The sequence below is a fragment of the Lactobacillus sp. ESL0225 genome (assembly GCF_003692905.1).
GTDB lineage: Bacteria > Bacillota > Bacilli > Lactobacillales > Lactobacillaceae > Lactobacillus > Lactobacillus bombicola.
Window position 1 is genome coordinate 230,687 of sequence record NZ_REHK01000006.1, and the last position, 57,671, is coordinate 288,357.

Below are 57,671 nucleotides of genomic sequence, written 5' to 3' on the forward strand. Positions count from 1 at the left end.
CAATGTTAGTTGGGTTACAGTTGTTCAAGCTTGGGAAAATCGAGCTGGTCTTTTAATTAGGACACCGACGGAATTAGGTGAAACTGCTCAGGTTATTAAAGCAGTGTTTGCTGATGAAAAAGACAAATTAGACCAAGTAGAAAAAGAAATAATTAAAAAATTTGGGCAAAAAAATTATGTTGTTCGGGCTGCCGATAATTTTTTAGAAGTAATGCATCAAGATGTTAATAAAGGTAATGCTTTAAAAATTTTATCAAAGAAATTAAATATTTCTGCAAATGAAATTATGGCAATTGGTGATGAACGCAATGATATACCAATGTTTAATTTTGCAGGTATTTCGGTAGTAATGGCTAATGGATCAGCAGCAGCTAAAGAATATGCAGACTATGTGACAGGATCAAATGATGAAAACGGCATTGAGCAAGCATTCAATAAATTTGTTTTATCTAAATAGATCTAACTATTAGCAGTTAATAAGATGTATGCTATAATAATGGTATCCTAAAGCGGGGGTGTTTTGGGATTCGACAGGCGTAGATTTGCATTAACTGCGGTTCGTAGGTCACGTCTACGTAAAAACGTCACAGTTTTATAACTGCAAATAAAGAAAATTCATACGCATTAGCTGCCTAATTTAGGCACATGTGTTGCTTTTTATCGGATTACTCACGTCTGGTATCAAGTATCAACTTAGTGAGTTACGTTTAACTACCTCATCTGAATAGTTAAGAAGAGTCATTGCAGATTAGCTAGCCCATTCTAGCCCTGTTATATGGCGTTTTGGACTAGTGAAGTTCAAATAATATAACTATAATCGTAGATGTTAGTGACAGGATGCGTTTGGACAGGAGTTCAATTCTCCTCACCTCCATTTTAAAAAGCTTGTAACTATTTATGTTACAAGCTTTTTCTGTGTGCAAATTCGCCCAATGTTCACTGACTTTTTAAATTTCATCACGAACGCTAACAATTTGTCGGGTTTTTGTTAACCTTAAGGTCAAGGAATAGGTCTTTTGTATGTAATATACAAAGGTTTTAAGCAACCAGTTTGATAACAAATTCTTAAAGGGTGTTTGTCCTGAATGATAGTCATACTTCATTAATTTAGGCCAAGCCTTCGCTGGCTGAACCTTTCTACTTGCGAATTGCTACAGGAATATCAATAGTTGACTCTTTGCTTTGCCTATCTTGTACCAATGCAGCTTTTTGCATGAGTCAACTGTCTAAAATAGAAATTCCAGTAGCAGAAATCAAAATACGATTTTATATATTTTAATAAATGTGTGCAGGTTATTACGATACTATCATTTCGCACGCAGGTAAATAAAAATTTATTTTTTATTTACAACTACCAAGCTGGCTATCAGAATCAGTTTTTTGTATGATTGCTTTGAGGTGAATAAAGTGAAAAAATTTTATCAAAAAAATAAATGGTTAATATTAGCTTTATGTACTTTTATAACAATCCCAGGCATTTTATTTTTAATTATTGGTAACTCTAAGCAAAGGACAGATTGGCTCAGTTTTTGGGGTTCATATCTTGGCAGCATAATTACAATTGCCTTTGCGTACATTAACACACAAGTTAGTAGTAAAGAGCAATCGGAAAATCTAAAATTACAGTTAGAGCAAAGTAAACAAAATGACTTAGACAATGCCATTAAACTGGATCGGATGAAAAGATTATTTTCTTTAATTGATTATTCCGATATAGTAAATCAAGAATTCAAAAGTGCAAAAATTCAAGCAGTGATAAATACCAAGAGAACAAGTTATGCTAAATTAGAGTTTGATAAAATCAAAAAAATAGTGACAGATTTAGATTTTTTTGTACAAAAGGCAAATAACATTTTTTATATAACAGATTTTGAAAATAAAATTGATTTAAAGGATATTAATAAAGAATTACTAAATTTTAAAGTAAATGATTTATTATTGATTGAATTTATTGAGTCTAAAATACCAAAAAAAGCAACAGAAAAACTTGATGTCAAAAATAAGAAACATCTAGAAGAAATCAGCCAACATATTAATAAATTAGATACAGACTATGATATTTTAGATAAAGAAATAAGAAAAGTATATAAACAAGAAACACTGATAATTAAGGATTAATAAGTAATAAAGTGGAATAAATAAAGTGACTTGTAAGCTTTAAAGTAGATTTTTTAAAAATAATCTTTTAAAGTTTTTACTAAAATATCTTTCCGCCAACTATTAATGGTTATAAACAGTATACATGTAAACTGTTATTTATTTTTAATTTTTAAATTATAAATAATGGTTTTAAATTTTTGGAATAAAAGTTTACACTTAAAGTAAGAGGTGATTATAGATGGAACCAATTTTTTTAAATCCATATTTTAGACCCAAAATTTGGGGTGGACGGAAATTAGAGACAATTTTTGATTATGACATTCCTAACGGCAAAGTTGGCGAAGCTTGGGTTATATCAGGTTATAAAAATAACGCTTCGACTGTAATTAATGGTAAGTTTAAGGGGCAAAGTTTACGTGCTGTGTATCATGAGCATCCTGACCTTTTTGGAAATCCACAGAATAAGGAATTTCCCCTTTTGGTCAAATTTTTAGATGCAAATGATAATTTATCGGTACAAGTCCACCCTAATAATGACTATGCCAGGCAAGTTGAGGGGGATAGTGGTAAAACAGAAAGTTGGTATGTTCTTCAAGCTGATCCAGGTGCTTATTTGATTTATGGTCATACTGCTAAGACACGTGCAGAGCTTGCGGATATGATTCATAATGAAAATTGGGACCAGCTCCTGTGCAAAGTCCCAGTTAAAGCAGGAGATTTTTTCTATGTACCTTCGGGAACGATTCATGCCTTAACCAAAGGAATTATGGTAATTGAAACACAACAATCAAGCGATGTGACTTACCGCTTATATGATTATGATCGTATTGATCAAAAATCAGGTAAAAAGCGGGAGCTACATACGCAAAAGTCAATTGATGTTACAACAGTACCTCATATTAATCCTAAACTTGATATTAAAGTCGCTAATGATCAAGATGCAGAAATTAAAACTTTAGTTGCACCACCGGTTTCACCATATTTTTATTTATGGCAAATAAATTTAAATGGAAGTTGGACAAGTAATCTTAAAGGCCATCCTTATTTATTAGTAACAGTTATCGCGGGAACAGGACAGCTTGTACTAGATGATAAAAAGTATGATTTATCTATGGGTAGCAATTTAATTATTCCCAATAAAACAGCTTCATTTACTTTTGCCGGTAAAATGAAAATGGTGCTTTCTGCTCCTGGAAAAGAAATTTAATTCTTAACAAAGAGAGGACAAAAGTATGATTTATGTCGCATGCGGCTCAATTACACTAGTTATAGGTATACTTTGGTTAATTTCTCCAGCAAAACGACCTAACCCTTTTTACGGTTATTATTCATACTTGTCACGAGTCAATAAAGCTAGTTTTCGTTTTGCTCAAAAAAAAGCCAGTATGTTTTTTATTATATTTGGTGTAGCACAAACCATGTTCGGTCTGGGAATACATTTTTTAAATTTGGATAGGTACTTTTTTATTTGGTTACTTACCTTTTATTTTTTTCCGTTATTTTCAATTATTTTAACGGAGAAGAGTGTAAAAAGCTTTTTACTTAAGCGTCATGAATTACCTTCAGATTATATAGATCCTGATCAAGTAAAAAGTAAGAAAACTAAAGGATTCAAAAAGTAGAATGAAACTGAAAATTTTAATGGTTGAAGACGATAAGTCACTTTCGGAAATGATGTGCATGTTTTTTGAAAAAGAAGGTTGGGAAGTTGATGTTGCCTTTGACGGTGAGCAAGCCGTTAACAAGTTTAATCAAGATCCAAATAAGTATGATTTAATTACTTTGGATTTAAATTTGCCAAAGAAAGACGGTATTCAAGTTGCCAAAGAAATTCGTGCGGTTTCAACACGTGTACCAATTATTATGTTGACTGCTAGAAATAGTGAGGAAGATCAAATTTTAGGTCTTGGTGTTGGTGCAGATGATTATGTCTCAAAGCCCTTTAGTCCGTTGGCTTTGATTGCACGAATAAAGGCATTGTTGCGTAGGATAAAGATTGAAGATAATCCTAAACTTAATAAATCGACTCAGGTTTCGCAGGCATTTGATGTTGAGACAACACACATGAAAATTTCAAAAAGTAGGCGTGAGGTTTTATTTGATGGTCAAGCTGTGGTTAATATTACGCCTAAAGAATTTTCGTTACTTTTTACAATGGCACAAAAGCCTAAGCAAGTTTTTGCACGTGGTCAGTTGCTGGAACTAGTTTGGGGTTATGATTATTTTGGTGAAGAGCGGACAGTTGATGCTCATATTAAAAAATTGCGCCAAAAATTAGAAAAAGTTGGGGCTAATGTCATTCAGACTGTCTGGGGTGTTGGCTACAAATTTGATGATTCACAGGTTTAGCTATGAAGTTGCTATATCAACATATGCTTAGTTTTTTGTTAATTATTTTGACTATAGTTTCCATTATTGGTTATTCTGAAATAAATTACGTATCTAATCAATCCTATGTTCAAAATTATCAACGAATGGAAGATTATGCGTCATCGTTGGGCTCATTAGCTGTAACTGATAAAACAGATGGTACACTAATACTTAATTCTGGATTTTTGGATCAGTTACAGTTTGTTTTACATAATGATGACCTTAATTTACGTGTTTTTAATGCGCGTGGAGAGCAGATATATCCAGAAAAAAGGAAAAATTTGCATCTGGCAGAAGATGTCTGTGCCATTCTTAAACAAGGTCAAGAAATTTATATCAAAAATAATAATGATTCCCATACTTATGTTGGTAATACTAAGAACGCCTACACTGGTATTCTTAAGCCTTGGATGAACAAGGGAAAAATGATTGGTGCAATTTGGATTGGAAGTAAAATAAAGAGTGTGGAACAGCCAATTGTGATGGCTAAACATAATTTAATTAATGCACTTGTCATTGCACTGTGTGTGGGTCTGCTATTAAGTCTAGTGTTTTCTTATTATTCAACCAGTAAAATTAAGCGATTATCGACGGCAACCAAAAAAGTAGCGTCTGGAAATTTTGATGTTCAGCTTAATTATTATGGTAACGATGAGATCGATCAATTAGCTGCTAATTTTAATCAAATGGTTAGAACACTTAGGAAGTCTAACGAAGAAATTAAAAACCAAGAAAAACGACGTGATCAATTTATGGCGGATGCAGCTCACGAAATGCGAACACCGCTTACGACGATTAATGGTATTTTAGAAGGTTTACAGTATAATGCGATTCCTGAACAATCACGATCTAAATCAATTGCGCTCATGCGTCGTGAAACTGAACGCTTGATACGTCTAGTTAATGAAAATTTGGATTTCGAAAAAATTAGAAATAATCAAATTAGTTTAGCCAAAGTAAACTTTAATGCTCAGCCACTTTTGCAAGAAGTTGCTGATGAATTAAAACAAAATGTTGAAAAAGAAAAAGATGAAATCAAAATTATGGTTCCCACGGATTTACCAATTTTTGCTGATCAAGATAGATTTCGACAGATAATGATGAATTTAGTCCAAAATGCAATTCAATTTACCCATCAGGGCAAAATTTTGATTAAAGGGTACCGTATTCAGCATGCAACGCAGATAATTGTTAAAGATAATGGAATTGGAATGAACGATGAGCAGATGAAGTACATTTTTGAGCGTTTCTTTAAAGCTGATCCTTCCCGCGCTCGCCTAGGAATTGGTGAGTCAGGACTTGGTTTGTCGATTGTTTTATCATTGATTAAACAACACGGTGGGAAAATAAGTGTTAAGTCTAAGCCGCACGAGGGGACATGCTTTACAGTCACTATTTTTGATAAAGGATATGAACAATATATTACAATTAAATGATTGCAAAAATTATTTGAAAAATTGAAGCAAAAAACTGCTAATTGACGTTTAAATAATCCTAAGTTCTGAATCTATTTAGTTTCAGAAGATATTAAAACGTAATTAACAGTTTTTTATTTTGTTGCAATTAACTTGTTTAAGAAGTATTAAGTAATAATTACTTTTTATAGTCTTTATTTGATTTACTATTTTTCTCGATTAGATGATTGCCACTTACAGATTCTGGCACCTGTGAAATTTCTGCTTGTCGCTCTTTAAGTTCAGGAGCATCTGTTTCATACAAATTAGTAGTAGTTTTGTGCTTTTTAGTAATTAGGGCAGTAGATTTAGTTCCTAGTATTTCAAGTAGCCCCTCCATTTGTTGGAAATTAGTTAGGTAGTTAAAATTATTAACTTCAACTGGCTTAAATCCATTAGGAGTATAAAAACGCAATAGGTTATGGTTGTTTAGTAAATCAGAGTATTTCAATGAATTTTTACTTTTTTTAGTTAGCAGTGCAATTTCTGATTTTTCTTGATTAGTAAAATTAATTATTTGCTTCCCAGTTGCTCGTTCATAAACAGGTCCTTTAATTCCTTTACCACCTAAAATAATATATTTTTGGCTAATAATTGTACCGTTGCGAAATACAATCCATGGCTTATAACCTGGTGCTAGGAGGTCGCTACCAAATTGAAGGTAATCATGATTCGAAATACCTAATAAATGAAGCAAAGTAGGTAGTACATCAATTTCACCAGCCACTTTGTTGTGTATGCCTCCTTTTAAATTTGTTGCATGAATCATAAACGGTACTCGTTGCATTTGCACATTATTATAATTATTCCAAGTATCAGAACTTTCGCCAATTATTGGGGCAAGAACTTCATTTTCAGAATTGGTAAGACCATAGTGATCGCCGTAGATTACCACCATTGTTTTATTGATTAAACCTGATTTTTTAAGATAATTAAAAAATTCACGTACAGCCTGGTCCAGATAATGAGCAGTTTCAAAATAATTATTAATTGATTTATCATTAGTTTGGGCAGTTTTAAAAGCAGGATCTAAATCTTCATCATCCATTTCAAAAGGTGTGTGGTTGGTTACTGTAATGAATTTTGTATAAAAGGGCTGCTGCATTCGTTCAAGATACTTTATGCTTTCAGCAAACATGACTTTATCTTTAATACCATAACCAATATGGTCATTTTTTTCATGACTAAAATAATTTTGATCAAAAAAGTAGTTATAGCCCATGTTTTTGTATACATCATCACGGTTCCAAAATGAGCCAACATTACCGTGAAAAACAGCAGATGTATATTTGCCATTTTGCCGTAAAATTTGAGGTGCAGCTTGGAATGTATTTGAACTACCTAATGCTGTGAATAGGGAACCATCAGAAATGCCATAAGTGCTTGTTTCCAACATATTTTCTGCATCACTAGTTCGACCAATTCCAACCTGATGATAAAAATTATTAAAACTAAGCGTATGCCGATTATGATAAATTGAATTAAGAAAGGGCGTGACTTCTTTGCCATTAATTTTTAAATCAATTAAGAATTGTTGAAAACTTTCTAGGTGAATTACAATCACATTTTTATTTTTTTCTTTGCCAAAATATAGACTGCTTTTAGGCAATTGATTTTTTTTAGTAAAAGAAATTATTTTATTTAAGTCAGAAGTATTTGCGTTACGATTAACTTGTTCAGTTTGCTCATTTTTAATGCCATCATAAACGGTGAAGGTATCAATTCCTAAATATTTAACAATGTAAGAACGATCAAAAGTGGTTCTTAGAAGACGAGGACGTGATGATTCTGCCAAGAAGATATTTAGGACTAAGATTAACGCGCCTAAACTAGTAATGGTAAAAGGTGTGAGCAAGTCGTAGGACTTTTGGTCAATTTTAATTTTACGCATTACTAGTAAAAGAATAACTATAATTAAGTCTAACCAGAGTAGTAAATCTGTTGGTTCCAGTAGTGCAACTGCACTTTTTCCTAAACCTGGGGCAACTTTTCCAGAATTAATGATAGTTTTGACGGTAATAAAATCTGAAAACTGGCGATAGTTTAAAATATTGGCAAAAAGCAAGCCAGTATTAGCAAAATCCATTAGAAGCATCATGCAATAAGACATAATTGGTTTAGAAAAGTAAAAACCAATATTAATTAAAATAATTGCAGTACCGATTGGACTGAGCCACATGATGAAGTGTTGATAAGGGTCAGCAAGTCCCAAATTAAAGTCATGATAAATGGCAAAGATATATTTTAGGGTATATAAAATGATTAATAAGCAAAAAAAGCCTGTACGCTTCTGGATAAAATTGATTAAATAATTTTTTTTCAAATTTAATTCTCCTTAATTAGTTATTTTAAAAGTTTCTCCCCTTTTAGACAATCTTTTCTGCATTGTTAAGTTCTTTTTTAAGAATTATTTGGTTTAATTTGAGTATAATCTAGTTAGATATAATTTTAGGAATTGACTGAGACATGATTTTTTTAGGACCGTTATACAGCACATTAGTTCATTATTTTGCAATGAAAATAAATCATTTTGCACTGATTAAGCTTACCATGGTAGCACTTGATAAGACTATTTTTTATTTTTTGCTCTTTGTTATCATCCGCTTATTATGGCTCAAGTTGTTTGGCAACTTGAGATCAATAAAAGTCGAAGTTGCGATATGGTTATTTGCCTTTTATATTATCTTATTATTAATGTTAACAACATTTCGGAAGACTTATTTTCCCTGGGAAATAAAATTCAACTTTAGGCGACCACTGAGTGATATTAATCTGATCTTTTTACGCGAAACATGGAAATTGATATATGCCAAAAGTCATATTGATTTTATTTATAATTTTTTGGGAAATATATTTTGTTTTATTCCATTTGGATTTTTAGCGCCGATTATATTTAGAAAAAAACAAACTTTTAGGCAAATTTTTTTATTAGGAATTACTCTGTCAATTGCTATCGAAAGCTTACAATTTTTGCTTGGAACAGGTATTAGTGATATTGATGACGTATTTTTCAATAGTTGTGGCGCAGCAATTGGGTATTTGATTTACTGGTTATTTATCTAATTAACCAAAACTATAAAACTATTAAAAAGAACTGGTATTTATAAAATAAGATTGCTAAAATATTCTTGTGAAATAGATATTTAAATCAGTAAGGGAAGCGTATTTAATATGAGTATAGTTAAATTTGACAGTACAAAGTTAACACCTTTTGTTCATGACAACGAACTAAATGAAATGCAAGCGATGGTCGATGCAGCTAACAAGCAATTACAAGAAGGCACTGGTGCAGGAAGCGACTTTTTAGGTTGGGTTAATTTACCAGTTGACTACGATAAAGATGAATTTGATCGAATTAAGCAAGCGGCGCAAAGAATTCAAAACAACTCTGAAGTTTTAATTTGCATAGGTATTGGTGGCTCATACCTTGGCGCTCAAGCAGCGATTGAATTTTTAAATAGCGCTTTTTACGGTAAGGGTAAAGAAAAATACCCAACTGTGGTTTTTTGTGGTAATTCACTTTCAGGCTCATATTTACACGATTTAATTGCTTGGCTTGGTGACAAAGACTTTAGTATTAATGTAATCTCTAAGTCAGGTACTACCACTGAGCCTGCAGTTGCCTTTAGAATTTTTAAAGAAAAGTTAATTGCTAAGTATGGTAAAGAAGAAGCAACTAAACGAATTTTTGCTACAACTGATCGTGCTAAAGGTGCACTAAAAACAGAAGCTGATGCTGAAGGCTATGAGGAATTTGTTGTTCCAGATGACATTGGTGGTCGTTTTAGTGTTTTATCAGCTGTTGGATTATTGCCAATTGCAGTTTCAGGTGCTGATATTGATCAATTAATGCAAGGCGCAGCTGATGCAAAAAGTGCTTATCAAGATACCGATTTGACTAAGGATAGTCCTTACCAATATGCGGCTTTACGTAATATTTTATATCGTAAAGGTTATACCACAGAAATTGTTGAGAATTATGAACCAACTTTAAGAATGTTTAGCGAGTGGTGTAAGCAATTAATGGGTGAATCGGAAGGTAAAGATAATAAAGGAATTTGGCCAGCAAGTGCCAACTTTACTACTGATTTGCACTCACTTGGGCAATATATTCAAGAGGGCTTACGTAATTTATTTGAGACAGTAATTAGGGTTGAAAAACCAACTAATGACGTTGCGATTCCTTCAGATGAGCACAATTTAGATCAACTAAACTTTTTAGCGGGAAAGAGCTTGAATTATGTTAATGAACGAGCATATGAAGGTGTAGTTTTAGCTCACACTGATGGTGGTGTACCGGTGATGACGGTTAATATTACTGATCAAACTGAACACACATTAGGCTACCTTATTTACTTCTTTGAATTAGCGATTGCAATTTCAGGTTATTTAAATGGTATTAATCCATTCAGTCAACCTGGGGTTGAGGCATATAAGCGAAACATGTTTGGCTTATTAAACAAGCCAGGTTATGAAGAATTACATGATGATTTAACTGCACGGTTTAACGCTGAAAATTAATAAAATATTTTATATAAAGTGATACCCTCCAAGTTTTCAACTTGGAGGGTATTTATATGATATTATTATTGCTTTCATTAAATATTTTTTAATAATATTATAGACTTTTTAATTTATCATGATAAAATACTAAATAATAATTTTAAAGGAGTAATAAAACGTGAAAAATTAAAAGTAACTTTGTTTGTCAGTTGATGTGAATTTGATAGATAATTTATATGCGAAGGAGTGCTCAGATGAATAGTATGAGCAAAAATAATAATTTATCTGCTAAAACTTTTTTTAATAATGTCTTAGCTGGAACGGCAACTGGAATTATTGTTGGTTTAATTCCTAATGCAGTGGTTAACGCTATTTTAAAATTATTTGGGCAAAATACAATTACGATAGGAATTAATCAGGCATTGTTGATTTTTCAATGTACAACACCACTTTTAATTGGTGCTTTAATTGCGATTCAGTTTAAACTGGCCCCTTTAGATGTTGCTATTGTTGCTGGCGCAGCCTATGTTGGTTCTGGTGTAACTAAATTTGTACCGCAAATTGTTAATCCTGCTACCAAAGCTTCAGGAGCTCTAATTACTGCTGGCACAGGTGATTTAATTAATACAATGATTACTGCTAGCCTAGCGGTAGCCCTGCTGTTACTTGTGGGTGAGCGAATGGGTTCTGTAAAAATTGTTGCTGCCCCAATTTTGATTGGCGGTGGTGTAAGCTGGCTTGGCTTATTAATTTTGCCCTATGTTAGTAAAATCACCACTTGGCTTGGTTCGGTCATTAATTCCTTTACAAATTTACAACCACTTTTAATGTGCATTTTGATTGCCTGTATGTTTTCAGTTTTAATTATTTCTCCTATTTCAACTGTAGCAATTGGAATGGCAATTCAGCTCAATGGGATGTCGGCAGGAGCTGCTGCCATGGGCGTAGCTGCAACCACTATCGTCTTAGTAGTTCATTCGTGGCGCACTAATAAATCAGGTATTACTATAGCGGTTGCGCTAGGAGCAATGAAGATGATGATGCCCAATTTATTTAGACACCCAATTATTTTAGTACCGACGTTAATTACTGCAATTATTTCTGCTATTCCAGTTGCCCTATTTCAAATTAATGGTACTCCAGCATCAGCGGGTTTTGGCTTGGTTGGGCTGGTCGGTCCGCTTGCCTCAATGAATGCGGGTAAAGCCAGTATAAATGCGGTCATGGCAATGATTTGTTGGCTTATTATACCGACATTTGTAGCGATTATTTGTCGGTTCGTTTTTGAAAAAGTATTTCATCTTTATGATGAAAAAGTCGTATTTGCCTATTTGGGTGAATAGAATCAATAAATACAAACCTATACGAAAAATACTCCTAAGTTACTATGATTGTAACTTAGGAGTATTTTTGTTATTTAATTATAAAGTAATTGAAAAACTGAAGTTTTAAGTTAAAAGTTGTAGGTTCAGTTTGAATTTTGGTTAAAATTTCGCCAAGCTTGAGCGATTTGCTGATAATTTAAATGAGAAGTATTTGGAAATAGCAGTTTTGCTTCTCCCAGCTCATTTTTGGCACCAACGCCAACAGAAAATGCACCTGCACTATTTATTGCTTTAATACCAGCAATTGAGTCTTCAACTCCCACACAATCTTGGGGCTCGACATTGATAGCAGATGCAGCAGCTAGGAAAATATCTGGGGCCGGTTTTCCTGCCATCACTTTGCTGGGATCCGCAATTGCATTAAAAGCGGAATTTAATTGCAGTTTTTCTAAAATATAAGGCCCATTAAGACTGGCTGAGGCTAATGAAAGCTTGACATCATGTTCTTTAAATTGGGTGATTAAATCAGATATCCCTGGCAGAATATTTTGCGGTGTTAAGCTGGCAAGTAATTCGCGAAAGATTTTATTTTTTTCGTTAGTCATTTCTTGAAAATCCGCAGCACTAACTTTAATATCCAGATAGTTTAAAATCGCAGTTAAAGAATCATTGCGACTAACTCCTTTGGTTTGCTTTTCCAAGGCGGCAGGCAATTCACGGTTAAAATGATCTTTAATTAACTTGCGCCATGCCTGAAAGTGGTAAACGGCTGTATCGGCAATTACGCCATCCAGATCAAACAGTACGCCTTTCATTTAAAAACTTCCTTTCACTTGCTAATGGTGTTTGTACCATGATTTCTTTGATTTTTGCAAAATCATCATCTGAAATATTGATAAATGGGAGCATTACGTTCAGCTCGGTTAAAGAACTACCACCAAAAGTCTCCAGATTCTTAGAATCTTGCAAAAAATTAAATACGTTATTGATTGGTGCTAAATTTTTCACTAATTCTGGGTCAGTCATAATTTGCTTAACTGGCATTGCCAAATTGTAATATTCAATGTAACTAGTTACTGGTTGGTAGCTAATAGTGTATTTTCCGCCATTAAGAGTTAGTGGCAATTCTTTATTGACACCGTTTACTTGCACTTGTCCGTTCGTTCGAGGCAGTTTCACTGTTACTGTTTGTCCAAATGGAATAGTCAAGTTAATTTCAATTGTATGTTTTTCGTCTTTTTCAAGTTGATATTCAATTTGGAGATCACCATATGAACTTTCATAATGACCTTGAACCTGCTTAAGCCGATAATCAAATTGTGGTGCAAATTCAACTTTTTGGTAGCCATTTTCTTGTTGATGGAGCCCAAGAACTTGTTGATAAACCCACTGCATGATTGCGCCGATTGAGTAATGATTTAATGAATTCATTCCCTCAGGATTCATTGAACCATCAGGCAAAACGGAGTTCCAACGTTCCCAGATGGTAGTAGCGCCAAGGTTAACGGCATAAAGCCAACTTGGAAAATCTTTGTTTAGAAAAATTTGCGTGGCTAGTTTATGTTCACCGTTTTCTGACAATACTTGACAAATCAACGGGGTACCAACAAAACCAGTCTTTAGATGATTATTATCTTTACCAAGGCGCGTTACTAAATCTTTTACAACGCGCTTTTTTTGCTCTTTGGGAATCAGATCAAAGCGTAGTGCCAATGCATAAGCCGTTTGGGTGTCAATTGCTAGGCGTCCATTTTGCGTGATATATTCAGCTCTAATAGCTTGTTTAATAGCTTTAGCTTGTTCAGCATATTGGTGGGCATCTTCTTGCTGACCTAAGACTTTTGCGCTGGCAGCAACGATTGAACTTGAGTAGTAATAGTAAATGGAGGCAATGAAGTCTTCATCAGTTTTACCAGTAGGCATTGCTGGATTTTCACCATCAAGTGATAGCCAATCACCAAATTGGAAGCAACCTGTCCAAAGATTTGGGGTTGAGGTAGATTGGCTAATCCAGTCAACCCAAGCCTTCATACTGGAATAGTTTTGCCTTAAGATTGCTGGATCACCGTATGCCTCATAAACTGTCCATGGAATGACAGTCGCTGCATCACCCCAAATAGCGGCCCCACCACTGTCATTACCCATTGCTGGGGCATACATGGTAAGCATTCCAGTGTGCTGTTTTTGTTCAATTAACATGTCTTTAGCATATTTTTTGAAAAAGGCATAAGTATCCATATTTAAAACGGCTGTACTTGAAAAAATGTCTGCATCACCAGACCACCCAAGACGTTCATCACGTTGCGGACAATCTGTTGGCACGTCAAAGAAATTACTTTTTTGACTCCACATTACGTTAGCTAACAGGCGGTTAACTTTTGGATTATCTGTCTTAATGGCACCGGTAGTTTTCATATTTGAATAGATTATTGCTGATCTAAAATCTGCCTTAGTTAGTGGTTTAGTATTACCAGTAACTTTGACATAGCGGTAGCCATAATAAGTGAAGTGGGGACGCACCCATTTTTGTTCACCATTGGAAGTATAATAGAATGCTGCTCGGGCTTCCCTTAAATTATCACGGTAAAAATTACCATTTTTCAGAATTTCACCAACTTCCAATTTAAGGGTAGTACCAGTATTTTCACGGTTAAAGAATTCTGGCCATCCGGCATGATTTTGGCCAAAATCTAAGACCGTTTCACCAGCTGGTGTCTTAATTATTTCTTTCACGGGAAGATACTCACTGATTGTAAGAGGCAAACTTAAACGATCGTGTAGAATTTCCTTAGAGTGATCGAGCAAGGTTACTGGCTGCCAGTTAGCTATTACATGAGTATCATCATAATCTTCACCGTAATAGATAGCCGACTTAGTGATTTTACCTGAAGTAGTTTTCCAGGAAGCATCACTTAAAATAATTTCCGTTGAATTATCAGTGTATTGAACATGTAGTTCGGCAATCGCCATTTGGCGATTACCATAGATATTGTCTTGTCCGCCGTCAAAACCAAAGTTACCTTTATACCAACCATCACCAAGTGAAATTAGTAATTCTTGATTAGCTGACTTTTGAAGTGGTTTAGTTACGTCATAAGTTTGAACTTGGATTAATTGATCGTATGCGGTAGTGCCCGGGGCTAGTAATTCATTGCCGACCTTTTCATTATTTAAATAGGCTTCATATACGCCCAAACCAGTCATGTAGAGACGAGCGCTTTTTACTGGCTTTGTCAGTGTAAATTTCTTGGCAAGCAAGGTGTTTTGAATATCTTTATCATTATTGCCAATCCAACTAGCGGTAAACGGCTCCGCCATTTTACCAGTTTCAAAGAAACTACTCTTACTACTTTCATCGTTAGCGTTTTTAACATAAATGGTTAATTCGTAACGAGTTCTCGGCTGCAAGTTAAGCGCAAAATCAAAAAAGTTATTTTTGTAAACTTGCCAGTTTGAATCGTAAATTTCTTTATCTGCTTTAACTACGATTCTTTTTTTTGTGTCCTGTATAGTTGCAGAATTAGTAAGATTAAAGGCAACCCGTAAATGATTATCTAAGTCATAGCCAAGGGGCTCAGTCATATGATTAATTGTAATCTGATTAATTTCAATCATTATTTTGCTCTCTTTCTATAGACGGGTATCGAAGCGACCACAGAAAGGATCTACTGGATTTTTACCAAGAAATTCTTCTTGACCCATCATTTTTTTCAGTAAGGCATCAATCGTAACTTCATTGCCTGTATAAGCATTAATGTAAGTTGAAACCATCGGAATATCAAAGAGGTGGTATGGGTTGCAAGTAGAAACAAAGACAGTTGGGATATCCTTCATGAACCATGGTGCATCAGCGGCCATCAAGTGAATCCAATCTAGTCTAGTGGTAGTCTGGTTACTTGCCGTTTCAACATTAGCTACATAAAAGGCAAGGTCAAAGCGATCTTTTTCAAATTGAACGCCACCTTCAAAAACTTCTTGGAAATCTAAGTGTTTTCGATTAAAAACAGTGACTTGGAATCCTTTTTCTTCAAGTTTTTCTTTAAATTTAGTAGTTACTTTACCGCCTTCTTTAAAGCCACCATCATCAGTATCACCTAAAACGACGAGACGAACTCGGGGGTATTTCTTTGGTGTCAGTGGCAATAATTGGTCGCGGTCCTTAACCAGAGTGATTGATTCTTTAGCAACCTTAGCCGCGAGCTTCTCGTGTTCTGCTAATTTTAAGTCGAAATTACTTAATGCAGGTTCACAGAGTTCACCCGCAGTATTCATTACGCCTTGGGCAACCTTAGTTGCAATTATTCTTGTTACTGCTTCATCAACGCGTGACATGGGAATGGTTCCGTTAGCTACGGCATCAGTAATAAATTGATAATCTTCGTCAATGTCTTTGTTAAAGAGAATCATGTCAATACCAGCATTGATTGTTGCTGGTAAAGCTTCTGAACGCTTCATTATTGCGTTATAACCAATCATTGGCGTTGCATCAGTAATCGTTAAGCCGTTGAAGTTCAAAACTTTCCGAAGTAAGCCGTTAATTAAAAGCTTAGAAGTTGATGCTGGTCTTAAGTCTTTATCTTCAATTCCTGGCTCCAATCGGCGTTCCCAAGCTGGTTGCATAATATGAGCAATCATGATACTTGGTAAACCATTATCAATTAAGTGGTGATAAATTTCTCCGTAGGATTGCATCCATTCATCAGCGGAAAGCGAATTAATCGAACTTAATAAGTGCTGGTCACGTTCATCGACACCATCACCAGGGAAGTGTTTAGCAACAGGAATAACGTGGTTAGCATTTAGTCCGGCAATTTGAGCATCTGACATTCTAATTACTCGTTCTTTATTACTGCCATAAGTTCGGACATTCATAATTGGATTACGGAAGTTTTGGTCAAGATCAACAATTGGAGCAAATGACATGTTGCCCCCAACCTGCTTTGCTTCGTAACCAGAAACTTCGCCTAAATTATAAGCGTTTTTAGTGTCATCGGTTGCCGCAATCTGCAATGGGCGGCCTAACCAAGTACCACCATTTATGAGTCCATTACCACCGGCTTCAAGGTTAGCTGCGATTAAAAGTGGAATATTACTTGCTTTTTGTGAAGTTGCTATTTCATGCTGTAATTTTTTAGCATCATCAGGACGGTACATAATTCCGCCAGGTTGATATTTTTTTACAAATGCAGCTAAATCTGTGTTTTCTTCATCTTCACCGATGACAAAGAAAAGTTGACCGATTTTGGCTTCGGTTGACATACTTGCTACTTTTTGCTTAACAAAGTTAATTTGTGTAGTAGACAAGTTATAGGGTTTTTTAGATAGGTCTGTCATCTTTTTCCTCCATGTGCTATAAATATTAGTGAATTTTGTTCTTATTTTAATATAGCTTTGTCCCAGCTTCTATTGCTAAAATACATGATTTTTGTGTTGATTTCACAGATTTATTTCTTGGTAAAAACAGTGGTTTAGTTAATTAATTCGGAAAAAGGAGAAATACTAAATTGGAAAATCAAATTTTTAAGTTGCTAAGAAAAGATAATAAGCCGAGAGAATGGCAAGACGTACTAGCAACTGTAAAAAGAAGTGGTAGTTTAATTAAAAAAGCAGGCAAAATTGGTCTGGAGCCTGTATACCGCTTTTTTGATACTTATTCGGATAATTTGGTTCTTAGTAGTAGTTCAATTTGTATCTCAGTTCAACCAACCGAATCATTTATTCCGTACCATATGCATGATTACGTTGAAATTATGATTCCCTTAGTAGATAGTTGTACAGTTGTACTAGAACATTCAGAAGTCAAGGTTAAACAAGATAACCTGATTTTTGTCGGCAATAAAACTGTGCATAGAGTTAAGCCAATAGGGAAAGAAGGTATAGTGGTTAATATTGCTCTACGAAGTTCGGCATTTTCTTTAAACGAATTGGATTACTTAAGTCATAGAGAAAATGGCTCCAATATTTCTAATATTTTATTTTCACTTCTTTCAAATGAAGAGTACGGCGAGGGGCGGTATAGTTTGTTTGAAATAAATCATGATGCCAAGATATTAACTTTGATTTATGATGTGATTTTAGAATATTATCATCCAGATATTCAGTCTAATCAGTTAATTCGTTTAGAGATGCTAACTATATTTACCCGCTTAATTCGGCAAGCTGCTAATGCAGAGATTAAAGTAAAAGATTATCATAAACAAAGAAATAATCTATTGTCGCTTTTACTTTATATTGAAAAGAATTACAATAAAATCACATTACAAGACATGGCTAAAAGCTTTGGCTTTAATCCTAATTATCTATCTGACTATCTTAAAAAGCACACAGGAAAAACTTTTATTCAATTAGTGCATTTGCAAAGGGTCAATGTGGCGGCTGAATATTTAACATACACTACTGCACCAATTGAGAGAATTTCTAGTCGTGTTGGATATGAAAATCCCTCATATTTTTATAAAATTTTCAAACTCAATTTTGGTATTTCACCAGCTGAATATCGCAGGCAGAACAATAAAAAGATTAGCAAAAACAATTGCTAATCTTTTTGATTTTAAATATTGAAAACTGGGAAATGGATATAAATGCTCTGTTTTTTGAATATGGTCATCCTCAAAGTCGACTAATATACTTTAAATGAAATTTGAAAGCGAATTCAAGGAGGATAAACCTGAATGAATAAAAAACAGATACCAAAGGCAATAGGAATTTTATGCATGAACTTATTGCTAATGTTAGCTACAGCTGTAACGTCAGCCATTGCGGCAATTGCTAAATCATTTCCAAAAGAACCAATATCCAAAGTTCAGTTGATTGGATCAATTCCTCAATTAGGACAAATTATTGCAACTGCATTATTTGCTTATCTTACCTTTAAAATGACAAGAAAAAATTTAGGCTTACTAGCAGTAGCAATTGTTGGAATTGCAGGATTAGTGCCGGCTTTTTATAGTAATAGTTTAAATTTGATTTTAGCTTGTATGATATTAGTAGGTTTTGGTACAGGTACGATAACCAACGTTGTTCCAGTTCTTTTGCAAGAAAATTTCACTGGTGAAGCTAGAGCTACAGCAATGGGTTGGGCAACTGGTGTAACGAATATTGGAATGATGATTTTTACAGCATTAGGTGGTGTTCTAGGGAGTACTAATTGGAGAAACTTATTTTGGGTTTATGGTTTGGCATTAATTGTATTTATTTTAACCCTATTACTAATACCCCAAGATAAAAAATTGTCTAATGCTAAAAATAGGCAAAATGGTGAAAAAATTAGCTTTTGGACTTTGCTTAAGAATTTTAATGGGCTAGTTTATGTACTTTATATTATCAATTTTATGCTTTCTTTAGCGATGATGACTTTTTTAGCCAATCAATCAATTGTTTTGGCAACACAAGGTAAGGGGACAGCTTATGTAGCAATGGTCACTGCATTAGGGAATATTGGTGGAATAATTACGGCTACATTATTAACTTACATTAGAAAGTTTACCAAAAGTGATACGATTGCCTGGGGATTTATTGCATTTGCACTATCATTTATCTGTATTGTTTTTTCTTCCAATATTGTAATGCACATTATTGGAAATGCCTTTTCCGGTGTTGGGATTGTCTTAGTTAATGCTACGGCACCATATGAGATGTCCTTATTGACTGATCAAAAGCAATTTACAATTGCTATATCAATTAATACTTTATTAGGTTCTATTGCTGGAATGATAGTACCAATGTTGCTAGCAGCAATCAGAATTCAACCAGGACATGATTCTTATATTGCAGGGATTTTTATTTCAATTGCTACGGCAGTAATTCTATTTGTTACTAGATTCGGCACACGAGTAGAGAAAGCACAAATTAAAAATAATTAAAACAAATCTATCATTAGGCTTATATAAATGTTTATAAATTAATGGGATTAAAAGAGGAAAAAATGTTAAATTTTAAAATAGAAGAAAATAAAATAACTCCTTTCCCACATTATTGGGAGACGTGTGTTGGTAGTTGCCATGCTTATACTGCATTAAGAGAAGATTATCGCCAACAGTTGATTAAAGCACATAATGAACTTGGTTTTAAATATGTTCGTTTTCATGGCTTATTTGATGATGAAATGAGTGTTTGCATTGAAAATTTTGATTTTAGTGGCAATTCACAGGGTATTACCTATAATTTTCTCAATATTGACAAGGTTTTTGACTTTTTGCTAAAAATTGGTATGAAACCATTTGTAGAGTTAAGTTTTATGCCAACTTGCCTTGCATCTAAAGAAAATAGAGTTTTTCCGTATGGCGGAAACAATACCATGCCTAAATCAGATGACTTATGGGAAGAATTGATTAGAAGATTTATTAAACACATTATTGACCGTTATGGTAAAGAAGAAGTTGAATCGTGGTTCTTTGAAGTTTGGAATGAGCCTAATTTGCCACTATTTTTTGCTGGAACACAAAAAGATTATTTTCACTTATATCAAATAACTGTTGCAACAGCGAAAAAAATTGATAAAAATCTTAAATTTGGTGGTCCTGCAACATCATTTAATTCATGGATTCCCGAAATGATTGATTTTTGTGAAACTAATAATGTTCCTTTAGATTTCTTAACAACGCATCATTATCCTACAGATGATCCACTTTGGCAAAGTGGGCTAGGAATCGAAGAATTTTTTAAAAATTCAGATCAAACTAAAACTGATTATCATCGTGGCATTTTAAAAGAAATGACTGCTAAAACTGTCAAGCAAGCCAAGGGCTATCCCCTTTATTATACAGAGTGGAATGTTTCAGCAATGGTAGGTGATATGATTCATGATGAACCATATGCTGCTGCAATGGTTGCCAAAACAACCGCAGATAATGATAGCATGGTAGAAGGTTATTCATTTTTTACCTTTACTGATATTTTTGAAGAGCAATCGCAAAAATTGGGTCAATTCCATGGTGGTTATGGTTTGCAAACTGTTGATGGAGTTGAAAAACCTGTTTATCGTATTTTTGAAATTTTACATAAGCTAGGTTTTAAGCGATTGGGTGTGCAAGGCAATGATCAGGGAACTGCAGAGCTTTTAGCAGTACGAAATGACGTAGATTTGCAATTACTTGCATATAATCACAATGTTCCAAGTGAAGAAATTAAAACAGAAAAAGTGCAGATAGGACTTGAAAGCAAGAAAAATTTTGCTGGAATTTTAGAAAGAATCGATGATAGCCATGCCAATCCAATGAAAAAATGGATTGAAATGGGTAAACCAGACTACCTTAAACAGCCAGAAATAGATTTTTTGAGGGAAAATTCTAAATTACAAAAAGAACAGATTTTAGTTGAAAATGGGAAAATTATACTAAGTTTACTGCCTAATTCGTGTATATTTATAACAATTCCTAATTATTTTTCGTAGAAAGATCACTCTAAAATAGTTTTAATATATTGTTAAAATGGTTAATTAAATTACATAACAAGTAAATCATAATAATTCTGATAAATTGTTTTATGTTTTGATAAAAAAAGTTTACTTATGCTTACGTATGTAAACATTTTGAAATAATAACATTCTAAGCAATAAAAAATTATAGTAGTGTAAAATTTTGAATAAATAACTAAAAATGCCCCCCAATTTATTAATAAAAACGGTATAATTAAGGTAAATTGAAGGGAGCATTATTCAAATGATGTGTGAAAATTTATTTTTTAAAATTTTATGGGTAATTGTCTATGGCATTACGGCTTACTTTACTTTTACTGATAAAATGATGATGGCGATGTACTGGATGGCTGGGGGAATGTTTGCCCAGGCTATTGTTGATTTGGTTTACCATTTTTGGACAAAGAATAAAAAATGTTAATTAAAAGCAACTTCATTTTGAAGTTGCTTTTTTAATGATCATTTTCAATTAAAAAATTTTGAATAATTTTTTCGCGCATTGCTAAAAAAATTTGATTGTGTCCGGTGGGATGAATTCGGTTAGTTAAAAGAATTAAGCCGGATTTTTTAATACGATCAAGAACAATTAAGGTTCCAGTATAACCAGTATGTAAAATAATTGGATAATTATCTTGCGGGTCAAAGCGTAAATCCCATCCCCATGAACGTGGCGCAACACCGCTGGGGTTCTTATTATCAAATAGTAAACTAACAGTATCTTGACTAAAGGGGAGGATATCACGATCGATTCCAAGGTAGCCTTTACAAATTTTCACTAAGTCGTTTAAAGTTGAAAACAGCCCAGCGGAGCCACAATCTTGCCCAAGTTGACGAGCTTTAGGATCATGGGGGATGCCCTGAAGAATTTTATCTTTGACTAAAGCAGTAGGAACACACAAGTTTTTATCAGGCTTAAAGCGTGTTTCTTTTAGACCCATTGAATTTATAATTTCTTGCTGACCAACTTTTTGCACAGGAAGATTGTAAATTTTTTTAATGACTAGGCCTAGAAGAATAAAATTAGTATCAGCGTAACGCATTTTATGTTCAAATTCATTGGTTACCGGAAGGTGAATAATTGCGTCTAAAAGTTCATCATGGCTAAGTTCATCGCGATTTTTTATCCATCCCCGAATACCACTTGTATGTGTCATTAAGTGAAAAAGTCGCACCCGCTCATCGGTAAATTCAGGAATAAATTGGTGCAGTGGTTCGGAAAAATTTAGTTCATTTTTTTGATAAAGTTTTAATAAGATATTTTCTGTAATTAATACTTTAGTTAAACTTGCTAAATCATATTCTGCAAATGGACTGAGTTGCGTTACGGTGGGATAAATGCTTGCAAAACCAATTGTTGATGTAAAAATTTGCTCATTATTAATAAAAGCGTAATTAACGCCAGGGACCACACGGTCTGAAACCATTGATTCAATTAAATTTTGGGTAGCTGAATAATCAATCATAAAATTTGTCCTTAATTAAATTTGCATACTCAGTCTATTATATCCAATTTTGTATCTCAATAGCCAAAATTATTCTACGGTTTAATTTTGATTTTTTTGGTGCAATTTTCGATTTAACGATTTAACAAACATCTTTGCTCTAATTAGACTTACGGACCAAACAATTAAATAAATAATACAAAAATCAATCGTAAAATCAAGTAGGTAGTACCAGTTCCATTCGTGTTCATTAACTAAAATACTCAGGATGATAAGCAAAAAATAAGTAATACAGAAATGGACTAAGGTTTGCTTAGTAATACTCCAAGTTTCAATCCGATAAATAAGACTGCTACAACCAAAAATAATTCCAATTAGTGCCCAAATAACTAAGTCTACCAAATTTACCGAAACAGAATGCTGAAAAAAGCGTTCGAAGTTTGATAGTGATGAGAAGGGATTGAAAGAGGGACTAAAAATAAGGTATGAGAATATGCCAATATTGACTCCAATTGGAGCGGACCAAAGAGCTAATTTTAAAATTTTTTTGCAAAGGTTCATGATAAAAACTCCTTTTTAATTTTTTGCATGTAACGGCGTGAACTGTAGGTGGTATGACCATTTTTAAAAATAATTTGATAAATGCCATTACGCGTAAGGGCAAATTCTTGAATACAACTAAAATTTACGATTTCAGAACTTGAAACTTGAATGAAGACTCGTTGAGGTAGAATTGACTTGATTTCATATAGTCGCTTTTTTAAGCGATAATTTCCTTGATTAGTCTCACAAATAACTTTCTTATCTTGTGTATGAATAGAAATTACATCATATAGGGCGATTACCTTTTGGCGTCCATTTTGATAACCAATCAGATTTTGTTCATTGACAAAATAAGACAAATTATCTTGTAAAGTAGTACTGTTATTATCAATTTGAGGTGTATTAACAGTCACTGATAGGTCAACTGCCTGGGGGTCAATTTTTTGATTAACAAGCATAAATGCATCTCCTTTCTGTTTTTTTAAGATAGCAAAAGTAAATATGTTAAACAACAATTTAAAGATGAATGGTCATTTTTTTAGGATAAGTGGTAGATCGACTATAAAAAAAGCAATTACCTGCCAAATTAATTAAAAAAATACTTTTTTGCGATAAAAAGCACTTGACTTTACCCCTGGCTTCAAGCATAATAATTACTGTTGATTTTGCCCGTTGGTCAAATGGTTAAGACGCCACCCTCTCAAGGTGGAGTTACGAGTTCGATTCTCGTACGGGTGATTTAACACTGGGATATAGCCAAATGGTAAGGCACAGGTTTCTGGTTCCTGCATGTTTCGGTTCGAGCCCGGATATCCCAATAATTGTAATTTGTCTTAGTTTCAACTAGCTTAAAACGTTGATACTAAGGCATTTTTATTTTTTCTGATTTTTTGAAATTAACTGAAATTAGTCACTTAGGTTACAACATTCGGTTACAACATTTTGGCAAAGGTAGATTAATCAAAATATTCTAAAATTGGTATAGTTGAGTGCTGAAAAGTGCTATAATATCAAGTGTTCAGTTTAATAATTTATAGCTTAAATACCTTAGAAAGTCCATTTTGGGCTTTCTTTTTTATTCAAAATCAGCAATTCGGTTACAACATTCGGTGCATCCTTTAGGTATATAATTGACTTATAGAATTAATACAGGTTACTTTACATTACTTTTTAGCTAATACTATGAAAGCGATATTAATTATAAAAATATGGAGGCCACTTTATGAGTGAAGGATGGATGCCAAATTTATTGCAATTTGTTCCAAATATGAAGATAGCAAATAATTATTTAAGAGAAGATATATTTTTGAAAAATATTTTTTCGTATAGAAAGCAAGAAAATAAGACCACTTTATCTTTAATAGATAATCAGCAAGACCAACTTAAATTTGATAATCTTGAGGCTCGTGCTGTGAATTTAAGTATTTTAAATAGATCCTGTTTTATATCTTGCTATTCTGTTTTAAGAGAAAATTTTTTTGATGAAAAAAATCAAGGTAAATTGAGACCAGAAGTAATAAGTGGACTTGAAGGGGGAAATATTGATGATTTTGGCAATCCTGTTTCTAGACCGTTTATTACAATAAGTTCAACAAGGGTAGAAAAATTATTGAATGAACTTAAGCAATCTGTTGATCTTTATTATAAAGTTCATACTATAAAAGCTTTTAATCCTAAAAAAGGTCCCTTTTCAACACATAATGTTGAATATTTAAATTTGGGCGATTATCTTGTCGAGGGACTTAAACTAGAAGATGAATATAATATGTTGTTGCCAAAGGTTCTTTTGTTAGATGGTTCCTCTGTCTTATCGGTTAAAAATCTAAATAAGTGTCAAAAACACATTGTAAGGTCTTTGACTAAATTCTTTTATTGTAAAAAGCCAAAAAAATTTGAAGTCCAAAATGAATATCGCTTTTTAGCTATTTCTGAAAAACCAATTGATGAAAATCTTTTAGAAAATAATTTTATTAAAATTAATCTTCTTACCAATTTACATAGTTGTATTAGAGTACATGATCATGATGATATTAAAAATCTAAAATTAAGTGATTTATAATTAAAATTTTGGATTTAGGTCAATTAGATTTACAACGGATAATAAAACAAATGGGTGAGAGCCATTGAGTTTTACAAGTGTACTTGTAAATACGGTTGTTGTCACTGTGATAAAAGGGGGTTCCGTTTTAATCCCCCCTTAATTAATGTCTACATTTTAAAGTGAAAACTCAAATTAAATATTAAAGTTATTCTGAACGACTTGATTTAGGATTTATAAAGTTGTTATAAAGAGGGGATGCGTATACGCATAAAACATTAAAATTTAGATGGGGCCAATTTTGGACTGACAGTTTTCATATCTTTCAAAGGGACAGTAGCTATCTATTTTAAAAGTATTTATACGGATCCATTTTTGGATTGGTTATTTTAATTGTTGATATTATTAAAAATACATTATCAATTAGTTACTGACTATTAGACATTTTTGACTTACTGTTCTTCCTAAATTTTAGAAAGATTATTAAATAAACGTTTTTATTGGACTTTGAAAAAATAGAACCAAAATATTGATATTAGTCAGAATCCAAAATTGTGGTCTAATAGATGTGCTGAACTTTCAACCAATGTTTTAATGAGTACAAATTTGCACCTATCTTTTTTATAGTGTCCGCAAACTCCGCGTTGGCTTAAGATTTCCCCAATTTTGGGGAGAACTAAATTATGCATCCCTAGGAGGGCTCAAAACCGAGCTCTCTTTTTGTTGTAGTAAGTATTAACGAACGCAATTTTACGTTGAGCTGAAAATTTAAGGTCGTTCAAAACGACCTGTTTTTGTATAAAGGATATCAGAATCCAATTTTAGCTTTTGACCTAAACCAATTATGGATTGGGCAAAACAGGTCAATTAAATTTATTTCGAAATGGTTCACAGCCATAACGAATTTCTAAGTGGGTCTGAGCCACTTAGAGATATTTAATGAGTGTAGTTGTAGCAATAGCTATTTAAGGGAGCCCTGAATTAGGGCGTCCTGAATTGTAACGTCATAATTTGTTTGACCAGAAGCAAAGTGATTAGACTCGATGGTTCACAGCCGTATAGTTTATAGTTTTAAATAAATTGCAAAAATTTTTATTTGTATAGAAAAGATGGGCTCAAAATTGGCCCCATGTCCTAAAAGTATCTTCAAAGTAAAGCCACTTTTTAATTAATAGATAGGGGGTGCGTGTGCGCACTACCTATACAGTATAAATAATTATCCACAGCCCCCCTACCTTAAAATATTTCGAATTCAGTTTTTGAAAGAGAAGCCGGCATTATGTGGTTGCTCTCTTAATGACAAGTGGGGCGGGGGTATTTAAAATATGATTGCTGATATGTAAGGTTTGTCGTGAAATACGACAGGCTAAATGATGATTTTCATCGGCGCAATTTTGCGCTGATCTTTGTTTTTACCTCTTAATTTTAATTAAGTCACAATTGTTCACAATTAGGGTGCAAAGATAATGGCTACAAAGACTGCTATATAAGGATTAATGCAATTAAAAGATGTGCGCAAAGTGCACCCAAAAAATTTCATTGAGGGTGCACTCACGGTATTTATTATTGCAAGGGATGCTGTCTAATATTCCCTCTGTACCAGCTTTTTTAAGCTCCGTTCCTGTTTTATGTACGCTGCATACTAAGTATAGAAAATGTTAGCATTTGTTAGCATAAAAAATAAAGACATGAATTACGACTATATTTTAGTTTGATATTCGCTTAACTTTGTCGCCCTTATGGTATAAATATAAAATATCCTACTTTAAATTGAATCACTAAATAATGTCAGTGTCCCATCATGCGCAACAGCTATCCTTGATCAGCACAGCTTAGTCACAATGTTTGGCTTTATTTGCATTTAACATACTAAATTAATGAACGTATGAGAGTAATGAAATTATTTAACTTGTATGGCTTATTACTGATTCGTGAAAAATATTAATACTGTACTTTTTTTGAGGGCGCTCTGACCATCAAGGGACGAGCGCCCCTTGCGCAGACTATCGTTTGATAGCAACGACTAAAAGTAGTATTATAATCAATAGAAGTATTATTTCAGTCAAGGTAATCACCCTCGGATGACGCAATCCAACTTGTTGTATTAAGCTAAGGAGAGGTGATTACCTTTTCTTATGCAAGCCAGCGCAAAAAGCTCTCCCGTCAGGGAAGCATTTCTTTGAGCATAAAAAACACTCATAAGCGAGTGCTTTTTTCAGGCTTCCCTACAAGAAAGTTAATTGTATTGCTTGCCTTTGGCATTTCTTTTGCAGAAGTGGTTTCTGATGACATAGTATCAATAATCTTGTTTTCTCCATTCGGAGTAAAAGTTGATTTATCCCAAATTTGTACATATTGTTTTCCAGAGAGTGATTCAAAATATAATTTAATATACTTAATTTCCTTTTCTATTTCTAGAAAAGAATTTTTAGTTTTATCATTCAGCATTTGATGTGTTAAAACAACAACTTTATCTCTTGGAGGTACAAAAGTAATTTGCAAATTGTCAGATTCCAAATTATTAATATATCCTATTTCTATGTTTACATTTATAGCAACATTATCGGTTACATTAGTAAACTGATAAGCACGTTTATCATTTTTTAAGGCCCTAAATTTTCTACCATTAACCTCATCAATTTTAGAATTTATACTTTTGGCAAATAATGTCTCGTCTTCTCTATTCATAAAAAAATTTTTATCATTAATATTTAACGTAGGCATACATAAAATAGAAAATTGCGACCTATTATTAAATTCAAAACGTTCATTTGCTTCTCTCTTATCTTTCTCATATTCATTTCTTTGTTCATAAATTTGATAGTAGGCAATGCCAATAGCCGCAATGGATCCTAATCCACTCAGCCAATCTGCAAAACTGCCTAAATTTTTCTGTGATATAGATATACATATAGCTCCACCTAATATTGCTGAAATAAAAGAAATCATAATATACCAACCATACTTTTTAAACCAGTTCATTTTACTCTCCTAAAGACGATAATGTTAATAATATATTATAAATTGAAGCATATACCAATAGAGAAAGACTTTGCTAACTATGAATAATATTAGCATAAAAAATACAGTCGTGAATTACGACTGTATTTTGGGTTTTAGTTTTATATGCGCTTAATCTCACGTTTAACTTGGCTGCTTTTAATGGTATAAATATAAAATATCCCGCTTGAAAGAGAATCACAGAATAATGTAGGAATGCCGTCATGTTCTACAGCAATTCTAGTAAACCATAATTTACTATTTAGTTCATTTAAATAATTGCTATGTTCTGCTTTATTGCAAATTAACATCATGCAATTACAGAAATGCACAGCTGCTTGCTTACCAGATTCTTCTTCTATTTTTTTAACTAATTGCATCATGTCATAATCTGCAGCATTGTTAATTGAGTAATACATAATTTTTCCTTTGTTTATGTTTAATATTGCTTTGGTATTCTTAACTGGGTGGTATATCAATTAGCCACTTTTTTTCTAGCTAATAAATCTATTCCAGCTATTTCTTTCCATTGCTGAACTGTTCCAGAAATCATATAAATGCGTCCGTCAGCTCCTCGAGCTAATAATGTTGCATCACTATCTTTAGTTATTTTTTCTTGTTTCATTGTTTTTACCTCTTAATTTGGACTATGTACCACTTTATTCCACTACAGTCCATCTTTTAAAATTGCTATAATCCTTACAGCTGTAAGGATTAGTCCAATAGTCCACTTTTTTTGCAATATAATACACCACATATATAGAGTAGGGTATATATAATTTTATATTACTAAGTATTATTAAAAATAATATGGACTGTTGGACTGTATTTACTCTAGCAAGAGATTACAGCTATTTTTATTTTGGACTAAAAGTGGACTGGTATGGACTATCGTTGATATATCAATATTTTATTTTGGACTGAGATTAACGTAATAAGTAACACGTGGTCTTTTACCATTTGAATTCCAAGGTCGTTTAGTAAGTGTTGTTATTCCCTTACGCTCTAATTCATTTTTCAATTTAATATTAGAGAGTGGCTTGGTTCCATTGTTTTTTACCTCTTAATTTTGATTATGTCACAGTTAGGCACAGTTAGGCACAAATTAAAAAATAGGTCTAAACCCTTACAGGAACTGGTTTTGGAACAAAGTCACACGATTTTTTGAATTATAATACACCACATATATAGAGTATGTATTATATATTTATATTACTAAGTATTATTAAAAATAATATGTTCCTTTGTTCCTAACTTACTTGCTCTAAAGTTATTAGCAATTTATTTTTTGTTACCAGCTTGTTCCCAACTTGTTCCTTTGTTGGTGTATTAACGTTTAGTAAATTTGTTTTTTGTTCCTAATTATTCTTGGGTTCTAATCCTATGTAATAATAAAAGCGTGGTCTTTGTCCATCTGACTTTCGGAGTTGCTTACTATGCCTTACTATACCTTTTCGTTCTAATTCATTTTTTAATCTAGTGTTAGAGAGTGGCTTGGTTCCATTGTTATCACACCATTCTCTATAGTCTCGATATAGTTCATTTTGATTGATTTTAGAATCATCAACTTGGATGTAGTTTTCATTGAGAAATTGTTGAACAGGATCATTGTCAGACAACCATTTATTTCTAGCTGTCTCAATAGAAGGGGTTACAGTAAATTTGCCTCTGTCCATTGCTTTCTTAGCGTAATAAATGCAAGTGTAAACAAACTTGCCTCTTTCCTGTTTAATCTTGTCCATACTAAACTGACTTTTAAAATCATCAATTCGTTTAAATGTCATAATAAAGGCTCTGCGTTTAAAGCCATCGGTGGTATCTGAAAAACTAGGTTCTTCATTGCCAATAAATAATAATTTGGCATGATTTTTGAAGACTACATCTTTTTGATTTTTAACCGGCGCATTAATATCATCATCTCCTGTTAAATTCTTTAAAGCTGAAGAGTTTTTGATAAATGCTTTAGATATGTCAGCATGGATGTTGAGCCATTTACCATATAATTCTGAAAGGCTAAAATTATTGCTCTTATCATCTGTCAAATTTTCGATAGAAACGTGGGCAACATTGCTTTTAACTAGTAAATCAGATAAATAATTAGCAAAGGTAGTTTTACCGTCACCACCTTTCCCAAAAAGCATAAGAAAAGCTTGGATAGGTTCATAACTGGGATAAAATGCATAACCAATAAATTCCATCATTGGTGTAATATTTTCTCTTAGAGATAATGCTAACCACTTCTCTGTTTCTAATGGTCTATTCTTTTTATGGTCTGCATTTTTAGCTTCTTGTTCAGCCTTGGCAATGTCATAAACGATTAAGTCGTAATCAGTGCAAAATGTAAAATAATATTTAGGGTCGTGGGGAATTAACTGCATAGCATCCCAATCCCAAACACCATTTTTAAAGTTAAAGTAATTGCCTTGAATTTTACCAAATGTATCAGCCCGTTTAACCCGCTTAATACTGTCACTAATAAAGTGAAAGGCATCTCTAGCTGTTTTATCTCTCCACATTCCCTGTTTATTTAATAGGCTAGTAACAACGCTTTTTAGGCTTTTAATATTGCGTTGCTCCCAATAGTGCAATTTTTCGTTATATTCGTAAAAGTCTTCTTTGTCGCTGTTTTCAACGATTAAACAGTTATGTTCAGCTAAGATAGTTTTGCCTAGTTTAGGGATGTCTACTTTACGTTTACCACTTTCTTCTTCTCTGTAAATCCATGAGACGGATGGGCGGTTTTGTCTTTCTTTTATTTTGTTTAGTTCTGTTGTATTAAGTTTTTCTTCTGTCATTAACGTAAACACCTCCTGTTTTCTTTCTTTGCTACTGAATTAACTGTCTTAATGACTTCTTTTTCTGGAAGTGGGTCGGGAGTATGTTCGTTAGCAATTTGGGCTAATTCTGCGACAGAATAGGGGTTAACACCTCGGAATAATAAACTGCCTATGAAACTGGTTAAGGTGTCGTTACGATTACCAACATCCCCCAAACCGTTAACTATCATTTCAAAAAGCTGCGCTGTTTTGGTTTTATTACTGTTGGTGTAGTTAGTTGTATAAAAGGTGCCTTTAGCTTGCTGCTTGCTCTGAATTAGCCTAATTAAGCCTTGCGGTGCTGCCTTAATAGGGTAATGATTAAGCCATTGATAAGGTTTACCGTTAATCTGACTAGGTGCTACAACTATGTAGTTATTGGGATGCGCTTTTAAATCAACACTTGGTAAGAAACCAATGTTTTGGCTAATATTAAAATTTTTAGGCTTTTTAAAAAAGAAATGACGCCCGTTGTTAGCTGTTTTCTCGGTCAAGGTATCTTTAAACCATTCAGGATGATTAAGCTCTCTGATTGAATTTAAGCCATCCACGTTATTACCGTGACAATCAACATCAATGACAAAAAATTGCTCGGTCTTAAGTGCAATATTGGCATTCGGATATTTAGCCCATATTTGTTTAATTTGTTCTACTGTTAAGGGTGGTCTATCAGCAAATTTAATCAATGGTCGCTTATTTTGACCAATTGGGATTACTGAAAAGCCGTGTTCTGCATATTTAATAGCGTAATTAACTAGCATAAATACCTCGTTTTCTTTAGAGATTAGAATATTTTGATTAGCCTACCTTTGCATGTTTGGTTTATAATCTCTTATGTAATAATTTTTGGTTAGAAATTATTCATTACCCGATACTGCTTGCGACAGTTTCGGGTTTTTTCTTTGCTCTTTTGACTTTAACCACTCGGTAATGCTTTCTTTGCCGTATAATTTACGTCCGTCAATAACGGCTACAGGCATCCCTAAAGTAGCCCAATAACTAATGGTTGAATCAGCTACACCGAAATATTTAGCTATCTCACGGCGGTTTAAATAAGGCTTAGGGTGGTTAAGTGTGTCTTTAATTGTCTTAACGATAGTGTCTTTAATATCTGTGTCTTCCATAACTTATTGCTCCTTGAGATTATTAGCGAACACTGCTGTTAGCTTATCCACCTCTGATAGTGGAACATTACAAATTGCATTCTTATTATTCATATTTTCGATATGCTTAAAACCTGCTTTGAAAATAGCACTCATGACTTGAAAGCTCTGTTCTTCAAAGGTTAAGTCATCATCTTTGGACAATGATTGAATTGCTTTTTGATAATCCTCAAATTGATTATGTTTTAAAGCTCTAAAGATAATTATTGCTTGCTTAATTGTGTTTCTATTCATGCTGTTTTACCTCAAAATCTATCAACATTTCAGAATTTTCTATAGTTGCACACTGATTAATGGCATAGACCCTAATCATGTCAGCTAAAGCATATAATTCTTCAAACTCTGACAAGGTCATATCTTCAGGTGATTGAGCATCATTTAACTTATCAGTTAATACTTTTGCCACCTTTGAAATATTAGTACTTTGTAGGGATGCTTCAATTAATCCCTTATCTAGCTTTTCAACGTCTTTAACTGTTTTTTTCATGCTTGTAACTCCTTTGCTATCTGCTTATCTAATATCTGCCTAAATCCTTGTAATTCAGGACTTAATTCTTGAACATCTATTTCAGTTTTACCTTGTAAAATATCGTAACCACGCTTTATTATTTCGTTAGGATCACGCATTTGACGTTCAATTTTAATTAAGTAATTACGATATTGTTTTCCCTTTTCAGTTCGGCTAATCATACATAGCTGTTTGGCCATATCTAAAGTTAGGTCATAATCCTGTAACTTCTGTGAACCTGCTTCAGGATAAGCTTTGTTATAGGGTGTACTCAAAAGAGCACTGGTAAAATCTATATCTTCTTCAAATAATTTAAAATTTTGTTTTACCCATACACTAAAACGTTTCTTGATTTTTAATGCCTTGTGTAGCTCTCTTGCGCTAACAAGCTGTTGACCATCTTTAATATGAATTTTAATTAGTTCCTGCATTTGTCATGCTCCTTTCTGCTTCTTACTCACTTTGCTATTGGACGTTTTTGTCCAACTGTACTGAAATCAGTTCTAGCATTGTCGTTCCTTTCTATTTGCTAATCACTTTTTGATGTTCTTTCATGAATTCATCTATTGAATCTTTACTAATCTTCTTAGAATTACCAATTTCAATGACAGGTAAACCTTGATTTATATAATTGCGCAACGTAACAGGTGATTTAATACCTAAATATTTCATTGCATCTTTATAATTAAAAAAATTAGTAGTCATAAAATTCTCCTTTCATTTAATCTAAGTTTCTTAGATTTCAATATCAAAATAATATATCTAAGTTTCTTAGATGTCAATATCTAATTTTTTTAGATTTAAATATTTATTTTTGAATAATTGATGTTAAAATGTGTTAAGCAATAGGAGTTAATAATATGAATAGACTAAAAGAGCTTAGAAATCAAAGGAAGCTAACCCTTGACGACATAGAAGCAAAAACTGGCATAAAGCGTGGTACTTATAGTAATTACGAAAATAACAAGACTGAACCCAAATTAGCAACATGGCAAAAACTTGCTGATTTTTTTGAAGTGCCGGTTACTTATTTACAAGGCTTAACTTATTCAAGAGATGAAATAATTGAAATTGTTAATTATACGTACATTGATGGGGCGTTTGGAGGCACTAGTCTTATTCCAGGTGGAATTGATGAGGAACTTTATGATGTTGTCAATGAGTTTATTGCTTTAACTAGTGATGATAAATTACCGTTGGAACTATATAAAAAAGATGAAAAGAATTTTAACTTGACCGATAAAGTAAAAGAATTTTGGATGCACAATTTTGGAAAGTTGTTTAACTCTAATGCACTAAGTAGTTTTATTAAAAGTCAAGAAAGCGAGGATGATATAGCTGAATTTTTCTTGGGTTCAGTAAAATCAATGTTATCCATAGTTAGACAAAAATATTATTTAACAAAATTTGGAGAGCTTTACCAATCGAAATATTCCACGTGTGAAAAAGATTTGCATAAAAAATTTATTGATAAAATTAAATATCTTGATTTGAATTCTGCAAGGGAAGCAGTTAATCAGTATTTAGATTTAATAGAAAAAATTAAAGCAGATGTTGAAAACTATAAAACAGATAGCTTGGCTAAAAATGATAAAGAAAAATATATCAATGAATACTTCTCACAGCATTTCTATTCGGACTGGGGTAATGTATATGATGAAGATCCAGAAAGATATGAAATTGGTGTAAAAATAGCTGAGAGAGTGGATAAAGGGGACACAAAGCTAAGAGACTTTCTGATAGCCAATGATAATAATGATAATAAAGACTTCATTGCAGCTTATAGAGATTATAAAAAAGAGAATGGGGAGGAAACTAACAAACTGGATCATTATTTTAAAAATGAAAGTAAGGAATATTTGGAAAGAAATGACATACATCTCTAATAGTGGTGGGGTACAACAATAAATGAAGTAGTAACATTGACCACTTTTTAGGGATGTAGTCCTATTTTGGGACGGCATATTTAAAAGGACGCCCCAATTCAGGGCGACCCGTTGTTCACTTTGGCTTAAAATTCAGCTAATGTGTGCATCCCTACAGCAAATACCGTCACGAAACGTTACGTTATACATCCCTTTATAAAGTTTCTTACCACTTTTTTAACATAGATTAGGATACTTTGATTAGTCTACCTTTGCATTACAGAACAAAAGAGGTAACTAAGCTATGAACATAATTGAATACGAAACAAAAACAGGTAAGAAACGATATAAATTCAGCCTGTATGCTGGTAAAGATACCAGTACAGGTAGAACACTAATGGTAAGAAAAAAAGGCTTTAAAAGCCTAAAGGAAGCCCGTGAGGAGTATTTAAAATTACAGCTTGCTATTGATAGTGGAGAATACAAGCCAATCAATGAACGCCGATTTAAACTGTCTGAAATAATAGATATGTGGTTGAAAGTGTATCAACCGACAGTAAAAGAAAGCACCTTTGCTACCACGAAACGAATTGTTAATGCTCATGTAGTAAAGGCGCTAGGTAATATTTATATTGATAAGCTAAGTGTAATACAATGTCAGAAAGCTGTAAATAAGTGGTTTAGGGATGCACCTGGAACTTATAAGAAATATATTTTTTATTGTAGTGATGCAATTGATTATGCAATTAAGCTAGAAATAATCAGTAAAAATCCAATGAAAAACATTGTACGTCCTAAAGTTAAGAATGTGCATAAGGAATTTAACAATTTTTACACCAAAGATGAATTGAACAGGTTCTTACAATGCGCTCAAAGCTACAATTTAAAGGCGTTTACGTTGTTTAGGCTATTAGCTTATACTGGTTTACGCCGTGGGGAAGCCTTAGCGCTTAAATGGTCTGATATTGACTTTAATGAGAACGTGGTTAGCGTTAAACGGACACTTACTAAGGGTATAAACAATAAGGTTATTGTACAGACACCGAAAACAAGTAGCAGTTACAGAAAAATAGCCATTGATGATAGTACAGCAAACATACTAAAACAATGGCAACAGGAGCAACGTAAACAGCAGGTGGTTATCAATATTAATGGTGATAGGGTGGTTTTTAATCGTGGATATGAGAACATCCCTTTGAGTGTGGCTGCTTGGTTAACTGGAATAAGGTTATTTGTCAAAAAGCCCATTTGAGAAGAATTACTATTCATGGCTTTAGGCACACCAATGCTTCACTATTGTTTGAAGCAGGTGTTTCTATGAAAGACGTACAAACGAGGTTGGGGCATAAGTCAATTAAAACCACAATGGATATTTACACTCATGTTTCTAAACAGCATCAAAACAAAGCGGTCCAAAAATTAAGTAATTATATGAACGGATAATTAAGTAGTTACCGAATAAAATAGCTAGGTTACAACATTAGGTTACAACATTTCAAAAAGCTTACTAAAAGCATTGTTATATCAAGGCTTACAGCATTTACAATGCTATCCCGGATATCTCAATATAAATGGCTTAACAGCAGGCTTTAAGAAGGTCTTAAAACTGCTTTGTCCATCATATTATTTGAACTAAAAAAGCTAGATGAAATAAATCATCTAGCTTTTTTTATTCTCTTTATCGCTTATTCTCTTATCCTCATCAATATAGTAGGCATAGACGTCTAAGGCTGGCTTTCATCGCACTGATTTTAGCAGTTCACGGCTCGATTTAACTGGAATTGCCTCCCAGCGTGGTAATAGAAAATTTTAGACATGCAAAACAAATGCAAGGCTATTTATCAAGCAATAGATCATTGCTCAGATAGTTAAAGCCAGCTATTTAGGACGATTTTAAATACTGTATATAGATGAACTTAAAGACTGGCAAGTTGCTAACAAAGTTAAATATAGTGCCCCTTGCTATAGCGCTTTGAAACGATATGCCTTATGCCAATTTGCTGATTTTATTGAAACTTGGAAGATTAAATATGATGTAGATAGACCTGAATTAAATATTTACAAATATAAAAAAGCTTAGGTAGTCATAAAAAGTTACTTAAGCTTTTTTATTTATCAAATAATTGTCTATGTGAGCCTGTATCGACTAAATAAAGGATTAGTTCGTTATTTTTGATTTGATAAGTTAATAACCAATCCGGCTCGATATGTAACTCACGAATTCCTTGCCATTTGCCTTTAAGTTCATGGTCATGATACTTGGGACCAATGTTGTTTGTAATGATAGCTTCTACAGTAGCAAATAGTTTGTTAAGATCTTTCCCCTGTTTGACTGCTTGCTTGGCGGATTTTTTGAATTTACGTGATTGCTTAATCTTGTACATATTTACGCAAATCGTCTTCCCAATCTTTAACAGAATCAAATGATTCAATGTTACCTGATTTGATTTCATCCAAAGCTTGGTCTAATTCGCTAGTCACACGTGGCTGAAAGGGTAATTGGCGATCATCAACGGAACGCTTTAAGAACATTGTAATTGCAGAGCTTAAAGTTAAGCCCATATCTTTAAAAACTAAATCCGCTTCATTTTTTAGATCGGTATCAATTTTAACATTCAAGTTAGTTTTTTTACTCGTTTTAATTGACATTGACATTTCCCCTCTTTCTTTTATTCTAGGGATATTATATCCTTGTTTCATTCTTTAATAAAGCATTATAAATAAAAATGGATAAATGCTTGGCCTGATTTTTAAAAATCGGGTCAAAATTGGTGCGGAATCGGAGATGAATCCGTAATTAATGGGTGTTATATTAATATTTTCGGTAGTAGTATTAATAATCATTATGGTAATAATCTTGCTACAATATTCAAAAATTATGGTTTAGTAACTTTGAGAATAGCTAGGCTATAAACTAGCATACATGGAGGATAAAGCAATGAGTAAATGTATGGCTTGGACAATAATATTAATAGGTTCAGTAATAACAATAATTTTAAAAGTATTGATGATGGCAAGGGGATAATCTGTTCCAGCTTATGCAATTAAAGTAGCTTAAATCATAGAAATAAATTTAAGTAATAATTATTACATCGCCCTTAGTCCCAATAGCAAGAGCCTAAGCAAAAAAGGTAAGCAATCGGTGCTTACCTTTTTTTACATCCCAGCTTGAATAATATTCTTATCGGCCATTGACTTACGCAATGAAAGTAGGGCCGTGTAGGTTGATAAAATATAGACTTTCTTAGTTGGTAATTTGGCTAATTGCGCGATGACATCATTATCAGTTTTGCAGGTAGTCATCTGAGCTGGATTAAAGCCAGCAACTTCCAAACGAAAGCTCATATCATGCCAGCGCTGCCCCCCGACGATGACCTTTTTAATTTGAGACTGGTGTAATTCTTCAAATTGCCCATCCCAAATCCATGAAGTATCAATTCCGTCAGCATGATTAGCATTCAGTAGCGTGACTAATGAATAATCTTCTTTTTCTGTATTTAATAAGTGGAGTACTTCATCTAGACCTACTGGGTTTTTAACTAAGATCAAATCAATTTCTTTATCGGCATAGTTAATCAATTCTTGCCGCCCAAAGACACGCTTGTTTTTAGCAAATGCACTGGCGACTTCGTCATCGCTAAGACCAAAATAACGGGCAACGGCATAGGCGGCTAGGGCATTGTAAATATTATAGGTACCGCCAATATTGATACTGTACTCTTTAGTTCCCATTTGAAACTTAAGGTGGTTGGGGCTTTGCTTAATAATTTGGTTAACTGAATAGGTTAACTGCGGACGCTGATAATCGCAATTAAGGCAGAAAAAGTCGCCGAGATTTGCGTAGATTCGATCGTGAAAGTGCAAGATATGGTTGCATTGCGGGCAAAGGACACCGTCTGTGTTAACCGGTGCAATGAGATTATTTTCTGCTTGATCGCTAGGTAAGTTAAAACCATAAAAAATCTTCGGATTAGGTAAATCGACAGCAGAAAAGATACTGGCATCGCCATTGGCAATTACGGTTGCTTTCGGTTCAAGTTTGATGCCGTCTAGAATCTTTTCATAGGTTGTATAAATTTCGCCATAGCGATCCATTTGATCACGAAAAATATTGGTTAGAACAAAGCAACTGGGGTGCAATAATTCAGTCACCAGCTTCACGTTGGCTTCATCAACCTCTAACACGGCAATTTTGCGTGAAGCTGCCTGGTCTCTATGTGCTAAAAAGGCAGTTACAATTCCTTGTTGCATGTTTGAACCAGATGGATTAGTTAAAACATCACCATATTTTTCACGTAAAGATTCAACAATTAACGCCGTTGTCATTGTTTTCCCATTCGTGCCCGTTACAATTACCGTCTCATAATCATTGGCTAAAGTATTTAAAATTTTAGGATCAATTTTCATAGCAATTTTACCTGGAAAACTAGTCCCACCTTTAAGGATATTATGTAAAAACCAGTAACTTAATTTTCCGGTAAATTTAGCAATTCTAGATTTTAATTTCATGTTTATCCCTCGCTTTAAAATCAATATCAACTATAGCATAGGCGACAAACTAAAACGAGTTTTTGGTTATAATTTAACTGCACAGATTTTGATTTTCATCTATACTAGATAAGTTAGGTAAATTTAATTTGAACAAAGGAGCAAAAATGGCACAGTTATTTTTTCAATACGGCGCAATGAATAGTGGTAAAACCATTGAAATTCTCAAAGATGCGCACAATTATGAGGTGCAAGGTCGTAAAATTGCACTTTTGACAAGCGCTCTTGATACTCGTAATGGTGTTGGTAAAATTGTTTCAAGAATTGGTCTTCATCGTGATGCTATACCAATTAGTCACGAGATGAATCTTTTTACTTATATTCAAGAATTAAATGCTCAAGACGAAGCCCAAGGGGATGGACCAATTGCGTGTGTCTTTATTGATGAAGCTCAATTTTTAGAACGACATCACGTTATTGAATGTGCCCGAATTGTTGATGAGCTTAATATTCCGGTGATGACTTTTGGTTTAAAAAATGATTTTCAAAATAATTTATTTGAGGGAACTAAAAATCTTTTACTTTTTGCAGATAAAATTAAGGAAATTAAAACAATTTGCCACTACTGTGGCCATAAAGCTACAATGAACTTGCGTATTCATAATGGAAAGCCGGTTTATGAGGGCGAACAAGTCCAAATTGGCGGGGACGAAAGTTATCACCCAGTTTGTCGTTTTCATTATTTTCACCCCAAAGCAAGAATAGAGAGGGATTAAAACAATATGGATAAAATTATGGCACAGCTTGAAGGTCTGATTGCTCATTATGAAGAGTTACAAGAGATGATGGCCGATCCTGAAGTGATTAATGATACTAAGCGCTATATGGAAATTTCAAAAGAAGAAGCTGATTTGCGTGAAGTAGTCGAAAAATATAAAAAGTTTAAAGCAGATAAGCAAGAAATAGCTGATAATAAGGAAATGATGGCTAGCGAAAGTGACCCTGACTTAATTGAAATGGCCAAGGCAGAAAATACTGAGCTGGAACAAGAAATCGTTGCCTTAGAAGATCAGATTAAGCTGTTAATGCTACCTAAAGATCCCAATGATGATAAGGACATTATCATGGAAATTCGTGGAGCAGCTGGAGGAGACGAAGCGTCACTTTTTGCAGCAGATTTGCTTAGAATGTACGAAAAATATGCCGAACAACAAAATTGGCAAGTTTCAGTAGTTGATAGTGAGCCCACTGAAGTTGGTGGTTATAAGCACATTGCCATTATGATCAATGGTAATAAGGTTTATTCTAAGCTTAAATATGAAAATGGTGCCCACCGCGTTCAACGAATTCCAGTAACTGAATCTCAAGGAAGAGTGCACACTTCTACGGCTACTGTTGCTGTAATGCCGGAATATGAACAAGTTGACTTTGAAATTGACCCTAAGGATTTACGAGTCGATGTTTATCGGTCAAGTGGCGCCGGTGGTCAGCACATCAATAAAACTTCTAGTGCCGTACGGATGACCCACTTACCGACTGGCATTGCTGTTGCAATGCAGGATCAGCGTAGTCAGCAACAGAACCGGGAAAAGGCTCTGCAGATTTTGACTTCACGTGTTTATGATTATTATGAAAGCCAAAATCGTGATCAATATGATGCTAAGCGAAAAGATGCTGTTGGAACTGGTGACCGTTCTGAGCGAATTAGAACCTATAATTACCCGCAAAACCGGGTAACTGATCATCGGATTGGGTTGACAATTAATAAATTGGATCGCGTAATGAATGGCGAAATGGATGAAATTATTGATGCTTTGATTTTATATAATCAGACAAAACAATTAGAGGAGTTGGCCGACCAAAATGGCTAAAATTAATACTTTAAATGATTTAAATACCTGGGCAACCCAAGCAGCTGCCAATCAGCGGCCAGAAGATATTGCCTTTTTATTGGCAGAAAGATTAGGCTTAAGTCCAAGTGAATTTCAACTTAAGCAGGAGCTAGAACTTTCATTAGACCAAGTCCAACAAGCTCAAAAAGATATCAAAAAATTAGCTAGAGGGATTTCACCGCAATATATTTTGGGCTATTCTTGGTTTTTAGGTTATAAAATCATGGTTCAGCGTGGAGTATTGATTCCGCGTTTTGAAACTGAAGAATTAGTGGAATGGGCTTTGCAGAGTTTGCAAGCAAACGATAAGATCCTTGATTTAGGTACAGGTTCTGGTTGTATTACGGTTGCGCTAGCTAAAGAAGCAGCCAAAAAGGGTTTTACTGATCTTAATTTATACGCATCTGATGTTTCAGATGTAGCTTTAAGGACTTCTGAAGAAAATTTCTTAACCTATCAGGTAGATGCAATAGTTCGTAAGGCTAATGTTTTAATTGGCTTAGAAAAATTTGACAAAATTATTTCTAATCCGCCCTACATAAAAGATACCGAGCGCGCAGAAATGGATCAAAATGTTTTACAAAATGAGCCCGAAGAAGCCTTATTTGGTGGTGTAGATGGTCTTAACTTTTATCGCAAATTTGTCCAGCAAGTACGTGAACACTTGAATAGTGGCGGTGAATTTTTCTTAGAGTATGGCTATAACCAAAAAGAGCAACTACAAGACCTATTTGTGCAAGAACTACCAGACTTTACAATTGAATTTAAAAATGATTTAGCAAATAAGCCACGCATGGTGAAGGGAAAGTGGAACAACTAATGGAGACCAAAATATTCTTACACGAAGAAATTGATGCTGCAGCCAAATTACTTTTAGCTGGTGAATTAGTTGCGTTTCCTACGGAAACGGTCTATGGGTTAGGCGCTTTAGCAACTAACGAAAAGGCTGTTAAAAATGTATATGCGGCTAAAGGTCGTCCAAGTGATAATCCCTTGATTGTAACCGTAGCCGATGAAACTATGATGAGTAAGTATGCCAAGGCTGTTCCTAAGAGAGCTAAAAAATTACTTAAAAAGTTTTGGCCAGGTCCGCTTACTATTTTATTAGAAGTTAAACCTGGTTCTTTACCAGAAGCGGTAACTGGTGGATTAAAGACAGTAGCATTTCGTTGCCCTGATAATAAACTGACACATGCGTTAATCACTAAGCTAGGTTATCCAATTGTCGGCCCATCGGCCAATACTTCTACTAAACCTAGTCCAACTACCGCGCAGCATGTTTTTCACGATCTTAACGGAAAAATTGCCGGTATTATCGATGGTGGTCCCACCAAGGTAGGGCTTGAATCAACTATTATTGACTTATCTGTGGCAACTCCTATAGTTTTGCGCCCAGGTGCAATTACGCCTGAGGAATTGGGGACCGTCTTACAGGAAAAGGTTTTAATTAATAGTGGCAAAGTTAGTGAAAAAGATGTCCCTAAAGCTCCTGGCATGAAGTATCGCCATTATGCTCCTAGTGCGCCAGTAATTATTGTTGATAATTTAGCTGATTTTAAAGCAATTACTTATGACAAGCAAACAGCAGTAATGGCGTTAAATCCGGTTTTAGCTGAAATTGATTTACCGCAAGTAAATAAGTTTAATTTGGGTGATAATCTAAGTGATGCTGATCATAATTTGTTTGCGGGCTTGCGTTATTTTGATGATCAACCAAAAATCAAACAGATTTATGTTCAAGGTTTTAATGGTAGTCAAGCGACCATGGCTTACATGAATAGATTAGAAAAAGCTGCTGCTGGTCATCATTATCGGGTAAAATAAAAAATATTTAGAAAAAAGCTTTAAAGCGTTTGTTTTTTTGATTAAAATAGCAATGGATTTAGAGTAATTACGTATAGGAGGAAAATATGGGCAAGTTTACAGTTTTAGATCATCCGTTAATTCAACACAAGTTGACGATTATCAGGCGTAAGGAAACAAGTTCAAACGAATTTAGACGCATTGTTGGTGAAATTGGTGGCCTTATGACCTATGAAATCACCCGCGACTTACCTTTGAAAGATGTCGAAATTGAAACCCCAATGGGTAAGACAACGCAAAAGGAAATCGCCGGGAAAAAATTAACTATCGTACCAATTTTGCGTGCTGGAATTGGGATGCTTAACGGTGTCTTAGATATGATTCCGTCAGCTAAAGTAGGTGTCATTGGGATGTTTCGCGATGAAGAAACCTTAGAACCCCATGAATACTTTTGCAAACTGCCTAATGATGTTGCAGAACGCGAGTGTTTAGTAGTGGATCCTATGCTAGCAACTGGGGGTTCGGCCAATATGGCAATTGCAGCCTTGAAAAAACGCGGCGTTAAGGATATTAAACTAGCGGTGTTAGTTGCTGCACCTGATGGTGTCAAAGCTGTTCAAGCTGAACATCCAGATGTAGACATTTATGCCGCCGCCGAGGATGATGATTTATTGGATAATGGCTACATTTTCCCTGGTTTAGGAGATGCGGGCGATCGATTATTTGGCACTAAGTAGAAGTTTTAAACAAATATTTATGGAATTCGCTTACATATTTACACAAATTTATTGAAAGTGTTAATATTGTATTAGTGTTCGATAAACTGGACACCAGAAGGGAGGTCACGAAGTAATGGAGCAACCATTTGTATTTAACTTCTTGGGTTTAAACTTTGATCTTGCAGGGATGATTGGCTCAACATTGATGGCAGCCGTAATCCTATTTGTTTGTATCTGGCTTTCACGCAAGGTTGAAATGAAACCAAATAAAAAGCAGAATGTTCTTGAATATTTACTTGACTTTACTGATAACATTGTCAAGGATAACGTTAGCGATGTTGATGCCCAAAAGCATTTATCGCTTTACGCTTTTGTTTTGTTTCTCTTTATCTGGTTTATGAACCAATTGGGTTTGTTTATGGAAATAAAAGTTGGTGATTTCATGTTTGTAAAATCGCCAACTGCAGATCCCGTAACGACAATGTCATTTGCAATGATGACCTTGCTTTTATCATTTACTTTTGGAATACAAAAATTTGGTACTGGTGGCTACTGGCGTAATTATGCCGAACCAGTTAGTTTCTTATTTCCAATCAATATGATTGAAGAAGTAACTAACTTCTTAACGCTATCGTTACGTTTGTATGGTAATATTTATGCAGGTGAAGTTTTATTAACATTGATTGGTAATCGTCTAGCACCGAGCTTTGGGATTACTACGATGGTTTTATCAGCTCCACTCGCCATGATTTGGCAAGGTTTCTCTGTCTTCATTGGCTCTATTCAGGCATATGTTTTTGTAACGCTATCGATGGTTTACGTTGGTAAAAAGGTTACAAAAGAATAATTTTTTGGAGGTTTAAATATGTCACAAGCTTTTAAATATATTTCTGCAGCACTTGCAGCTGGTATTGCTGCCTTAGCTGCTTCTTGGGGTAACGGTAAGGTTATTACTAAAACCATTGAAAGTATGGCTCGTCAACCTGAAAGTGCCGGCAATTTGAGATCAACTATGTTTATCGGTGTTGGTTTGATTGAAGCCGTTCCTATTTTAGCGATTGTTGTTGCCTTTTTAATTCTTTTCCTTTAATTTTTTTATTTGAAAGAATTTAGGCTAAAAAAGATAAGAAGGGCAGTAAATGACATTTCAAACTTTATTTGCAGCCTCAGCGAATCATATATATATCGGCAATACGCTATGGTATTTAATTGTATTCGTAATTTTGCTTCTCTTGGTAAAACACTATGCTTGGGGACCAGTTTCCGACATGATGGAAAAAAGACGGCAAAAAGTGATCAATGATTTGGATGCGGCTGCTGACAATCGTAAAAAAGCTGAAGTATTGGCTAATGAGCGCGAAGCTGCCTTGAAAAATTCAAGACAAGAGGCAACACAAATTATTTCTGAAGCAAAAGTAAGTGCTCAGAAAACGAGTAGCCAGATTGTAGCTGATGCTAACAAAAATGCCACTTCAATTCATGAAAAGGCAAAAGCTGACGCTGCTCAAGCAAAAGCCGACGCTTTAGATGAAGCGCGTTCACAAGTTGCTGATCTTTCAGTTGCAATTGCAGAAAAAGTAATTGCCAAAAATTTATCAGCGACTGATCAAAAAGATCTAGTCGATCAGTTTATTAAGGGGCTGAATAAATAATGGCCTTAAGTAAAGAAGAGATTGCTGCACGATATGGTACTGCACTGTTTGATTATGCGCAGGACATGCATGCTGAGGATACTGTTCACGAGGATTTAGTAGAACTGCTAAAAGCTATTTCTACTTATCCGCAAATCTTAAAAGTTTTTAGTGATCCAATTTTTAATAGCGATGAAAAAAGGGCTTCTCTTGCGATAATTACCAAAGGCTTATCTCAAGAGGTGCAGACTTTTTTGAAATTATTGTTGGAATATAACCATTTTTTAGAGTTACCTGATATTATCATGTACTATGATGATTTGTACAATAAGGATAAGCAGGTGACTAGGGGACTTGCAATTACTGCGGTCAAATTGACTAGACAACAACTTAAGCAGTTGGGTGATAGTTATGCCCAGAAATATGGTTTTAGTAATGTTGAACTTGAAAATCAAGTTGATGAAAGCATTATTGGCGGCGTAATTTTAAAAGTTGGCGATTATGTGATTGATGGTTCAGTTAAAAATAAGCTTAAAAAGATTCGTGCGCAGTTAATTAACAAAGATTAAAAAGAGGTGAAACCATTGAGCATTAAAGCAGAAGAGATTAGCTCTTTGATCAAGCAACAGCTTGAACACTATGATGACAAACTCGACGTTAATGAAGTCGGTGTTGTAACATACATAGGTGATGGTATCGCCCGTGCTCACGGATTAAACAATGTTCTAGCGAATGAACTATTAGAATTTGATAATGGTTCATATGGTATTGCTCAAAACCTTGAATCAAATGATGTTGGTATCATTATTTTGGGTAATTTTGATGATATTCGTGAAGGCGACCAAGTTAAGCGAACTGGGCAAATTATGCGTGTACCAGTTGGCGATGAATTAATTGGTCGCGTAGTTAACCCTTTGGGTCAACCAGTTGATGGGCTAGGCGATATTAAAACGACTAAAACTCGACCAATTGAGGATTCAGCACCAGGTGTTATGGAGCGCCAGTCTGTTAATCAGCCGTTACAAACCGGAATCAAAGCGATTGACGCCTTGGTGCCAATCGGTCGGGGTCAGCGTGAGTTGATTATTGGTGACCGTAAAACTGGTAAAACTAGTTTGGCTGTTGATGCAATTTTGAATCAAAAAGGTCAAGATGTAATTTGTATTTATGTCTTTATTGGTCAAAAAGAATCAACAGTTAGAACTCAGGTTGAAACATTAAAACGTTTTGGCGCAATGGATTATACGATTGTGGTTGAAGCGGGACCAAGTGAACCAGCACCAATGCTCTATATTGCACCTTATGCTGGTACTGCGATGGGTGAAGAGTTTATGTATAATGGTAAGGATGTTTTGGTAGTCTTTGATGACTTATCTAAGCAGGCTGTGGCTTACCGTGAACTTTCTTTATTACTTCGTCGTCCGCCTGGTCGTGAAGCATATCCTGGTGATGTTTTCTATCTTCATTCACGTTTATTAGAGCGTAGTGCTAAATTAAGTGATAAACTTGGTGGCGGTTCAATGACTGCGTTACCATTTATTCAAACGGAAGCTGGAGACATTTCCGCATATATTCCAACTAATGTAATTTCAATTACTGATGGACAAATTTTCTTGCAAAGTGATTTGTTCTTTGCAGGAACTAGACCAGCGATTGATGCGGGTAATTCTGTTTCCCGTGTTGGTGGTAGTGCGCAGATTAAAGCCATGAAAAAAGTTGCAGGTACTTTGCGCACAGATTTAGCTGCTTTTCATGAATTAGAAAGTTTTGCTCAATTTGGTAGTGACTTAGATCAAGCAACGCAAGCTAAACTTAATCGTGGTCGGCGAATTGTCGAGGTTCTAAAACAGCCTTTACATGATCCAATTCCAGTTGAAAAACAAGTTATCATTTTGTACGCTTTGACTCACGGTTATATTGATGCAATTCCAGTTGAAGATATCGCTCGTTTTGAGAAGGAATTATACGATAACTTCGACAGTAGTCATGCGGATTTACTAGAACACATCCGTCAAACTGGTGAGTTACCGGATGAAAATGAATTAAAAGATGCAATTGCAAAATTTGCTGATAGTTTTTCACCAAGTAGCAAATAGGAGGTAGCTTATGCCTGCATCTTTACTTGAGTTGAAGAAAAAGATTGCTTCAGTTAAGCAAACTGGTAAAATTACCGAAGCGATGCGGATGGTTTCGGCATCAAAATTAAATCAAACTGAAAAGCGAGACGAAGGTTATACAGTATATAACAATCATATTAGGCAAACTTTATCTCGTTTGATGAGTGCAGAGGTTATTAACCATTTGCATAAAGAAAATTTAGTTGTTGATGAAGATAGCATTAGTAAAATTGATTATGAAAATGTTTTTGGCTTAGGTATTGTTTCAAACCTAGTGCAGTCGCGCAAAGAAATTAAATCAACCGGATATTTAGTTATTACTGGTGATCGCGGACTAGTCGGTTCATATAATAGTGCTGTCATTAAAAATATGATGGGTTTAGTGCAAGATGCTAAAGCTGAACATAAGGATATTAAAATTTTGGCAATTGGTTCCGTCGGTGCAGAATTTTTTAAGAAAAACAACTTAAATGTTGTATATGAAAATAATGCAATTTCGGATGTGCCAACTTTTGAAGAAATTTTACCGATTGTTTCAACTGCAATAAAAATGTATTTAAATGGCGTATATGATGAATTGTACGTGTGTTATACGCACCATGTTAATACTTTATCATCAGCGTTTAGAGTTGAAAAAATGATGCCAATCAATAATCTTGATATTGGTGTTAAAGAAGCTGAAGCACATAAGAATTTAGAATATGACATCGAACCTGATGTAAACACTGTTTTAACTACTTTAATTCCACAATTTATTCGTTCTGGAATTTATGGCGCGATTTTGGATGCCAAGACTGCTGAACATGCAAGTTCCATGACCGCCATGCAAAGTGCAACGGACAATGTTGATGAATTAGTTTCGAGTTTAACTACTAAATTAAATCGTGCAAGACAAGCAGAAATTACTACTGAAATTACCGAAATTGTCAGTGGTGCTAATGCTTTGAAATAATATGAGAAAAGGAGGTAGATGTTTTGAGTGAAGGTGAAGTTGTTCAAGTAATCGGCCCAGTGGTCGATGTTAAATTTCCACTTGATAAAAACCTACCTGATATTGACAATGCTTTGCGCGTAATTAAATCTGAGGATGAGACAATTATCCTTGAAGTTACGCTAGAGCTTGGTGATGGTGTCCTAAGAACTATTGCAATGGAATCCACTAATGGATTAATGCGTGGAATGAAGGTTGAAGATACTGGTAAACCTATTTCCGTGCCTGTTGGTAATGATACATTGGGTCGCGTTTTCAATGTTTTAGGGCAACCAATCGATGATGGTCCTAAATTTGATAAAGATCACGCCCGCGAAAGTATCCATAAAAATGCACCAAAATATGATGAACTAACCACTAGTCAAGAAATACTTGAAACTGGTATTAAAGTTATTGACTTGCTCGAGCCATATGTTCGAGGAGGTAAGGTCGGTCTGTTTGGTGGGGCTGGTGTTGGTAAGACAACCATTATTCAAGAATTAATTCATAACATTGCTCAAGAACATGGTGGTATTTCTGTTTTCACTGGTGTTGGAGAAAGAACTCGTGAAGGTAATGACCTTTACTTTGAAATGAAAGCATCTGGTGTTTTAAGTAAGACGGCAATGGTCTTTGGGCAAATGAATGAGCCGCCTGGTGCCAGAATGCGGGTGGCTTTAACTGGCTTGACTTTAGCTGAGTATTTCCGTGATGTTGAGGGACAAGATGTTTTGCTGTTCATTGATAACATCTTTAGGTTTACCCAAGCAGGTTCTGAAGTTTCTGCTTTGCTTGGTAGAATGCCGAGTGCCGTTGGTTATCAGCCAACTTTAGCCACAGAAATGGGCCAATTGCAAGAAAGAATCACTTCAACCAAGAAGGGTTCAATTACTTCAATTCAAGCCGTTTATGTGCCAGCTGATGACTATACTGATCCTGCCCCAGCTACTACTTTTGCCCATCTAGATGCTACAACTAACTTGGAGCGTAGCTTGGTTGAACAAGGTATTTATCCAGCGGTTGATCCTTTGGAGTCAACTTCAAGTGCCTTGGATCCAGAAGTTGTCGGTGCTGATCACTATGAAACTGCTACACGTGTGCAACATATTTTGCAAAGATACCATGAATTACAGGATATTATTTCTGTGTTAGGTATGGATGAATTATCAGATGAGGAAAAGGTAATCGTTAGTCGTGCCAGAAAGATTCAATTTTTCTTATCTCAAAACTTCTTTGTAGCAGAGCAGTTTACTGGTGTTCCGGGTTCTTATGTGCCAATTAAGGAAACAATCAAGGGCTTTAAAATGATTCTGGATGGTCATTTGGATGATTTACCAGAAGATGCTTTTCGTAGTGTTGGCCCAATCGAAGATGTTTTGAAAAAAGCACAAAAGATGGGCGTAACAGCTAGTGATCCAGAAGCTAAAGCATTGTTAGAAAAGTAGGGTGATGTCCAATGGCAGATCCAGAAAAACTTTTTATCGTTAATGTTGTAACTCCTGATGGTTTGATTTTTTCACATCATTGTAGCCTTGTTGAAATGCGCGCAATTGATGGTCAACGTTCAATTATGTATAATCACTTACCGATTTTGACCCCATTAACAATTGGTGAAATTAGAGTCAAACGTGGTCGTGAGATGAATGAAACAGTAAATCATATCGCTATCAGTGGTGGTTACTTTGAATTTTCTAATAATGTTGCCACAATTATTGCAGATAGTGCAGAACGTTCGACTAAAATTAATCTTTCGCGAGCAGAAGCTGCAAAGAAACGTGCCCAAAGCGAATTGGAAAAAGCTAAAACTACGCATGATCAACGTTCCCTTGAACGCGCACAAGTTGCATTAAGAAGAGCCGTTAATAGAATTAGTGTTTATAATTCAGATAATTAAGATAGTTTTAAACGGATGCACAAAGGTGTGTCCGTTTTTATTTAGCTAAAGTAAAGTGAGAAATAAAATGTTCCAACTCGGCGTTCATGCCTTAGTTAGTATTGTAATTTATTTAATTACAATTGCTTTATCTTTTCAAATCATGAAAAGTGTACAAATTGAAAAAATTATTCGGAAAAATAAAGTTTTTGAGGCCCAACTTTTATTGGTTTTTGCGGCAATTGCAATGGGTTTTTTAGTAGGTAATTTTCTAATTACCTTAATTGATACTTCCTTACAGTTAAGTAATTTCTTTTAAAACTTGCTTAAGTAAACGAAGTCAACAGCAAACTTATTATCTTTATGGTAAAATATACAATGAATATTTATGGAGGATTATTGTGGCACGAGATATAGGAATTGATTTAGGGACAGCGAATGTGCTGATTAACGTCTCAGGCAAAGGAATCGTTTTAAATGAGCCATCAGTCGTTGCTGTCAATACAAGTACAAATAAAGTTGTAGCGGTTGGTACTGAAGCATATAAAATGGTTGGTCGTACACCTGGTAATATACGAGTTATTCGTCCCTTAAAAAATGGTGTGATTGCTGATTTTGACATAACTGAAGCAATGCTTTCTTATTTTATTGAAAAGTTAAATGTTAAGGGCTTTATGTCTAAGCCAAATATACTAGTTTGTGCCCCAACTGGTGTGACCTCAATTGAGCAAAAGGCAATTATTCAAGCTGCAGAAAAATCTGGTGGTGGTAAAGTATATTTAGACTTTGAACCCAAAGTAGCTGCTGTTGGTGCTGGGCTTGATATTTTTAAGCCACAAGGTAATATCGTAATTGATATTGGTGGTGGGACAACTGATATTGCAGTTTTATCCATGGGTGAAATTGTTACCAGTCAATCATTGCGTTATGCGGGTGACCATATGAATCAGGCCGTTGTTGCTTATATCAAGAATAAGCATAACTTGTTAATTGGTTCACGAACGGCTGAACAAATTAAGATTGAAATTGGTAGCGCTTTTGAACCTGATGAAGATGAGACCATTACAGTGCGCGGTCGCGATATGGTTGATGGTTTGCCAAAGCAAGTTACAGTTTCTGCAACTGAAATTCAAGAAGCTTTATCTGACGGGTTAATGACGATTGTTGCGGCAACAAAAGAAGTTTTAGAAAATACTCCGCCAGAGTTGTCAGCTGATGTTATTGATCGCGGCATTATGTTAACTGGAGGAGGCGCCTTATTAAAGAATCTTGACAAATTAATTTCTTATTACCTGAAAGTCCCAGTTTTAACAGCAGATCATCCTCTAGAAGCGGTCGCTTTAGGTACAGGTATTTTACTTAAAAATATTGAAAAGCATCAACGATAATAATTTAGTAGGAGGCTGGTTTGCGTAAACTTTTAATTTTTTTAGTAAGATTTTATCAAAGGATTATCTCTCCAGCATTGCCTCAAAGTTGTCGCTATTATCCGACTTGTTCAACTTATATGATTGATGCTTTAACTAAATTTGGTTTAATTAAAGGCTTGATTATGGGTACTTGTCGCATATTACGTTGTAACCCATTTGTGCGTGGTGGGGTCGATCCAGTTGCGGATAAATTTACTATTTTTCGTAATCCTCACCCAGAAAAGTATGAAGATGAAATTATTGCTAAAAAGTTTCATCCTTCTGTAAAGTAGGAGTTATTATGTCAAGAAAACCCGAAAATATTAATGTAGAGATTAATGAAGTCAAGAATAGGGAAAATCCGACTTGGGAAGTGGTTATCCCCCATAAAAAAACGATCGGTCTAATTGAAAAATTATCTGGTCGCTACCGAGCAACTTCAACTAAGAATAGTAGCATTTTATATGCTAAGAGTTTAGAGAGTAGTATCAATGACTTGCTTTCATACTATGTCTTACATGAAAAATAATAGGCAGTGATAATTAAATGGTAAAAGTTGAAAATAAAACAAACTTATTTAATCGAATTGCATGGAATATTGTCATCCCTGTTTTATTGCTAGCGGCAGTTGGTTTATATTCAATTTATTTTGCCGCCATTGATGATCCGAGTCATATGGGTAGTCCGGTAAAGGCCGTTTTAATGCAAGGACTGTGGTATATCATTTCGGTAGTAATTGTTTTATTCGTAATTCAATTTGATGCCGATCAGTTATTCCGCATTGCGCCTTATGTCTATGGCTTTGGGATTGTTCTTTTGATTGCAGTTTTATTCTTTTATAATCGGAGTATTGCCGCTGATGCAGGAGCGAAAAGTTGGTTTAAATTGGGTCCAATTTCCTTTCAACCCTCTGAAGTCATGAAACCGGCTTTCATCTTAATGTTGTCTCGAGTAGTTCATCAGCACAACCAGAAATTCGAACATACGATTAGAAATGATTGGAACTTAATTGGCAAAATTATTGCTTGGTTGATTCCTATTGCAATTCTATTAAAACTACAGAATGATTTTGGGACCATGCTAGTTTTTGTTGCAATTACTGGTGGGGTAATTTTAGTTTCTGGTATTTCTTGGAAAATTATTACCCCGATGTTTATTGCTGTCGCAATTCTCGGAATAACCGTTATTATCATGGTTACTACACCACAAGGTCAAGTTCTCTTAAGTCATTTTTTCCAACCATATCAGTTTAAGCGCATTATGTCCTGGCTTAACCCCTCATCTGACACTTCCAAAGCTGCCTATCAGTTGTGGTTAAGTATGCAAGCAATTGGCTCTGGTCAAATATTTGGTAATGGCTTTGGCAAATTAAGTGTTTATGTTCCAGTTCGTGGCTCAGATATGGTCTATTCCGTAATTGGCGAGTCGTTTGGCTTTGTCGGTAGTGTAGCAGTTATTTTGTTATATTTATATTTGATTGTCCAGATGGTTCGAATTACCTTTGATACTAAGAATGCTTTTTATTCTTATGTTTCAACCGGTGTAATTATGATGATTTTGTTTCATGTATTCGAAAATATTGGCATGAGTATTGATTTGTTACCGTTAACAGGGATTCCGCTACCCTTTATTTCACAAGGTGGTTCAGCCCTAATTGGTAATATGGTCGGCGTTGGCATGATCCTATCGATGAAATTCCATAATAAAGATTACATGTTTAGTAAAGCCGGCGACTTTTAGAATTTAATTTTAATAATAAAAAAAGCATTTCAAGCTTGAAATGCTTTTTTTATTATCTAAATTCTTGTTGGCTTAGTTGAACGACAAACTAATACGTCACAAGGGGCAGTTCTAGTTACATAATCGGTCACACTACCAATTAACATGCGCTCGACTGCATTTAAACCAGTTGAACCAAGAATAATTAGATCAATCCGGTGCTCTTTAGGGAATTGCTGGGCAATAATTGCTTTGGGAGAACCAAATTCAATGGAAAAATGAACTTCCTTGATTCCCGCATTTTGCGCTACTTCATAATACTTTTCCAATTTTTCTTTTGCATCGTTAGCAACTTGTTCGACCATATCAGAGTCAAAACTTGAAACATTTTGAAATGACTTTGTATCAATGACATGGAGAATTTCTAAAGTGGCATTATTACGCTGAGCCACTTCAATTGCTTTCTGAAAAGCTAATTCTGCTTCCTTGGAGCCATCAACAGCAACTTGTATTTGATGATATTGTTTCATAATTAATACCTCGCTTGCTTTTTATTCTACCAAATTTTTACCTGAATTATTCGTTCTTTTGATTAATCAGGAGGGTAAAAATTAAAATAGTAAAACAACTTAGAAAAATTGTAATTAAATTATAGTATTTGTTGGTAAATAGTAATAGTAAGATGAAACCGAGTATGCTTTCAAGACAAAGCAGAATAGCGGTGTAGGTCATGATTGCTTGAAAGTTAGTATTGGTTCGATTATTGAATATTAAAAAGTGATCCTTGCGTTTTTGCCACAGATAATAAGCAGTTAGCAAAAGCAAGCAGAGGTAAGCTAAAACGACAATTTTTAAAATCATAAAAATCTCCATTAAAAAAGCGGTCCTCGTGACCGCTTCTATTATTTTCTAAAAAATCTAAGTTGAATTAACAGTGCAAAACAGTGCTGTTGAACCCGCAGTGTTCAAATAAATGAGTAGTATCGCAACGAATATGGATCCTATGCAAAATGGGTGATAGTGTTCCGATCCGACAGTTATTTACAGACTCGCACGTTTTTAGTTTGACCGGTCAACTTATACAATTAAGCTTGTTAATCAACTTAGACCATAGTTATACTATCTAATCCATTTTAGTTTGTCAAGAATAAATTCCAAGTGGCAAGCAGACACATAAAGTAACTAGGCATAATTTAAAAAAATACTAAATAAAAAAATTTTAAACTAAGTTTAGATATTTTTTATATATTTAAATAAGAATAATCTAAATATGTTTGTATATAAAATTAAGTTAAACAATTTATAATATAGATTCATCGTTAATTTTACCATAAATGTTATTTAAATTTCGAATAAAAAACCTTATTTAACAAGATAATAATACTAAAATTAATTCTTTGGTTTCCAAATCAATAAAATCCAGAAAAATGGTTATTTATAATTGCTGATTAATTTCGGATTTTATATTGCTAATTTTGTACTTAACGTCTAAAATAATTCATGTATAGGTTTGGAAAATAGGAAAGGATATTTTAATGTTAGGTAAAAATAATTATAATGAACGTCTAAAGAGAATGGAAATGCAAGCAAAGCGAGATCGATTCTCAATTCGTAAATTAAGTATTGGAACTGCTTCAGTATTCTTAGGCTTTACTTTTTTTGGTTTAAACAGTCAAGCAGTTAAAGCTAATTCTGTTATTCCAGAACAAAACGCTACAGAAGAGGCTAATCAGCAAGCAACCGATAATAACCAGAGCAATGCTACACCGCCAAGTCAAGCGGCAACAGCCTCAGCTACTAAGAATCAGGATGCAGCTACTAGTAATGCGCCAACCGCTACTAAGGCTAATAGTAATCCTTTGTCCGAAAAGACGGATGATAAGCAAGCTAAGTTATCAACTTACACAGGATTGAGCACTTTTTTGAAGGATACAGATAAGGCAACTGCCCCAACTGCTCCTGCTCAGAATACAAAAGCAGACTCACTTAAGGTTGACAATAGTAATAACGCTCAAGCAGAAGTAAATCCTAATGGTACTTCTGCTTCTATTAATACTGCTAATAGCCAACAGGCAATTACTGCAGGGAATAATGTCCAAGGGACAACTAATCCTACGGGGTCAACTAATGTCCCTGCTGGGAGTGCTACAAATAATGGCGTTCCTCAAGCTGATGCTAATAGTAATCCTGATTTAACGGGACCGGCTAAAGATAGTGATCAACAGGCGAAGCTACCCGCTGATTCGGTCGCTGATGCTAATCAGAGGCCCAATTCAACTAAGGTACCTAGTCCGGTTAAGCCTTTGACTCCAGCTGATCAAGATAAGGATATGACACCTAAAGTTGGGGTACAAGATGCTTACAGTGGTAGCACAGCTAAAGTAAATAATTGGCAAGACTATGTTAAAGCCTTACAAGATTCAACAGTATCTGAAATTATTATCGTGAATGATATTAAGGCAGATAGCTGGGGGGGCTTAACTCCAATATATTTTCCTAATCGTGATTTAGTGATTAAATCAGCTGATTCCGGTAAATATACAATTGACTATAGGTACAGTCATCTGATAATTGATTCGACTGTAACTACGTTTCACCTAACTTATGAAAATGTGAATCTAAAGTGTGCCGACTATTATGGAGTTATTGATACAGAGACTTTATCGCCTACATTGGCAAATGCTTATATCACTTTTAAAGATACTACTTTTCGTGGTAACCAATTGGCCTATTTAGGACCGAATACGCATGTTACTTTTGAAGGTACTAATGATATGGCAACCATTCACTCCGGTTATGAACCAGGTAGAAATGGTAGTGATGATGGGCAACAATTATTGGAGTTCTCAGGTTCTGGTTGTAGTATCGACTTTAATGGTCAGTTTACTGGTAGTACCATTGGAGGTAATGTCCTCCAAACGACAGCTGCTAATGGTACTATAAATATTAATAAGGGTGCCAACGTTACTCTTAGACCCGGTGGTAGTGATCAAACTGGGCGAGACAATGTTGGGGCCCAAGGTGGATACGGAATAAATGGAATTGTAATGGCGGGAGCAAACTCAGTTGCTAATGTTCAAGGTACTTTGAATATTGAAGTTGGTTCTAGTACTTACCAAGGTAGTGTCGCAGATAGACAGGCAGCCACTGCTATTAATATTAATAGTACAAATTCAGGCATGACAGTTACTAATGGCGGTTCTATAAATATTAAAACAAATGGTGATATTAATACAATAACACCTTACAACAGTCTAGTTTACGTAGGTGGTAATTTAAATATTGAACCTAAGAGTTCACTAAAAATTACTGGTACCAACATGGGTAATTATTCAGGTACATTATTTTTGATTAGAGGTAACGCCCAAGTTAACAACGGTACTTTTGAAATGACTTTAGGTGACAGTTTAGGGCAAGGAGCGGGTACCGGAGCCATCACTCTAGTTGATATTCAAGGTGGTACACTTACCGTTAATAACCCCCAATCATTAGTTTTAAATGCGAATCTTAACCATAATCTATCTACTGCAATAGTTGGAAACAATAAGATTACCTTAAATAATGTAAGTCAGATTTTGAATATTAATAAAGAGGATATAGTCCTGCCGCCTTTCCTTGAATTAGGGTTACAAAGAGGCACATTTACGCCAACAGGAATGAATTTATATGTTCCATCTCTAGTCTTGCTTAATGGACAAAGAAAATTAACGAAAGAAATAATAACTAATCTCCCAGAAGCTTACCAGAAGCTACTTAACCCATTAATGACACTCGGTTTGGTTAAGGAAGGTATGACTTATGATGATATCTTTAAGAATATTATTATAGCTGCCTTCGGTAATAGGGCCCTGCTTCCTACGGGGTATAACAATGTTCGCTTTAAGTCAGCTAATCCTGATGGTTTCTTAGATCTTGAGAGGGTAAATGTAGCTGTTAATGGTGATGGAAGTCGAACTGTTACGGGTCATATCGTCAATTATACTGAAGAGAAAGATGGTCCTGGTAGTGATGGCATTTTTAGTAGAATTTTGCCAGGTGGGACCCATGCTTATATTAGCGCCAAGATTGGTACAACTGTTATCAATAATGCGGTGACTGATCCTAATCCTTACAAAGATACTAATATTAAATCTGGATCTATGCCGAATGAGTTTGCGGCTCAAGCCGATGGAAACGGCAACTTCAGCTTTACAATTCCCGCTGATCAGGTCAATAAACTCACTCCAGGTACGAAAATTGAATTAACCCCCCATGCTAACTTCATTGGTTATGATCCAAACAATAAGAATAACCATACTTATGATTTGTTGATTAAAGATATTAGTAAAGTCAGAACAGATGCCGCCACGGCAATTAAAGATGCTATTAGTGCAGCTAAAACCAAAGTAGGCAATAATCCTAATTTAACGGAGCAAGCTAAAACAGATTTTAATGCTGCTATGGATAAATATGGCCAAGATGCAATTTCTCCTACTCCTGATAAGCATCAGGGTACGTCGGTTTATGAC

57 protein-coding genes, 2 tRNA genes and 1 other RNA gene (2 of these 60 running past the window's edge) are annotated in these 57,671 nt (G+C 34.5%); 39 read left to right on the forward strand and 21 right to left on the reverse strand.

Annotated elements, in window-relative coordinates:
* From F5ESL0225_RS02765 to F5ESL0225_RS02795, 7 genes are all read left to right on the forward strand, one after another.
* On the forward strand, nucleotides 1–457 hold the 3' portion of the coding sequence (locus tag F5ESL0225_RS02765; protein ID WP_122021524.1) for a Cof-type HAD-IIB family hydrolase. The gene continues 356 nt to the left of window position 1, outside the view; only the last 457 of its 813 coding nucleotides appear in the window; its start codon lies off the left edge, out of view; its stop codon occupies nucleotides 455–457.
* A 54-nt stretch (nucleotides 458–511) separates the two neighbouring features.
* Nucleotides 512–877: a transfer-messenger RNA gene (gene ssrA / locus F5ESL0225_RS02770) on the forward strand.
* A gap of 530 nt (nucleotides 878–1,407) precedes the next feature.
* On the forward strand, nucleotides 1,408–2,118 hold the full coding sequence (locus tag F5ESL0225_RS02775; protein ID WP_122024571.1) for a hypothetical protein: 711 nt from the start codon (nucleotides 1,408–1,410) through the stop codon (nucleotides 2,116–2,118).
* Nucleotides 2,119–2,338: 220 nt separating this feature from the next.
* Complete coding sequence (locus F5ESL0225_RS02780) at nucleotides 2,339–3,307, forward strand: type I phosphomannose isomerase catalytic subunit (protein ID WP_122024572.1); 969 nt, start codon at nucleotides 2,339–2,341, stop codon at nucleotides 3,305–3,307.
* 25 nt (nucleotides 3,308–3,332) lie between these two features.
* Complete coding sequence (locus tag F5ESL0225_RS02785) at nucleotides 3,333–3,722, forward strand: SdpI family protein (protein WP_122047806.1); 390 nt, start codon at nucleotides 3,333–3,335, stop codon at nucleotides 3,720–3,722.
* A 1-nt stretch (nucleotide 3,723) separates the two neighbouring features.
* A complete protein-coding gene (locus F5ESL0225_RS02790) occupies nucleotides 3,724–4,449 on the forward strand; it encodes a response regulator transcription factor (protein ID WP_199688756.1) in 726 nt (241 codons plus the stop codon).
* Between the two features lie 2 nt (nucleotides 4,450–4,451).
* Complete coding sequence (locus tag F5ESL0225_RS02795; RefSeq protein WP_122021528.1) at nucleotides 4,452–5,906, forward strand: HAMP domain-containing sensor histidine kinase; 1,455 nt, start codon at nucleotides 4,452–4,454, stop codon at nucleotides 5,904–5,906.
* A gap of 157 nt (nucleotides 5,907–6,063) precedes the next feature.
* On the opposite strand, the gene F5ESL0225_RS02800 is transcribed toward F5ESL0225_RS02795, so the two are convergent.
* Nucleotides 6,064–8,247, reverse strand: a complete 2,184-nt coding sequence (locus F5ESL0225_RS02800) for an LTA synthase family protein (RefSeq protein ID WP_122047807.1) — start codon at nucleotides 8,245–8,247, stop codon at nucleotides 6,064–6,066.
* Between the two features lie 143 nt (nucleotides 8,248–8,390).
* Between F5ESL0225_RS02800 and F5ESL0225_RS02805 the strand changes: the two genes are divergently transcribed.
* From F5ESL0225_RS02805 to F5ESL0225_RS02815, 3 genes are all read left to right on the forward strand, one after another.
* Nucleotides 8,391–8,987, forward strand: a complete 597-nt coding sequence (locus F5ESL0225_RS02805; RefSeq protein ID WP_122021530.1) for a VanZ family protein — start codon at nucleotides 8,391–8,393, stop codon at nucleotides 8,985–8,987.
* Between the two features lie 108 nt (nucleotides 8,988–9,095).
* Nucleotides 9,096–10,445 carry a glucose-6-phosphate isomerase gene (locus tag F5ESL0225_RS02810; RefSeq protein ID WP_122047808.1) on the forward strand — a complete coding sequence of 450 codons (1,350 nt, stop codon included), beginning with the start codon at nucleotides 9,096–9,098 and terminating at the stop codon, nucleotides 10,443–10,445.
* Nucleotides 10,446–10,690: 245 nt separating this feature from the next.
* Entirely contained in the window at nucleotides 10,691–11,770 is a 1,080-nt protein-coding gene (locus F5ESL0225_RS02815) for a PTS sugar transporter subunit IIC (protein ID WP_122024601.1), read from the forward strand.
* Nucleotides 11,771–11,895: 125 nt separating this feature from the next.
* Here F5ESL0225_RS02815 and pgmB read toward each other — a convergent pair whose 3' ends face one another.
* The 3 genes from pgmB to F5ESL0225_RS02830 are packed head-to-tail and all read right to left on the reverse strand — an operon-like array spanning nucleotide 11,896 to nucleotide 17,086.
* Complete coding sequence (gene pgmB, locus F5ESL0225_RS02820; protein ID WP_122047809.1) at nucleotides 11,896–12,567, reverse strand: beta-phosphoglucomutase; 672 nt, start codon at nucleotides 12,565–12,567, stop codon at nucleotides 11,896–11,898.
* Nucleotides 12,548–15,364 (reverse strand): alpha-L-rhamnosidase, encoded by a 2,817-nt coding sequence (locus F5ESL0225_RS02825; RefSeq protein WP_122047834.1) that lies wholly within the window; start codon nucleotides 15,362–15,364, stop codon nucleotides 12,548–12,550. Before F5ESL0225_RS02825 ends, pgmB begins: the two co-directional genes overlap by 20 nt.
* A gap of 18 nt (nucleotides 15,365–15,382) precedes the next feature.
* Nucleotides 15,383–17,086: a glycoside hydrolase family 3 protein gene (locus F5ESL0225_RS02830; protein ID WP_122047810.1), complete on the reverse strand. Its 1,704-nt coding sequence runs from the start codon at nucleotides 17,084–17,086 to the stop codon at nucleotides 15,383–15,385.
* 170 nt (nucleotides 17,087–17,256) lie between these two features.
* Here F5ESL0225_RS02830 and F5ESL0225_RS02835 point away from each other — a divergent pair, with 170 nt between their 5' ends.
* From F5ESL0225_RS02835 to F5ESL0225_RS08390, 4 genes are all read left to right on the forward strand, one after another.
* A complete protein-coding gene (locus tag F5ESL0225_RS02835; RefSeq protein WP_122024578.1) occupies nucleotides 17,257–18,291 on the forward strand; it encodes an AraC family transcriptional regulator in 1,035 nt (344 codons plus the stop codon).
* A 132-nt stretch (nucleotides 18,292–18,423) separates the two neighbouring features.
* Complete coding sequence (locus F5ESL0225_RS02840) at nucleotides 18,424–19,614, forward strand: MFS transporter (protein ID WP_122047811.1); 1,191 nt, start codon at nucleotides 18,424–18,426, stop codon at nucleotides 19,612–19,614.
* Nucleotides 19,615–19,676: 62 nt separating this feature from the next.
* On the forward strand, nucleotides 19,677–21,143 hold the full coding sequence (locus F5ESL0225_RS02845) for a beta-xylosidase (RefSeq protein WP_122047812.1): 1,467 nt from the start codon (nucleotides 19,677–19,679) through the stop codon (nucleotides 21,141–21,143).
* A gap of 268 nt (nucleotides 21,144–21,411) precedes the next feature.
* Nucleotides 21,412–21,588 (forward strand): hypothetical protein, encoded by a 177-nt coding sequence (locus tag F5ESL0225_RS08390; RefSeq protein ID WP_199716442.1) that lies wholly within the window; start codon nucleotides 21,412–21,414, stop codon nucleotides 21,586–21,588.
* Nucleotides 21,589–21,619: 31 nt separating this feature from the next.
* Here F5ESL0225_RS08390 and F5ESL0225_RS02850 read toward each other — a convergent pair whose 3' ends face one another.
* The 3 genes from F5ESL0225_RS02850 to F5ESL0225_RS02860 form a co-directional block, all read right to left on the reverse strand.
* Nucleotides 21,620–22,630, reverse strand: coding sequence for a serine hydrolase (locus tag F5ESL0225_RS02850; RefSeq protein ID WP_122047813.1), 1,011 nt, complete (start codon nucleotides 22,628–22,630; stop codon nucleotides 21,620–21,622).
* An 81-nt stretch (nucleotides 22,631–22,711) separates the two neighbouring features.
* Nucleotides 22,712–23,170 (reverse strand): DUF3021 domain-containing protein, encoded by a 459-nt coding sequence (locus tag F5ESL0225_RS08555; protein ID WP_122047814.1) that lies wholly within the window; start codon nucleotides 23,168–23,170, stop codon nucleotides 22,712–22,714.
* Nucleotides 23,167–23,610, reverse strand: a complete 444-nt coding sequence (locus F5ESL0225_RS02860) for a LytTR family DNA-binding domain-containing protein (RefSeq protein ID WP_090093201.1) — start codon at nucleotides 23,608–23,610, stop codon at nucleotides 23,167–23,169. The genes F5ESL0225_RS08555 and F5ESL0225_RS02860 overlap by 4 nt, the downstream gene beginning before the upstream one ends.
* A gap of 208 nt (nucleotides 23,611–23,818) precedes the next feature.
* On the opposite strand from F5ESL0225_RS02860, the gene F5ESL0225_RS02865 reads away from it, so the two are divergent.
* The 3 genes from F5ESL0225_RS02865 (at nucleotide 23,819) to F5ESL0225_RS02875 (ending at nucleotide 25,211) form a co-directional block, all read left to right on the forward strand.
* Nucleotides 23,819–23,890 (forward strand) — tRNA-Glu (locus F5ESL0225_RS02865).
* Nucleotides 23,891–23,898: 8 nt separating this feature from the next.
* Nucleotides 23,899–23,970 (forward strand) — tRNA-Gln (locus tag F5ESL0225_RS02870).
* Nucleotides 23,971–24,374: 404 nt separating this feature from the next.
* Nucleotides 24,375–25,211, forward strand: a complete 837-nt coding sequence (locus tag F5ESL0225_RS02875) for a hypothetical protein (protein WP_122047815.1) — start codon at nucleotides 24,375–24,377, stop codon at nucleotides 25,209–25,211.
* A gap of 2,175 nt (nucleotides 25,212–27,386) precedes the next feature.
* On the opposite strand, the gene F5ESL0225_RS02880 is transcribed toward F5ESL0225_RS02875, so the two are convergent.
* The 10 genes from F5ESL0225_RS02880 to F5ESL0225_RS02920 form a co-directional block, all read right to left on the reverse strand.
* Entirely contained in the window at nucleotides 27,387–28,172 is a 786-nt protein-coding gene (locus tag F5ESL0225_RS02880; protein ID WP_122047816.1) for a hypothetical protein, read from the reverse strand.
* A 140-nt stretch (nucleotides 28,173–28,312) separates the two neighbouring features.
* The gene (locus F5ESL0225_RS02885; RefSeq protein WP_122047817.1) at nucleotides 28,313–28,609 is read right to left on the reverse strand and encodes a hypothetical protein; all 297 of its coding nucleotides are present in this window, start codon (nucleotides 28,607–28,609) and stop codon (nucleotides 28,313–28,315) included.
* A 56-nt stretch (nucleotides 28,610–28,665) separates the two neighbouring features.
* Entirely contained in the window at nucleotides 28,666–28,815 is a 150-nt protein-coding gene (locus tag F5ESL0225_RS08305) for a hypothetical protein (RefSeq protein WP_158592379.1), read from the reverse strand.
* A gap of 733 nt (nucleotides 28,816–29,548) precedes the next feature.
* On the reverse strand, nucleotides 29,549–30,985 hold the full coding sequence (locus F5ESL0225_RS02890; protein ID WP_122047818.1) for a phage/plasmid primase, P4 family: 1,437 nt from the start codon (nucleotides 30,983–30,985) through the stop codon (nucleotides 29,549–29,551).
* A complete protein-coding gene (locus F5ESL0225_RS02895; RefSeq protein ID WP_122047819.1) occupies nucleotides 30,985–31,767 on the reverse strand; it encodes a bifunctional DNA primase/polymerase in 783 nt (260 codons plus the stop codon). Before F5ESL0225_RS02895 ends, F5ESL0225_RS02890 begins: the two co-directional genes overlap by 1 nt.
* A gap of 96 nt (nucleotides 31,768–31,863) precedes the next feature.
* Nucleotides 31,864–32,130 (reverse strand): DNA-binding protein, encoded by a 267-nt coding sequence (locus F5ESL0225_RS02900; RefSeq protein ID WP_118898017.1) that lies wholly within the window; start codon nucleotides 32,128–32,130, stop codon nucleotides 31,864–31,866.
* A 3-nt stretch (nucleotides 32,131–32,133) separates the two neighbouring features.
* Nucleotides 32,134–32,403, reverse strand: coding sequence for a hypothetical protein (locus tag F5ESL0225_RS02905; RefSeq protein ID WP_122047820.1), 270 nt, complete (start codon nucleotides 32,401–32,403; stop codon nucleotides 32,134–32,136).
* Nucleotides 32,396–32,656: a hypothetical protein gene (locus F5ESL0225_RS02910; RefSeq protein ID WP_122047821.1), complete on the reverse strand. Its 261-nt coding sequence runs from the start codon at nucleotides 32,654–32,656 to the stop codon at nucleotides 32,396–32,398. The genes F5ESL0225_RS02905 and F5ESL0225_RS02910 overlap by 8 nt, the downstream gene beginning before the upstream one ends.
* The gene (locus F5ESL0225_RS02915; protein WP_122047822.1) at nucleotides 32,653–33,108 is read right to left on the reverse strand and encodes an antA/AntB antirepressor family protein; all 456 of its coding nucleotides are present in this window, start codon (nucleotides 33,106–33,108) and stop codon (nucleotides 32,653–32,655) included. Before F5ESL0225_RS02915 ends, F5ESL0225_RS02910 begins: the two co-directional genes overlap by 4 nt.
* Before the next feature lie 91 nt (nucleotides 33,109–33,199).
* The gene (locus F5ESL0225_RS02920) at nucleotides 33,200–33,382 is read right to left on the reverse strand and encodes a helix-turn-helix domain-containing protein (RefSeq protein ID WP_122047823.1); all 183 of its coding nucleotides are present in this window, start codon (nucleotides 33,380–33,382) and stop codon (nucleotides 33,200–33,202) included.
* Between the two features lie 155 nt (nucleotides 33,383–33,537).
* On the opposite strand from F5ESL0225_RS02920, the gene F5ESL0225_RS02925 reads away from it, so the two are divergent.
* The 3 genes from F5ESL0225_RS02925 to F5ESL0225_RS08495 all read left to right on the forward strand — a co-directional run bounded on the left by F5ESL0225_RS02925 (nucleotide 33,538) and on the right by F5ESL0225_RS08495 (nucleotide 35,985).
* The gene (locus tag F5ESL0225_RS02925) at nucleotides 33,538–34,563 is read left to right on the forward strand and encodes a helix-turn-helix transcriptional regulator (protein ID WP_122047824.1); all 1,026 of its coding nucleotides are present in this window, start codon (nucleotides 33,538–33,540) and stop codon (nucleotides 34,561–34,563) included.
* Between the two features lie 283 nt (nucleotides 34,564–34,846).
* The gene (locus F5ESL0225_RS02930; RefSeq protein WP_255409649.1) at nucleotides 34,847–35,794 is read left to right on the forward strand and encodes a site-specific integrase; all 948 of its coding nucleotides are present in this window, start codon (nucleotides 34,847–34,849) and stop codon (nucleotides 35,792–35,794) included.
* Entirely contained in the window at nucleotides 35,791–35,985 is a 195-nt protein-coding gene (locus F5ESL0225_RS08495; protein ID WP_255409650.1) for a tyrosine-type recombinase/integrase, read from the forward strand. The genes F5ESL0225_RS02930 and F5ESL0225_RS08495 overlap by 4 nt, the downstream gene beginning before the upstream one ends.
* A gap of 665 nt (nucleotides 35,986–36,650) precedes the next feature.
* Here F5ESL0225_RS08495 and F5ESL0225_RS02935 read toward each other — a convergent pair.
* The 3 genes from F5ESL0225_RS02935 to F5ESL0225_RS02945 form a co-directional block, all read right to left on the reverse strand.
* Nucleotides 36,651–36,926, reverse strand: a complete 276-nt coding sequence (locus F5ESL0225_RS02935; RefSeq protein WP_122047825.1) for a type II toxin-antitoxin system YafQ family toxin — start codon at nucleotides 36,924–36,926, stop codon at nucleotides 36,651–36,653.
* The gene (locus F5ESL0225_RS02940; RefSeq protein ID WP_158592380.1) at nucleotides 36,913–37,191 is read right to left on the reverse strand and encodes a type II toxin-antitoxin system RelB/DinJ family antitoxin; all 279 of its coding nucleotides are present in this window, start codon (nucleotides 37,189–37,191) and stop codon (nucleotides 36,913–36,915) included. Before F5ESL0225_RS02940 ends, F5ESL0225_RS02935 begins: the two co-directional genes overlap by 14 nt.
* A gap of 507 nt (nucleotides 37,192–37,698) precedes the next feature.
* Nucleotides 37,699–39,051, reverse strand: a complete 1,353-nt coding sequence (locus F5ESL0225_RS02945) for a Mur ligase family protein (RefSeq protein ID WP_122021540.1) — start codon at nucleotides 39,049–39,051, stop codon at nucleotides 37,699–37,701.
* A gap of 146 nt (nucleotides 39,052–39,197) precedes the next feature.
* Here F5ESL0225_RS02945 and F5ESL0225_RS02950 point away from each other — a divergent pair, with 146 nt between their 5' ends.
* The 18 genes from F5ESL0225_RS02950 to F5ESL0225_RS03035 all read left to right on the forward strand — a co-directional run bounded on the left by F5ESL0225_RS02950 (nucleotide 39,198) and on the right by F5ESL0225_RS03035 (nucleotide 53,184).
* Nucleotides 39,198–39,806, forward strand: coding sequence for a thymidine kinase (locus tag F5ESL0225_RS02950; protein ID WP_122021541.1), 609 nt, complete (start codon nucleotides 39,198–39,200; stop codon nucleotides 39,804–39,806).
* A 6-nt stretch (nucleotides 39,807–39,812) separates the two neighbouring features.
* Nucleotides 39,813–40,901: a peptide chain release factor 1 gene (gene prfA, locus F5ESL0225_RS02955; RefSeq protein WP_122047826.1), complete on the forward strand. Its 1,089-nt coding sequence runs from the start codon at nucleotides 39,813–39,815 to the stop codon at nucleotides 40,899–40,901.
* Nucleotides 40,894–41,742 carry a peptide chain release factor N(5)-glutamine methyltransferase gene (prmC, locus tag F5ESL0225_RS02960; RefSeq protein ID WP_122047827.1) on the forward strand — a complete coding sequence of 283 codons (849 nt, stop codon included), beginning with the start codon at nucleotides 40,894–40,896 and terminating at the stop codon, nucleotides 41,740–41,742. Before prfA ends, prmC begins: the two co-directional genes overlap by 8 nt.
* Nucleotides 41,742–42,746, forward strand: a complete 1,005-nt coding sequence (locus tag F5ESL0225_RS02965; RefSeq protein WP_122047828.1) for an L-threonylcarbamoyladenylate synthase — start codon at nucleotides 41,742–41,744, stop codon at nucleotides 42,744–42,746. The genes prmC and F5ESL0225_RS02965 overlap by 1 nt, the downstream gene beginning before the upstream one ends.
* 86 nt (nucleotides 42,747–42,832) lie before the next feature.
* Nucleotides 42,833–43,462 (forward strand): uracil phosphoribosyltransferase, encoded by a 630-nt coding sequence (gene upp, locus F5ESL0225_RS02970; RefSeq protein WP_122024589.1) that lies wholly within the window; start codon nucleotides 42,833–42,835, stop codon nucleotides 43,460–43,462.
* Between the two features lie 115 nt (nucleotides 43,463–43,577).
* Nucleotides 43,578–44,291: a F0F1 ATP synthase subunit A gene (gene atpB, locus F5ESL0225_RS02975; RefSeq protein WP_122021546.1), complete on the forward strand. Its 714-nt coding sequence runs from the start codon at nucleotides 43,578–43,580 to the stop codon at nucleotides 44,289–44,291.
* Nucleotides 44,292–44,309: 18 nt separating this feature from the next.
* On the forward strand, nucleotides 44,310–44,534 hold the full coding sequence (gene atpE, locus F5ESL0225_RS02980) for a F0F1 ATP synthase subunit C (RefSeq protein WP_122021547.1): 225 nt from the start codon (nucleotides 44,310–44,312) through the stop codon (nucleotides 44,532–44,534).
* Nucleotides 44,535–44,583: 49 nt separating this feature from the next.
* Nucleotides 44,584–45,096 carry a F0F1 ATP synthase subunit B gene (atpF, locus tag F5ESL0225_RS02985; RefSeq protein ID WP_118896830.1) on the forward strand — a complete coding sequence of 171 codons (513 nt, stop codon included), beginning with the start codon at nucleotides 44,584–44,586 and terminating at the stop codon, nucleotides 45,094–45,096.
* Nucleotides 45,096–45,644, forward strand: coding sequence for an ATP synthase F1 subunit delta (gene atpH, locus F5ESL0225_RS02990; protein WP_122021548.1), 549 nt, complete (start codon nucleotides 45,096–45,098; stop codon nucleotides 45,642–45,644). Before atpF ends, atpH begins: the two co-directional genes overlap by 1 nt.
* Nucleotides 45,645–45,659: 15 nt before the next feature.
* On the forward strand, nucleotides 45,660–47,171 hold the full coding sequence (gene atpA / locus F5ESL0225_RS02995; RefSeq protein ID WP_122021549.1) for a F0F1 ATP synthase subunit alpha: 1,512 nt from the start codon (nucleotides 45,660–45,662) through the stop codon (nucleotides 47,169–47,171).
* Between the two features lie 10 nt (nucleotides 47,172–47,181).
* Nucleotides 47,182–48,144 carry a F0F1 ATP synthase subunit gamma gene (locus F5ESL0225_RS03000; RefSeq protein WP_122021550.1) on the forward strand — a complete coding sequence of 321 codons (963 nt, stop codon included), beginning with the start codon at nucleotides 47,182–47,184 and terminating at the stop codon, nucleotides 48,142–48,144.
* Between the two features lie 23 nt (nucleotides 48,145–48,167).
* Nucleotides 48,168–49,607 (forward strand): F0F1 ATP synthase subunit beta, encoded by a 1,440-nt coding sequence (atpD, locus tag F5ESL0225_RS03005; protein ID WP_090093228.1) that lies wholly within the window; start codon nucleotides 48,168–48,170, stop codon nucleotides 49,605–49,607.
* 11 nt (nucleotides 49,608–49,618) lie between these two features.
* Nucleotides 49,619–50,056: a F0F1 ATP synthase subunit epsilon gene (locus F5ESL0225_RS03010; RefSeq protein ID WP_122021552.1), complete on the forward strand. Its 438-nt coding sequence runs from the start codon at nucleotides 49,619–49,621 to the stop codon at nucleotides 50,054–50,056.
* A gap of 67 nt (nucleotides 50,057–50,123) precedes the next feature.
* Nucleotides 50,124–50,354: a DUF1146 family protein gene (locus F5ESL0225_RS03015; RefSeq protein WP_122021553.1), complete on the forward strand. Its 231-nt coding sequence runs from the start codon at nucleotides 50,124–50,126 to the stop codon at nucleotides 50,352–50,354.
* Between the two features lie 82 nt (nucleotides 50,355–50,436).
* Complete coding sequence (locus F5ESL0225_RS03020) at nucleotides 50,437–51,423, forward strand: rod shape-determining protein (protein WP_090093233.1); 987 nt, start codon at nucleotides 50,437–50,439, stop codon at nucleotides 51,421–51,423.
* 20 nt (nucleotides 51,424–51,443) lie between these two features.
* On the forward strand, nucleotides 51,444–51,737 hold the full coding sequence (gene yidD / locus F5ESL0225_RS03025; RefSeq protein ID WP_122021554.1) for a membrane protein insertion efficiency factor YidD: 294 nt from the start codon (nucleotides 51,444–51,446) through the stop codon (nucleotides 51,735–51,737).
* Nucleotides 51,738–51,745: 8 nt separating this feature from the next.
* Complete coding sequence (locus F5ESL0225_RS03030; RefSeq protein ID WP_090093237.1) at nucleotides 51,746–51,973, forward strand: DUF2969 domain-containing protein; 228 nt, start codon at nucleotides 51,746–51,748, stop codon at nucleotides 51,971–51,973.
* 17 nt (nucleotides 51,974–51,990) lie between these two features.
* Nucleotides 51,991–53,184, forward strand: coding sequence for an FtsW/RodA/SpoVE family cell cycle protein (locus F5ESL0225_RS03035; protein ID WP_122047829.1), 1,194 nt, complete (start codon nucleotides 51,991–51,993; stop codon nucleotides 53,182–53,184).
* 56 nt (nucleotides 53,185–53,240) lie between these two features.
* On the opposite strand, the gene F5ESL0225_RS03040 is transcribed toward F5ESL0225_RS03035, so the two are convergent.
* Nucleotides 53,241–53,693, reverse strand: coding sequence for a universal stress protein (locus tag F5ESL0225_RS03040; RefSeq protein ID WP_122024592.1), 453 nt, complete (start codon nucleotides 53,691–53,693; stop codon nucleotides 53,241–53,243).
* A 1,005-nt stretch (nucleotides 53,694–54,698) separates the two neighbouring features.
* On the opposite strand from F5ESL0225_RS03040, the gene F5ESL0225_RS03050 reads away from it, so the two are divergent.
* The coding region annotated (locus F5ESL0225_RS03050) for a DUF1542 domain-containing protein (protein ID WP_122047830.1) crosses the window boundary (this coding region is incomplete at its 3' end): on the forward strand, nucleotides 54,699–57,671 show 2,973 of its 9,674 nt. 6,701 nt of the annotated region lie beyond the right edge of the window.

Excerpts from the sequence above, each read along its gene's own strand:
- F5ESL0225_RS02950 (WP_122021541.1), top strand. The coding sequence starts at position 39,198 with ATGGCACAGTTATTTTTTCAATACGGCGCAATGAATAGTGGTAAAACC.
- pgmB (WP_122047809.1), bottom strand. The coding sequence starts at position 12,567 with ATGAAAGGCGTACTGTTTGATCTGGATGGCGTAATTGCCGATACAGCC.
- F5ESL0225_RS03030 (WP_090093237.1), top strand. The coding sequence starts at position 51,746 with ATGTCAAGAAAACCCGAAAATATTAATGTAGAGATTAATGAAGTCAAG.
- F5ESL0225_RS08390 (WP_199716442.1), top strand. The coding sequence starts at position 21,412 with ATGATGTGTGAAAATTTATTTTTTAAAATTTTATGGGTAATTGTCTAT.
- F5ESL0225_RS02935 (WP_122047825.1), bottom strand. The coding sequence starts at position 36,926 with ATGTACAAGATTAAGCAATCACGTAAATTCAAAAAATCCGCCAAGCAA.
- F5ESL0225_RS02945 (WP_122021540.1), bottom strand. The coding sequence starts at position 39,051 with ATGAAATTAAAATCTAGAATTGCTAAATTTACCGGAAAATTAAGTTAC.
- atpB (WP_122021546.1), top strand. The coding sequence starts at position 43,578 with ATGGAGCAACCATTTGTATTTAACTTCTTGGGTTTAAACTTTGATCTT.
- F5ESL0225_RS02965 (WP_122047828.1), top strand. The coding sequence starts at position 41,742 with ATGGAGACCAAAATATTCTTACACGAAGAAATTGATGCTGCAGCCAAA.
- F5ESL0225_RS03035 (WP_122047829.1), top strand. The coding sequence starts at position 51,991 with ATGGTAAAAGTTGAAAATAAAACAAACTTATTTAATCGAATTGCATGG.
- atpH (WP_122021548.1), top strand. The coding sequence starts at position 45,096 with ATGGCCTTAAGTAAAGAAGAGATTGCTGCACGATATGGTACTGCACTG.
- F5ESL0225_RS02830 (WP_122047810.1), bottom strand. The coding sequence starts at position 17,086 with ATGACAGACCTATCTAAAAAACCCTATAACTTGTCTACTACACAAATT.
- F5ESL0225_RS03010 (WP_122021552.1), top strand. The coding sequence starts at position 49,619 with ATGGCAGATCCAGAAAAACTTTTTATCGTTAATGTTGTAACTCCTGAT.
- prfA (WP_122047826.1), top strand. The coding sequence starts at position 39,813 with ATGGATAAAATTATGGCACAGCTTGAAGGTCTGATTGCTCATTATGAA.
- F5ESL0225_RS02805 (WP_122021530.1), top strand. The coding sequence starts at position 8,391 with ATGATTTTTTTAGGACCGTTATACAGCACATTAGTTCATTATTTTGCA.
- prmC (WP_122047827.1), top strand. The coding sequence starts at position 40,894 with ATGGCTAAAATTAATACTTTAAATGATTTAAATACCTGGGCAACCCAA.
- F5ESL0225_RS02840 (WP_122047811.1), top strand. The coding sequence starts at position 18,424 with ATGAATAAAAAACAGATACCAAAGGCAATAGGAATTTTATGCATGAAC.
- atpF (WP_118896830.1), top strand. The coding sequence starts at position 44,584 with ATGACATTTCAAACTTTATTTGCAGCCTCAGCGAATCATATATATATC.
- F5ESL0225_RS02880 (WP_122047816.1), bottom strand. The coding sequence starts at position 28,172 with ATGAACTGGTTTAAAAAGTATGGTTGGTATATTATGATTTCTTTTATT.
- F5ESL0225_RS02815 (WP_122024601.1), top strand. The coding sequence starts at position 10,691 with ATGAGCAAAAATAATAATTTATCTGCTAAAACTTTTTTTAATAATGTC.
- F5ESL0225_RS02930 (WP_255409649.1), top strand. The coding sequence starts at position 34,847 with ATGAACATAATTGAATACGAAACAAAAACAGGTAAGAAACGATATAAA.
- F5ESL0225_RS02785 (WP_122047806.1), top strand. The coding sequence starts at position 3,333 with ATGATTTATGTCGCATGCGGCTCAATTACACTAGTTATAGGTATACTT.
- F5ESL0225_RS02920 (WP_122047823.1), bottom strand. The coding sequence starts at position 33,382 with ATGACTACTAATTTTTTTAATTATAAAGATGCAATGAAATATTTAGGT.
- F5ESL0225_RS02860 (WP_090093201.1), bottom strand. The coding sequence starts at position 23,610 with ATGCTTGTTAATCAAAAAATTGACCCCCAGGCAGTTGACCTATCAGTG.
- F5ESL0225_RS02915 (WP_122047822.1), bottom strand. The coding sequence starts at position 33,108 with ATGCAGGAACTAATTAAAATTCATATTAAAGATGGTCAACAGCTTGTT.
- atpE (WP_122021547.1), top strand. The coding sequence starts at position 44,310 with ATGTCACAAGCTTTTAAATATATTTCTGCAGCACTTGCAGCTGGTATT.
- F5ESL0225_RS03000 (WP_122021550.1), top strand. The coding sequence starts at position 47,182 with ATGCCTGCATCTTTACTTGAGTTGAAGAAAAAGATTGCTTCAGTTAAG.
- F5ESL0225_RS02845 (WP_122047812.1), top strand. The coding sequence starts at position 19,677 with ATGTTAAATTTTAAAATAGAAGAAAATAAAATAACTCCTTTCCCACAT.
- F5ESL0225_RS02810 (WP_122047808.1), top strand. The coding sequence starts at position 9,096 with ATGAGTATAGTTAAATTTGACAGTACAAAGTTAACACCTTTTGTTCAT.
- F5ESL0225_RS02885 (WP_122047817.1), bottom strand. The coding sequence starts at position 28,609 with ATGTATTACTCAATTAACAATGCTGCAGATTATGACATGATGCAATTA.
- F5ESL0225_RS02890 (WP_122047818.1), bottom strand. The coding sequence starts at position 30,985 with ATGACAGAAGAAAAACTTAATACAACAGAACTAAACAAAATAAAAGAA.
- F5ESL0225_RS02905 (WP_122047820.1), bottom strand. The coding sequence starts at position 32,403 with ATGAATAGAAACACAATTAAGCAAGCAATAATTATCTTTAGAGCTTTA.
- F5ESL0225_RS02910 (WP_122047821.1), bottom strand. The coding sequence starts at position 32,656 with ATGAAAAAAACAGTTAAAGACGTTGAAAAGCTAGATAAGGGATTAATT.
- F5ESL0225_RS02780 (WP_122024572.1), top strand. The coding sequence starts at position 2,339 with ATGGAACCAATTTTTTTAAATCCATATTTTAGACCCAAAATTTGGGGT.
- F5ESL0225_RS03040 (WP_122024592.1), bottom strand. The coding sequence starts at position 53,693 with ATGAAACAATATCATCAAATACAAGTTGCTGTTGATGGCTCCAAGGAA.
- F5ESL0225_RS08555 (WP_122047814.1), bottom strand. The coding sequence starts at position 23,170 with ATGAACCTTTGCAAAAAAATTTTAAAATTAGCTCTTTGGTCCGCTCCA.
- F5ESL0225_RS02795 (WP_122021528.1), top strand. The coding sequence starts at position 4,452 with ATGAAGTTGCTATATCAACATATGCTTAGTTTTTTGTTAATTATTTTG.
- F5ESL0225_RS02940 (WP_158592380.1), bottom strand. The coding sequence starts at position 37,191 with ATGTCAATTAAAACGAGTAAAAAAACTAACTTGAATGTTAAAATTGAT.
- upp (WP_122024589.1), top strand. The coding sequence starts at position 42,833 with ATGGGCAAGTTTACAGTTTTAGATCATCCGTTAATTCAACACAAGTTG.
- F5ESL0225_RS08305 (WP_158592379.1), bottom strand. The coding sequence starts at position 28,815 with ATGAAACAAGAAAAAATAACTAAAGATAGTGATGCAACATTATTAGCT.
- F5ESL0225_RS02925 (WP_122047824.1), top strand. The coding sequence starts at position 33,538 with ATGAATAGACTAAAAGAGCTTAGAAATCAAAGGAAGCTAACCCTTGAC.
- F5ESL0225_RS03015 (WP_122021553.1), top strand. The coding sequence starts at position 50,124 with ATGTTCCAACTCGGCGTTCATGCCTTAGTTAGTATTGTAATTTATTTA.
- F5ESL0225_RS02895 (WP_122047819.1), bottom strand. The coding sequence starts at position 31,767 with ATGCTAGTTAATTACGCTATTAAATATGCAGAACACGGCTTTTCAGTA.
- F5ESL0225_RS02790 (WP_199688756.1), top strand. The coding sequence starts at position 3,724 with ATGAAACTGAAAATTTTAATGGTTGAAGACGATAAGTCACTTTCGGAA.
- F5ESL0225_RS02900 (WP_118898017.1), bottom strand. The coding sequence starts at position 32,130 with ATGGAAGACACAGATATTAAAGACACTATCGTTAAGACAATTAAAGAC.
- F5ESL0225_RS02850 (WP_122047813.1), bottom strand. The coding sequence starts at position 22,630 with ATGATTGATTATTCAGCTACCCAAAATTTAATTGAATCAATGGTTTCA.
- F5ESL0225_RS02875 (WP_122047815.1), top strand. The coding sequence starts at position 24,375 with ATGAGTGAAGGATGGATGCCAAATTTATTGCAATTTGTTCCAAATATG.